Below are 57,671 nucleotides of genomic sequence, written 5' to 3'. Positions count from 1 at the left end.
TTATAAAAAAAGTTTGAAACTAAAAGATTTAAAATATAGTTTTCATTTTATTATTATGTCTTTACTTGCAACAGTAATTTATTATTATGGATTTGTAAAAGGTTCTGATTTATTATTATCTGGAATAGCTGGTGCTTTAAGTGGTGCAATTCCTCTTTTTTCTTTTTTATTAGGAGCTATTTTTTTAAAAGAAGAGAAAATCACAAAATTGGCATTTTTAGGTGTTTTGTTGGGATTTGTAGGAGTGCTTTTAATAAGTGATGTATTTAATGAAAATATAATGGCTTCAAATATAGAAGGTATGTTGTCTGTGATTTTAGGTTCACTTAGTGTTGGGGCTTCTTTTATTTATGCTAAAAAATATGTTATCCCATTAAAATTAAAAGCTGAAGCATTTACAACATATCAGTTAGGATTTGGGCTTTTACTTTTACTTTTTATTACAGATTTTAATGGCATAAATAATATTTGGCAAGATGCTCATAGCGCTATAGGAATGGTTGTTGGATTAGGACTTTTAGGTACAGGATTAGCTTATATTATTTATTATTATATGATTGAAGAATTAGGAGCTTTAAAAGCTTCATCTATTACATATGTTCCTCCTGTAATTGCTCTTATTATTGGTATATTTATTGTGGGAGAAGATATTAAACTTATGGATATTGTTGGAATGGGATTGATACTTTTAGGGGTATTTTTAATAAATCAAAGAAAAAAAGCATGATATAAGTTTAAACAAAAGTCGTTATAATTCGCTTTTATGAACTATTAGGATAATAAATGAAACGAATTGGAATACTTTCTTCTCACAATGGAAGTGGCTTTGATACTCTTGTAGAAGCTTGTGAAAATAAAACTTTAAATGCTCAAGTGGTATTGGTAATATCCAATAACCAAGAGGCAAAAGTATTAGAAAAAGCACAAAATAAAAATGTTCCAAATTTTTTAATAAATGCAAAAAAATATCCAGATGAAAACCTTGATGAAAAAATCACAAACTTGATGCTTGAATTTAAAGTTGATTATATATTTTTGTCAGGTTTTATGAAAAAAATTGAAGAAAATCTTTTAAAAAATTTCCCAAATAAAATTATAAATTCCCATCCAGCTTTGTTGCCAAAATTTGGTGGAAAAGGTATGTATGGAAGATTTGTCCATGAAGCGGTGATTGAAGCAAAAGAGAAAGAATCTGGCTGTACTGTGCACTTTGTTAATGAAAATTATGATGAGGGTGAATATATTGTACAAGAAAAAATTTCTCTATTAGAAGATGAAACAGTTGAAACCTTAGAAGATAAAATAAAAGCTCTAGAAAAAGAAGCAATTATTAAAGCATTTAATAAGTTATTAAAATAAGGTATTTTTTAATAATAGTTTACATATAATAATTGAATATTAAATTTGGAGAGAAGATGAAATATTTAATTTGCGACGATTCTAAGATGGCAAGAAAGATGTTAATAAAGTCTTTAAAAAGTCTAGTTGGAGATGATATTGAGATAGTTGAAGCTTCAAATGGTTTAGAAGCGATTCAAGCTTATAAAGATAATTCACCATTTATTACTTTTATGGATTTAACTATGCCAGAGATGAATGGCTTTGATGCAGTTGAAAATATATGTAAGTTAGATAAAGATGCAAAAATAATTGTAGTAAGTGCTGATATTCAAGAAGCTTCTATGACAAAAGCAAAAACAAATGGAGCTTTAGGTTTTATAAAAAAACCTATAAATGAAGATAATTTAAAACCAGTTCTTGAAAAACTAAAGGTTTTATGATGGTCGAAGAAGATTTTTTAGATAGCGACCAAAAAGATTGTTTACAAGAGTTGATGAACATATCTTATGGTTCAGCTACTGCTGCCATAGCAGATATAATTGGTAAATTTGCAAAACTTAGTATTCCAAGAATTAGAACATTTACAAGTGAAACTTTTAAAGATTATATTAAAAATAAAATAGAAGAGTACCATATTTGTTATTTAACAAATCAATTAATTGATGGTAAACTCTCTGGTGAGAATCTTTTTTTAATAGATGATAAATCTTTAAAAAACTTAGCCATTGAATTTGGTATAAGTGAAGTAGATATAGATGAAGATGAACTTAAAGATGTGGTTTTAGAAATTACAAATATCATTTCATCAACAACATCAAGTAAGTTAGCAGAACTAATTGATACTGACATTTTATTTTCTCCTCCCCATGTAAATGTACTAGATTCTGCTCAATGTTTGGAAGATCATTATGAAATTGAATATAATCATATTATTATAATTTCTACACTAATAGAGTTTGAAGAACAAAATATAAATAGTGAATTGGCAATAATGCTAAAAGATGAATCAATTGTTTATATGAGAGAAGCTTTAGACAAAGTTATGGAAGAGTACTAGAATATGGAATTATTAAATAATAATATAATATTTAATACCATTGACAATGGAATTATGGTTTTAGATGATGGTTTAAATATCAAAGCATGGAATAAGTGGTTAGAAGTAAAAACAGGTATTAAAGCTAGTGAAATAGTTGATCACAATATTTGTGAAAAATTTCCTTATATAGAACAAAAAAAGCTAATAAGAAAAATAAAATCGGTTCTAATTACAAAAAATCCTTCATTTTTTAGTGTTGAACCACATGAATATTTGATAAAAATCAAATCAAATATTATTATGGGAAAAGTTTTTAAATATATGCGACAAGATATTACCCTTGTCCCTTATGATTCAGAAAGAAAATTAGTTTGTTTATATATTTATGACCATACAAAACTTCATGAATCAAGTGAAAAACTAAAAAAACTAAATGAAGAGTTAAAAGAGCTTTCAAGTAAAGACCACCTTACTCAACTATACAATAGAAGATATTTTACAGAAGCTGCAATAACAATGCAAAGTTTGTCTATTAGAAATAATCATCATGTTTCAATTATCATTTTAGATGTTGATAATTTTAAAAATATAAATGACACTTATGGGCATTCGGTGGGTGATAATGTTATAGTTTCTCTTTCAAGAATATTGGAAAATAATTGTAGAAAAAGTGATATTGTTGCAAGATTTGGTGGGGAAGAGTTTGTAATACTTTTATACAATACAAGCTTATCTTTTGCTCAAAGTATTGCTGAAAACATAAGAGAAAATGTAGAAGATTATTTTTTAGAAGTTAATAAAGAAAAACTCTCTTTTACCCTTAGTTTAGGGGTTGCTCAATTTGATGCAAAATTAGACAAAGATATTGAATCTACCATAAATAGAGCAGATAAGGCTTTATATGCTGCTAAAGAAAGTGGGAAAAACAAAGTTGTGACTGATAACTCATAACTTTGGAAGAGACCACTTTTTATAATAAGCAACCAGTCTTAAAAGAACTCCGAATATAAATAAAATAGTTATATTTAAAATATTATTTTCATGAAATAGATGTAACATGTACATAAATAGACCTACAATTATTGCAACCGTTCCATAAAATTCACTTATTAGTATTGACGGAACCCTATTTATTAGGATATCTCTTATTGTTCCTCCTCCAACTGCTGTTAAAAAAGCCAAAATCAATACACCCAAAAAGTTAAAATTATTTTCAAGTGCAATAATAGAACCAGTAATAGCAAAGGATACTAAACCAATGGCATCAGATACTATAAAAGCAGTCTTCCCCTCAAAGTCTGGTATTTTGTGAAGTTTAAAAACTAGGGATAAAAATACCGTAGCAATTACTAATGTAACTGGCAAGGTATCAGTAAAAATATATGGAGTTTTATTTGCTATAGTATCTCTAATCATTCCTCCCCCAAGAGCAGTTAGAAATGATGAAATAAAGATTCCTAAAATATCTAAGTTGTAGTGAACAGCAATTAAAAATCCACTTGCTGCAAAACAAATGATTCCAATAATATCTGCAATTTGTAAAGCAGTCATGTATTTATAAACCTTTTAGTCAATGGTATAATCTTTTATTTTAAGTTTGTGATTATACAAAAAAAGAGATAAAATCCAAAGACTATTTTATTTCACTATTTACTAATCCAGATAATTGAGGAATTTGTTTATATGCAAAGCCCATTTTTCTAGATTTATCTGCGACATTCTTTTTAAGATATTGGTATAAATCATTTGAACTTACGTATCCTTTTGCCAATCCTTTCATTAAATAATAACTAAAAAGCCTATGATGTTTCTCTTTATATTGATTTGAAAATTCATTTGCTCCACCTGCTGTGAAAAGAGTCATTTTGTTTTTATCAAAATTAATTGGATTTGTTTTTAGAACTGGTGCTACTCCCCCAAAAAGTAGATTTCCATTATCATCTTTTCCACTAAAACAGCTATCTACAAATGCAATAATTTTGCTAGCTTTTGTATCTGTCAGATCTTTATAAATATTGTTTAGCATAAAATATTTATCTAAAACAACTGTTTCTGCATTTGTATCACTTGGTAAAATATAAGGATTTCCATCAATTCCTGGAACACCATGTCCACTATAATAAAAATATATAGTTGCATCTTTAGGTATTGAAGATAAAAATTGATTCCATTGGGATTTTATAAATCCAGCACTTGTTTTTCTATCTTCTACAAAAGCCCAGATATTATCTTCTGGTACACCTAATATTTTTTGAGAATATTTAACAAACATTTTTGCACTGTTGTGTGAGAAGTTTACATTACTTTCTAAAAGATAATCTTCGATTCCCAAAATAATAGCGTAGGCATTTTCATTTCTTTTAGCTGTTTTACTACTTTGTAATAAATATTCTAATTCATCTTCATAATTTTCTTTAGTAGAATTGTAGATTTTAGTTTTTGTATAGGTAGAATTTTTTTCAAAACAAATATCTTTGTATTCATTATCATCTAAAAAATTTACACTTATATAGTCTTTACAAATTTTCTTTTTATACTGTTTTTCAATAAGATTTGCTTTTTTTTCATTTTCTAGGGCAGTCTCTTTTGCTTCTAGAACCTCTTTGATAATAGAATTTCTTTTTTCCAAATCATTTAACGCATACCTTTTATCTTCTTTATTCAAATAAAAGTTGTACGTTTTATCTTCTTTATTGTATAAAATTTCATAATTGAAATTTGGATAGATTTTTTTATAAATAGTAGTTTTATCGTCAATTTCATAGTTAATTAAACTAGGATTATAATCTTTTGAAAAATAACCATATCGGTATTTTTCATCATTAATTTTATAAACATTATATCCACTATTTAAATCACCTTTAATTTCTATGTTTTTAAGTTGAAAATTTTGAGTGTAATATTTAGGTTTAGAAAAAGGAGGATTTTCATAAACTGCTATGCTATTATTGTCTAAAAGTACACCTTTTTCAAACTCTTTTCCTAAGCCTTTTGCATAGCCATTTTCACACTCTCCATCCCAAAAAATTTTAAAGTTAGAACTTTTTGTTCTATCATTTGTATCTTCAAACTCCACATAAACTTTACAAGCAATATCTTTATTATCAGCTTGTATCCATTTTGATTTGATTTTACTTGAATAACTGGTTTTTAGATTATTGTATTCATTAATAAAACTCTCTTCTATGGTAGAAGTTTTTTCAGTTTTTTGTATGTTATTTGAACTACATGCTGTAAATAAAATAGTAACTATAGCAGTTATAAATATATTTTTAATCACCGTCTCCTCCTCCGTGTCCACCACCGTCACCATGTCCTCCACTACTGCTTCCACCACTATCTCCCCCTCCTGATATACTATTTTGTCGTACGGCTATTTCTGCAAGATTGATAGCTTGTTGTAGTCTATTTTTTTCTTCATCATTTATTAGATTTTCGTTATATTTTATATCTAGTTGTTCTTTCATCTCTATTATATTTTCATTGCTTAGATGAGTAGTATTTGATTTAATAGATTTAATTATTTTTTCTATATCTTTTGTGGTGTCAAGCATGTAAAAGTTATACATAATCTCTGTTCCCCAACTTTCACTAGCTTCTATGTCATCTTCCCATCTTTTTTCTATAAACTCTTTATAGCTTAATTTATCAGTAAAGATGACGTTCTCTTTTTCAAGATTTGGTTTGTTTAGTGATGTTTCTTCTATATCTAAGATTTTTTCCATCTCTTTTGATAAAAAATTAGAAGCAAACAAAAAAGTAGTCATACAAAATAAACTAAAAATAAATTTCATAGTTTTTTACTCTCTTCGTCTAAGATTTCTATATTTTTGTCTAATTTGAATTTTGAATAGGATTTTTTAATTTCATTTATTTTTATTTTTTCATACTCCAAAAAAAGGACTTTAGGAATTGTACATTTTGAAAATGTTTCTTGAGAGTCTTTTTTATGGTAAATCTCTTCATAGTGTATGTTAGTTAGTATAAAAGAGTTTAAATCTTGATTCTTTTTATAGGTTTCTAAAAAATCATTGTAATAAATAGTGTCATGCTTTTGAAAACTTTTAGTTGTGGAAATAGTAATTAATTGAGAAAGTGAATCCTCAAGATTTCTTTTACAATCTTTTTTTGATAAATCTAAATAATTTAAATCCCCTTTACTATAACCAAAGGATGTGATGTAAGAGTTGTTTGAACTTTTCCCATACCAAGAAGGGGCTCCCTCAATATGTATGGTTTGAGTCATAGTAGTATTATGGTTATCAAATAAAAATGATGACAAAGCCGAAAGAAGTGATAAGCACAATGATTCATACATTTAGTATCCTTTTGAAATATTTATTATTGATGTCAAAAAAGTTTTGTCATCAATAAATTTTATTAATTTATCAAATTTAAAACTATTTTCATCAAGAAGTTTTTCATTGATGATTTCAAACTCACTTAAGTCAATTTTATTTTTAGAGAAAAGTAGAAGATACTCCTCTTTTATAGGATAATTATATGGATTTGCAATTTTTAGATTAAAGCTATTATGGTTTGGATAACTTAAATGAGAAGTTACATATTCATTTGAGAGTAAAAGTCCAATTTTACCATCATGTTCTATATTTATTATAGATATAAATCCTTCTTCTTTTGTGTCTATTTCAAAAGAGATTAATTCTCCCTCTTCAAAACTTTTTTTGTTTAGTTTGAATTTAATATTTTCATTTTTTTGATTATAAAAAAGGTTATAAAAATCATCTTGAGTTAAGATATTGATAAAATCATCATATTTCAAATACCATTTTTTGTTTTTATTTACAATTTCATAGTTTAGATTTTTACCCAAACTTTCATTTAGTAGTTTTATTAAAGGTGTATTTTTTAAATAATTGTTTTGTTTTGAGTTTGTTAGTTCTTTATCTAAAAGATTTTCTTTTACAAGGTTTTGAATTAAGCTATTTTTATATTTGGCTGCCACATACCAAGTATGTTCATGTTCTTCTATTTTTATAAATTGAATATTGTTTAAATTTGTGATGGTACTAATATTTATATTTGTTTCAACTTTTTTATTAAATTGATTTTTTTCTTCTTTTTTAGATATTTTTGTAGATGATTTTAATTCTAAATATAGGCTTTTTGCTATTTCATCAATAGCATATTTTTTTGCTTCATAAAGGTCTTTAGAAACACCATATCCTATTATTTCATTCTTGTTATCATTTTTTATATTATAAAACCAAATAGGTTTTGCAAAAAGAAAAAGTGGTAAAACAAGAAGAAATAATAAGTGCATAACTATTCTCCTAAGCTTTCAACCATCGCATCAAGTTTTTTATCAGACTCTTCTGCCAAGAATTTTTGATATAAGGCTTCATCATTTTTAAATGAAGATTTAACTACTTTTTTAGTGGTAGCTTTAAGAGCATCTGTATCCAATGATACAAGTACATACATTGTTTTTGATTTACTTATCCATAGATTTTCGACAATAGAGTTATTGATAGTTTGAGAAGATATTTGTTTTGATACACCCTCTATAACTTTATCAAAAGTGCCCTCATCTTTAAGACCAGTTGTTCCTTTATATGATTTAAACATATTATTTACTTTGATACTTATTCTTCTTGCTATATTATCTCTTGCATTTGCAATTGCTTCTTCTCTTTGAAAAGCAAAATCATTTCCTGCATTTTTAACAGCACTACCTACTTCTGAAATCTTATTTTCAAGGGATGGTTTATGAATCCACTTTGGGGCACCTTCGAACTCTGGATCAACGTAAATTGATTGTTCTTGTGCTTCTATGTCAGACTGTTTATCGCTACATCCTGAAAATACATAAGCAACAAGTAAAACAGATGAAATCACTTTGATTAAACTTAACATATTGTTCTCCTATTTTGTTATTAATAATTTTAACAAAATAGAAAGAGTTTTAAATTTACACTTTCTTTACAAATTTGGTGGTTATTTTATTTTTATTGAAAAGATATTATGGTTGTTTTTATAGTTATAATGAAGTTCAAAATTATGTCGAGTTATAATTTTATTTACAATACTAAGTCCTAATCCAAAGCCATCTCTTTGTGATAATTCTTGTGTAAAAGGTCTTAAATAGTAATCAAGCTCTTTGGAGAGTCTTTTCCCCTCATTAATAACTTGAATTTCATTATTTTTGCTTTTTATTGTTATTGGAAAAGAGTTTGTATATTTCATAGCATTGTCAATTAGATTTTTTAAGGCAACAGATAAATAATTTAAATCAGCTTTTATTTTAAAGTCATCTTTTATACTAAGTTTTATTTTTGATTCATCATTAATATAAAGTTTACTAAGTGACTCTATTATTAAGGTTTCTGCACTAAAATTTGTAATCTCTAATTTTGAAGAGTTTAATTTTTCAAGTTCAATAAGCTCATTTGTCAAAATTTCTAAGTCACTAAAGATTTTTTTTAGAAGTTCTTTTTGTGAAAAGTTATCTATCTTTTCTATGGCAAATTTTCCTTTTGCAATAGGTGTTCTAAGTTCATGCCCAATATCTCTTAATAACTCTTCTCTAGTTTTAATTAATTCTTCAAGATTATTTGCCATTTGATTAAAAGTTTTTGCCAAAATTCCTATTTCATCATTTGAGTCTATATTTACTCTGGTATTTAATTTTCCTTTTGAAAAAGACTCTATCTCTTTTGTTATTTTTTTAAGGGGAGAGAGTAGTTTTATAATGTATAAAAAAATTATAAATAAGAGAAAAATATCAAGGAAGATTAAAACATTTAACCTAAATTTTTCATTTATATCTTCTTCATCTTGAGTTTTTAAAATAAATTCATCATCTAAATATTTTATGTGAATTATAAATTCATCTTCAAAACCCTCTTGAAAGATAGAGATAAAACCAAATGTATGCTTTTTGTAGTATAAAAATTCTTTTTCTTTTTCTTTAAGCTTTTTTAATGGTTTTAGTTTATAATCTTTTATGATTTGATTTATTAAGTCAGTATTATCAATGTTTTCAAAAATTTCATTTGCTATTTTTTGATATTTATCTTTTATAAGTGCATCTATTCTTTTAGAGTTAATATTATCAATCCAAAAACCAATAATACTCATAAGAAAAAAACTAATAAAAAAAAGAATGGAGATTTTTTTTGTAATACTCATATTAACCTACAAATTTATATCCAATACCCCAAACAGACTTTATATATTTGGGATTTTTAGAATCATCACCTATTTTATATCGTATATTTGAGATATGCATATCTATTGTTCTATTTTTTGTATTTTCATCCAAAGAAGTTGCATGAAGGATTTGTTCTCTAGAAGAGATTTTATTTAAATTTTCAACTAAAAAAATAAAAATTTCAAACTCTATTTTTGTAAATTCCACAGGATATTTATCAACTATTACTATTCTATTATCTTTATCTATTTCAAAATCACCTATAGTAATTTTATTGTTTGAAGATTTTTTTAAAATATGTTCTATTCTAAGTACCAATTCTCGCGGTTCATATGGTTTTGCTAAATAATCATCAACTCCCAATTCAAAACCATAAATTTTATTTCCAATGTCTCCCCTTGCAGAAGATATTATCATGGGTATATCTTTTATGCTTTTTAGTTTTTTAAATAAATCAAAGCCATCCATTTCAGGGAGCATTAAATCTAAAATAGCAATAGAATAATCTTGATTTTTAGAAAACTCTTCGATGGCATCTTTTGGATTAGAAAAAGCAAAACATTCAAATTGATAATCCTTTAGATAATCAACTATCAAGTTTTGCATTTGTAAATCATCTTCTATAAGTAAAACTTTTCTAATCAACTCTCCACTCCTCTAAAAAATAAGAGAACTTTTCTCTTTGTTGTTCATTTAAAATTGCATGTACTTTTTTTAGATTATTTATCTCTAAGTCCATCGCTTTTGAGTTGATTTCATTTAATATTTTTTTATAAGTAAGTTCATCAAAACTATCTTTTTTGATTAAAACTTCTAACTCTTTTTCTTTTTCCATTTTAAATTTATAAAATTTTTTGTACTCGAGCTTATAAGTTTTCATTACATTTTTTAAAGAAGATAGCTGATTTTGATTTAGGTTAAGATAATCAAAATTTTTATAAAGATGATTTTTTGAAGATTTATAAAATTTATTTTTATACTCTTCAAATTTTTCATGATGTTCTTTATAATCATCTGCAAATAGATTAAAAACAAAAAAGAAACTACATAAAAGAGCTAATATTTTTAATTTTATCATCTTCAATTAATCCTTTCTCAATATCGCTATGGCAAGCTTTACAGTTTGCTTTACTTTTTACATCTTTTTTAAAAAAAACCTCTTTAGGGATACTTTTGTGTTCATTTTTCCAAAAAGTGGTTTGAGTTATGGCAATTATATCTTTATTTTCTTGTGATTTTAGAATTTTATAACTAGCCTCTTTTGTTGATTTTTCAGCACTATATTGAACTAAAAAATCTAAAATGGTTTTTTCATCTTCAGGTTCTAAGCTAGCATCATCTCCAAAGTGATTTGCTAAATCACCCATTAATATTTTCCATGATTTTTCAGGCAATAAATCTGGGGGGATATAGAGTGTGGCACGATGCACACTCAGAAACAAAAAGTTCATTTTGTTTTTTATAATCTATTGGCTCATAACTAGAAGCAACTAAAACATTGTTTGGATTTATTATATTAAATATAAAAAATGAAACAAGCAAAGCTAAAAATATGAAGGCTATAAATCTTTGTAAGATGTTTAATCTTATACCTTCATCTTTTTCACTCATTTTGTATCCTGTAACAATAGAGTTTAAAGTTTCATATTTTTTATGTAGTATTCTATCACTAATAACTCCTCCAATATGAGCAGCTAAAAGTACAAGAAATAGGGTTGATAAAAATTCATGGATACCTTCAAATAGTTCCATCTCTTTAAAAAAAGGGCTATTCAAAAAAGAAAGTATTCCTTTTCCTTCTTGTATCCCGTAAGCTAAAATACCAGTAATTATTGCTAGAAAACAAACTATTAACATGGCAATCATTACATAAGAGGCTAAGGGATTGTGCCCTATATATTTTTGTTTATCTTCAAAGATATTGTTTAAAAATCTTTTTACATTTTTTTTGCCCAAAGGAAAGTCTTTAAATTTTGAGTGTTTTGGACCTAAAATACCCCATGAAAATCTAAAGAAAAGTAGAATTAAAATCCCATAGCCAATAATTGCATGGAATGGTAACCATCTATCCTCTTCACTTGATATAAATGCAAATAAAATAAATAAAGCAAATAAAAAGTGAAATACCCTAGTTGGTAATGACCAAATATATGTTTTTTGCATTATAGATCCTTAATCGTCCCATCTTCCAAAATTTGGAATGATAATATCTCTTTCACTATATATTCCTTTTTCTGCCGTTGTATGACAAGCTACACAGTTAAATATACCTTTTACCTCTTCTTGTTTTATAAGAGACGGTCTAATTTCATCATGTTTCCAAAGGATATAAGGAGTTTTTGAAATAGATTCTGGGACACTTCCTTTTTTAATACTATTTACAATACGGCTACTTCTTTTATATTGCATAGCTTTTTCAGCACTGTTTTTATTTAGATAATCTTTTATAATTTTAAAATCTTCTTCTGCAAGTGTTGCATCTGTATTAAAATGATTTTCTAAATTTGACATCATTTTGTTCCATGAATTAGCAGGTAAAAGTCCTGGTTGATAAGCGAAGTGGCAAGCACTACACTCTTTTTTATAAATCTCATTATTTACAGGTTTTACTCCTGTTTTCCCTCCAAAGAAGTTACTATCAGCAAATATAAATGAACTTAGTATTGATAATATAATAAAAATTTTCATATTAATCCTTTGATAAAATATAAGTTACAACATCACCTTTTTCTTGTGCTGTACCAACTCTTTTATATACATCATTGAAGTTTCTTTTTAACCATTTTTCTATATTTTTAACGTCGGTAAATCTTTTTGGATTTGCTTTTGGAGAAAGAGGTTCTATTGTTTTACCTGTGAAAAAGTTTTTTCCAGATTGTGTTAAATCAATACCATGGCAAGAAGTACATGAAATCTCTTTACCTTTTTTACCCATATGTTTAGAAGTAAATATCTCTTCACCTCTTTTTACATCAAAGCCTTGAAAACTTGGATTTGTTTTTTTTACTTCTTGGTTTAAGCTGTTCAAATAATCATCAACAACAGAAGCGTAAGTTAGATTTAGAATTAATCCTAAAAAAATTAGTAGTTTCATCTTTAAGCCTTTTTATTTCTATATTGTAAGTATAAATAAAAAGTTTAAAGTATTTGAATAGATTTTCTTGACAATTTCTTTACAATTTTGAAATAAGTATGCTTCCCCATGTAATAATAAAAATAAAAATACTTATAAATACAATTGCACTTCCAACATCTTTTGCTCGTCCTGCCATCTTGTGATGGTCTAAGGTTACAAGGTCAACAACTCTTTCAATAGCACTGTTTGTAGTTTCTGCCAAAAGCATTCCCATAAGTGTTATAAACATTAAAAGTTTATTGGTCAAGGATGTATCTATAAAAAATAGAGTTGGTAATAACAAAATAGTAATAATAAGTTCTATTTTAAATGAAGTTTCTGTTTTAAGTAAATCAACTATACCTTTTAGGGCATAGGATGTATTTTTAAAAAAGTTATATTTGGGTTGATTTCTCATCTTCTTTCCTTTGAAATATTTTTGCAATAATTAAAATAATAAGCCAAGCTAAAAGCATAGTTACAATGGTGTGACTTAAAAAGTGATCACCAATGAGCATTTTATAAAGCCCCATACTCCAGCCAATAAAAAGACCAAATCCTAAAGCAATTATTTTATTTTTTCTTTTATTAAATAGAAAAAATAGTGCCATAAGTGCAAATCCACCACTTGCATGTCCTGCTGGCCAACATTTTACTCTATTTTTATGAATAAAATCTTTTGGATAGGATTCTAAAACTTTAACATCTGGATATGTTCCCCCATAATATTTTAGATTTTTTGGACAAGGAGTATCTGTAATATATTTTAATGAACCAATAGCTAAGGGTACAACCATAGAACTTAAAAGAAAAATCATAAGACCTTTTTTATGCTTTTTTATAAATTCATTTTTTCTAAAAAAGATAAGTGAAAAAAGTGTTGCTATTGCAAAAAAAATCAGTATTTTTTTTATTTCAATATAAAATATAAACTTTGTAAAGGCGTCATTTCTATTTAATATCCAAGTATGAGTATTCATCTGATAAAAATAGTTTTCAACATACAAATCTAAAGATGTAAATTCAAAAAAAATAATTACAGCAATTAAACAAATTACAGTAAAAAGGATATGGATATTAATCCTTTTTGGCATCATATAATATATCCATATCTTTTTTATAGACATTTGTTTCTAGCTCAAAGAAACCTAATATTGTATGAAAAAGATTATCTTGTGAGAACTCATTTTCAGAGTATGTTTTTAGTTTTTTTGTATTTACTTCACTATCCCCAAACCACATAAGAGTACCAATATGTTTTTGTTCTTCTGGAGCAATAAGATATGGCATTCCATGAAGATATAAGCCATTTTCTCCAAGGCTTTCCCCATGGTCACTCATATATATTAATCCAGTATGATAATCTTTTGAGTATGATTTTAAGAAATTTATTGTTTTAGATAAAAAATAATCTGTGTAAAGTATGGCATTATCATATGCGTTACTAACTTCTTCTTGTGTACATTTTTCAAGTTGATTAGTTTTACAAACAGGTGTAAATTTTTCAAACTCTTTTGAATATCTTTTATAATATGCAGGACCATGATTTCCCATTTGATGAAGAACTATCAATATATCTTTATCTTTGTTTTTTTCTATATATTTATCAAGACCAACTAACATCCCCTCATCTCTACATTCACCATTACACATTGTATTGTTTGCAGAAGTTTTATAATCTTCATAATCAACTCTTATTGCAACACCTTTAGAATCAGAGTTATTATCTCTCCAAAGTACTTTTATATGATTTGTATTATTTAAAACATCAATAACATTTTCCGTGGAGATACCTTTTTTATAGTCATAATCGCTTCTTGAGTAAACAGAAAACATACAAGGAACAGAAACAGCTGTAGAAGTACCACATGAATAGACATTTGGGAAGTTAATAATATCTTCTTGTTTTAATAAAGGGTTTGTCTCTTTTTCATAGCCATTTAAAGAGAATCTATTTGCCCTTGCAGCTTCTCCTACAACCATGATAAGAAGTTCTTTTTTAGGACTTCTAAGTTCTTCTGGATAAAACTTTGCATCTCGTCCAATAGATTTTAAAACTATTGGTCCACTATTTAGGGTTTTATTTACATAATTACCAATACTATATATCCAAAAAATAGGATTTACATGGTATCTTAATGGTTTGTGTTCCCTAAAAAATGATGTATAAAATTTACTAAAACTAAAAACTATAATTACAATTACTAAAACAGAGATAACTAAAGTTTTAATTTTTGCAAAAATCTCACTTTTTAATCCCCTATACTCTATTTTTAATTTATAAACAACAAGGGAAGGAAGAAGACCTAAAAATAAAGCATAAAGAACTAATTTAAAACTAAATAAATCACTCGATTCTGATATGTTTGTTTGTAATGTATTTCTTATCATCTCCGTATCAATAATCACATGATATGTATCCATAAAGTATGCAGTAAAAGAAGAAACTATTAAAACTAATATCAATAAAGGTTTTGTAGTATATTTTGAAGCAAAAAGTGAAAATAAAAATAGAATAAATGAAAACAATACAAAAGCAATAGATATTATATAAACAATATGAATAGAAGAAAAAGAGTATGTATTTATAACATTTTGAAAAAATGAAATATTATAAAAAGCTGTTAAAAAAATAGCTACAAAAGCTATCAAAGTATATTGGGAAAAGTTTTTCATTTGTGTCCTCATAAATTTATTATAGAATTCTAGTTTTTTATTATTAATAGCTAGTTAATATTTAGTTAACAAACTTTTTTTTAAAAATTATCTAAAAAGAAGTAGTGGTTTTTTTGACTTTTCAAGCATTTTTGATGTGAAACTTCCAAAAATAACACTTTTTAATCTATTATGACTATATGCACCCATTGCAACTATATCTATACTATTTTCTTCTTGATATTTTAAAATCTCATCAATTTTATCACCTTCCAGTGAGGCTGTTTGCACTTCAAAATTTGCTTTTGCAAAAAGATTTTCAGCCTCTTTTAAAAGTTTTTGGGAAGAGTCTTTATCTTTATTCACATTTACAATGTGTCTATCTATATTTGGAAAAATAGGCTCTTTTGTAGCTATATTGATTGCTTTATTGGCAAAATCAGAACCATCATATGCCATTAAAATAGATTTTATACTTGTAAATTCAGAGTTTACAAGTAATATTGGTATATTTAAAGCTCTTATAATATCTTCAATATTTTTATGATTTGAACTTGTTTTATCAAAACCAATTATGGCTAGGTGAGTCTCTTTTTCTAAATCTTCAAGATTTTCTTCAAAGTTACCATGTCTTTGTAGAGAAAAGTGATTTTGAATACCTTGATTTTTTACATATTCTGTAAAAGTTTTTAAAAGATTTTTACCATTTTTTATAAGCTCTTTACTCTCTTGTTGTTCTTCAACAGTTAGTTCTTCAAGTAGATTTTCCCTAGAACCAAGTCCTATACTTCCTGATAAATCAACTTTTTTTGAGATATGTTGATGGTCAATTACATTTAATAATAGTAATGGAAGATTAAGAAGTTTAGAGATATAAACTCCATAATCACAAGCTGCTTTACAAAATGAAGAATCATCAATACATACTAAAACTTTTTTTGAACTCATTTTTAGTGTCCTCCCATTACTTTTTCAATTTCTTCTGGATCGTCGTGAATTCCAAATCTATCAATAATAGTTTTACTAGCTTCATTTTGTCCAATTATTTCAACTTCAGCACCTTCTCGTCTTAATTTTATAACGGCTTTATCTAAAGCATAAACAGCAGAGATATCCCAAAAATGAGCTCTTGTTAAGTCTATTATTACTTTGTCTAATACCTCTTTAAAATCAAAAGTTTCATAGAATTTATCAGCACTATTAAAAAATACTTGACCTACAAATTTGTAAGTTTTAGCACTTTTATCTTCATTGTAAAAGGTTTCACTATACATAAAGTGAGAGATTTTGTTGGCAAAAAATAGCGAAGCTAATAGTACACCTGAAAAAACTCCATGGGCTAAGTTGTGGGTATAAACTGTTACACAAACAGTTGTTAGCATTACAATATTTGTAGATAAAGGAAGAGTTTTTAGATTTTTAATAGAACTCCAATCAAATGTTCCAATTGAAACCATAATCATAACAGCAACAAGTGCAGCCATTGGAATTACAGAGATAATATCACTTAAAAATACAACCATAATAAGTAAGAAAAAACCAGCAAGAAAAGTAGATAATCTAGTTCGTCCTCCTGATTTTACATTTATAACAGATTGTCCAATCATGGCACATCCAGCCATCCCACCTAAAAGCCCTGAAGCAATATTTGCAATACCTTGCCCTGTACATTCCCTATTTTTATCACTTTTAGTATCTGTTAATTCATCAACGATAGTAGAAGTCATAAGTGATTCTAAAAGACCAACAACTGCTAGTGAAACAGAATAAGGTAAGATTATAAGCAAAGTTTCAAGGTTTAATGGAATATCTGGAAATAAAAATATTGGCAAGGTATCAGGTAATTCTCCCATGTCTCCAACTGTTCTTACATCAATTCCTAAAAAAACTACAATAAGAGTTAAGGTTATAATAGTAACAAGAGGCGAAGGGATGATAGTACCAATTTTAGGTACATATGGAAATAAATAAATGATAAAAAGTCCAAAGGCAGTAAGTGCATAAACATACCATGTTACATCAATAAGTTCTGGAAGTTGTGCCATAAAAATTAGTATTGCTAAGGCATTTACAAAACCAATTACAACGGCTCTTGGAACAAAACTCATAAATCTTCCAAGTTTTAAATAGCCTGCCATTATTTGAAAAATACCAGTTAGTAAAGTTGCAGCAAGAAGGTATTGTAATCCATAATCTTTTACTAAAGTTACCATTACAAGTGCCATAGCTCCAGTTGCAGCACTTATCATTCCAGGACGACCTCCCACAAATGATATAACTACTGCTATACAAAATGAAGCATAAAGTCCTATTTTGGGATCCACTCCTGCTATAATCGAAAAGGCTATTGCTTCTGGAATTAGGGCAAGGGCAACCACAAGTCCAGAGAGGGTATCTCCTCTTATATTACTAAACCATTCATCTCTTTTAAAATATTTTTTTACCATCTTTTCTCCACTAATTTTTAAATCTAAAATTTATAAATTTGATTGTTTTTCTTAAGTTTTGAGGGAAAAATCCCCAATAAGAGTATTTTTGTGGAATTGTAGCCAAAAAGATTAAAATCACAAAATTTAAATATCTTTATCATAATTGTTTTGGGAAAATCAATTTTACAGTTGTTCCAACATCCTCTTCACTCTCTAGGCTTATTTTTCCATTGTGATTAGATATGATTTTTTCAACAATTGCCATACCAAGTCCTGTACCACCTGACTCTTTATTTCTACTTTTATCGGTTCTATAAAATTTTTCAAATACCTTTTTTTGTTCTTCTTTTGCTATTCCTATACCCTTATCTTCAATACTAATTATAAAATCACTTTTTTCTTCGTAATTTCTTATTATTACGTTAGAGTTTTCATGGCTAAATGAAATGGCATTTTTAAGGATATTTTTTATAGCTATTTTTAGTAATTTGGCATGTCCTTTTATTTGAAAGATATCTTTAATTTGTGATTCTATTTTTATATTTTTTAATTTTCCATAGGCTTCTAACTCTTTTATTGCTTCAAAACTTATTTCATCTATATAAACATCTTCTTTCATATCTTGCATGTTATTTTCATTTTTAGCCAAAAAAAGTAAATCATCAATTGTTTGTTGTATCATTAGAACTTCATCCATACAAGCTTCTAAAGTGCTTTTGTACTCTTGGGTAGTTCTATCTTTTCTAAGTGCAATTTCCAGTTCTCCTCTTATTATGGTAAGTGGAGTTTTTAGTTCATGGGAAGCATCACTTGAAAATTGATTTATTTTATCAAATGAGATCTCAAGTCTTTCCAGTAGATTATTTATCTCCTTTGATAGTTGGGATACCTCATCCTTTGAAGTTCCGATTTCTAATCTTTTTGATAGGTTAGGAGCATTTATATTTTTTAAGTCTAAAAGTATTTTTTCAACGGGAGCTAGTGATTTATAAATTAAAAAATATCCTCCAATAATTGATAAGATTAGTATAATAGGTATAATAAAGACTAAGATATAAAATAGATCTTCCATAGTGTGATTTAGTATTTTATAGTCCGTAGCTACTTGTAAAATATAATTTTGTTCATCTATTAAAAACTTTATTTCACCCACAATAAATTTTTCATATTCTTCAAAGTGAATAGTATTTTTTTGAATACCATGAAAATAAAGGGGTATGGATTTTGGGAAATAAGATGGATTTATAACTTCTAGCTTTTCACTTTCTTTTATTAGCCTAATAAATAAGGGTTTAAATTTATATTCATTTTCCTCATCAAAATTTAAAGAAGAGAGGTCATTTTTACGGTCTAAAATATCATCTAAGATATCTAAAATAATTACTTTTAGTGAAGTTTCTATTTTATCCAAAGTTGATAGATGTAGTGTTTTATATATGGAAAATGATAAAACAATTAAGATAATTGCTTGAATTAAAATATTGTAAATTAATAGTTTTCTTTTAATTGATAGACTATTCTTCATTTATCTTAAATCCCAATCCTCTGACAGTTTTAATAAGTTTCTTTTCAAAGGGTTTATCTATTTTATTTCTAAGTCTATAAATATATACATTTACAACATTACTTATATTTGATTCATCCATATTATTAAGCATAGAAGCAAGTACAGTTTCAGATAAAACTTTATTTTGGTTTTTGATTAGATACTCCAAAAGTGAAAACTCTTTTGCTGTTAATGTTATATTTTCTTCTGCTCTTTTTGCTGTTTTAGCAAGTAAATCAAGCTCTAAATCTGCTATTTTTAAAGTAGTTTGAGTTGAGTTAGTACCTCTTAATTGCACTCTAATTCTAGCTAGTAGCTCTGAAAAAGAGAAAGGTTTAGGTAAATAATCATTTGCTCCAATATCTAAACCTCTTATTTTATCTTCTACGCTATCTCTAGCTGTTAACATGATAATTGGAGTATTAATGTTATTTTCTCTTAATTTTTTACAAACTTCTATTCCATCAATTAAAGGAAGCATAATATCAAGTAAAATTAAGTCATAGCTATTTACACTTGCTAAATATAATCCCTCTTCACCATTGTATGAATAGTCAACACTATAAGACTCTTCTTCTAAGCCTTTTTTCAAAAAGTTTACGATTTTTACATCATCTTCTATTATTAAAATTTTCATTCGATTATTCTACACTTTTTGATGTTAATTTTAATAAAGTAATTTCACTAGATGCTTTATATCTATAGTTTATACCCCAATATCCCAAACCTTTATTTACATAAATTGCTGTTTGTTTTATATAAAAAATTCCAGCTAAAAAAGGCTGAAAAAGTTTTACAAAATAGTGAAAAGGATAAATCTGACCACCGTGGGTATGCCCACATAAAAAGAGTTTGGCATTGGCTTTTAAAGCAAACTTATAATCTTTTGGTTGGTGTGCTAAAAATATAGAATTTTTTTGCTCACTTAAAAAGTTTATAACTTTGTTTTCTTCTCTTTTGATTTTGAAAAATTTTGAAAATCTATCACTAAGTCCTGCAAGGGCTATTGAACAATTTTTATATTTAAAAAAAGTGCTTGTATTATCAAGTAGTGTAAAATCTTTTAGTAAAGTTTTTAATCCAATAATTCCATAAAACAAGTCATGATTTCCACTTATATAAAAGACTTTTTTTTCTATGTTGTTTAAAACTCTTAGTTTATCTTCGATATGTTTAACTCTACAGTCAATTATATCTCCTGTTATAACTACAAAATCAGCTTCACATTTGTTGCAAAGCCTTACTAGCTTATGAACACTTTTTATGGAAGTTTTTTTATTGATATGTATATCACTAAGATGAAGTATTTTTAAGCCTTCTAAATCATAAGACTTTACAAATACTTCAACTTCATTTAGTGATGGTAAGTTCATTAAAATATCTTTTCCAAATCATCTTTAGTGATGAAGAAAATAGTTTTTATTACCCCATCTTTTAGTTTATATACTGTTGATTTACCCTCTTGGCTTTTAAATCTTTTGTCCTCTTCATCATAGATTAGTAAAACATTATGTTTATATCCTCTCATTTTTGGTAGGGCAAACATTTTTGTAATAATTGAGGGCATTCCAGAAATATTGGCAATAAATGCTGCATGATGATTTTTCAAAAAATCTTTATCTTTTGAAGATAAAAATTCATTAACATCTTTTCCTGTATCCTTTTCAAAAGATACAACTAAAGTCTCTATTGAACTATCAATTGTCTGTTTTTCATCAAATTGATTTGGAAGTGAAAAAGTTCCTATGTTTTGATTCACTTCAAAACTATTTGCATATAAAAATAGTGCAAATAAAGGGATGAGTAAAAGTTTTTTTAACATTTACATTCCTTTTACAAAATTAAACGTATATTTTATATCAATTTGATTTCTAACAGTTAAAAAAAACATTGTTGGTGGTTCTAATCCAAAATCTGTTAGATTTATAGAAAAATCACCTTTCATAGATAGGTTATCTCCCTCCGCGATACTTGCAAGAGAACTTATTTGTTTAGTTTGATTGTTCATCTTTAAATCACCATTGATTTTATATTTGTCATCAACTTTTTCAATTGAAGTAATATTAAAAGATATAGTTGGCACAAGTGAAGATTTTAAAACTTCGTACATATGTTTATCTCTATCTTTATTATCACTTACAAGTGATGAAGAGTTGATAGTAAATTCTCCTTTAATTGATTCTATTGAATCACCTTTTTCTACTTTAGTTATGATATCTTTTGTTTCTGGGTCAATAGTATTATCTCCAAAAACTTCCGTATGGGCTTGAATTTTTCCATCAAGCAACTTTAACTCACCTGCATTTGCAAATAATGCAAATAATAAAACTAAAACTAATTTAAACATTTTTTCTCCTTTGATTGAATTGTTTCTTGTGAATTTAAAACTTTTATTAGTGAAACTAAAAATATAATTGGAACAAAAAGTATAATATTTTCTAAGGCTACAAATAAACCAGCCCCAGATGCCATCCATCCTATAAAAACCATATATACTGCTAATACTTTTAAGTCTTTTTTTAGAAGTGATTGTAAGATGGTTACATTGTAATAAGAGATTACAAATGGATAAATAATAGATAATAGAAGTGGCTCTTGTAAAAAATAAAATAGATAACTAAGTGCAAAAAGTATTATTATAAATAGCTCTTTTTCAAGCTTTTGTATGTTCAGTTTTAAAGCTGCAATTACACCTAAAATATGAAATATAACTATTTCAATTGTATATCCACCTCTCCAAATAGGAACAGTTAAATCCCTAGATAAGGTTTCAAAAAGTGCAGAATCTAAAAATATCCATAAAACCATAACAAACAATGAGTATGATTCAAAGTTTGGATTATCTTTTATCTCTTTTAATTTAGGAAGTTGTGTTGAGCAAAGTAGGGCAATAAGAGTAAAAGCTATCCCAATAAACTCTCTTTTTGAAGCATCATAGTTAAATAATAGGGTTCCAATTCCATAAGAAATACATAAGGCAAAACCAATTTCAAGGATAGTTGCTTTTTTTAGTTCATTTATAAGTAATGGTGCCAAGGCTCCAACACTAATTCCTACCAAAAATAGTTCTAGATTTGTAAAGTTTGGATAAAAAAATGTCAAAAATAATTGCATAGTTAAAAAGATAGTTATTTTTTGTTGAGCTGGAATTTTTATATAGTAACTTAATAGTGAACCAAAAACTCCTCCTATAGGTAAAAATGCAATAAGAAAAATATTAGATGAAAAATATTCCACAATACCAGTTTGTGCAATAAGCAAATAGTAGCAAAGCTCAAATGCTATAAAAAGTGTAAGTGCTATTTTTGGCATAAGTTCTCCTTGTAAAAAAATAGTAGAAAAATAGAAGCAAAAGTGATATCAAAAAGAGAAATCATAAGTGCTTCTATTCCTAAGGTTTTGTTATAAAAAAGAGCAAAAAAGATTGAGCTTATTATTACTCTTGTTATAACAGTTAGTTTTGTAAGTACTTGTTCATGCTCTTTGTATATAAGAGCAAATAAATGAATAATTCCTGTGGTACTTACAAAGGCAAAAACTATATATTCATAAGTTCCTGTAAATGAAAAACCAAGTAATGGATAAGTAAAACTAGCAAATAAGATTAAAAATACTCCTCCAAATCCATCTGCTAATACTCCTATTAGATTGTATTTTTGTAAGTTTGTAAGCTGTAGTTTAAAAGATATGAAACTAAACAGTGATAGAAGTGTTATAACTCCAAATATACTTCTATATGTCCAAAATGCTTGTACATTTCCATGAATAACATTTGCTTGTACAAAACCAGAGATACTTAAAACTATAAAAATACCTAAAAGTCCTCCTAAATATAAAACATAAAAAGATACTTTTTTTAACTCTTTTACATAAGATACAAACATAGCAATTACCATAAAAAATACACCAATTCCCATAGCAACGTGGGCATGGGCAACTATTAGGTCATTTCTATGGAAAAGCCATCTAAACTCAGGAATAAACAAAATATTCCCCTCAACATCTACGAATAAAAATGCAAGTATAGAAATAAGTAGAGCCTTTTTTGCAAAAGTTTCAATTTGTGCATCTTTATACCATCTGTACAAAATAGGAATATATAAAAAAGTTAGCCATTGAAAAAACCACTCTTGTTCATATGTTAGATGTCCTATAAAAGTTCTATATAAAACAGAACCAAAATAAAACACAGTAGGAATAATCCATAAAATATTCCATCTAGCTTTAAAGGTACCCTCATTTAGAAGTTTGATGATGAGGTAATATATTGGAATCAAAGATAAACTCATACCTAAAGTATTGTCCCCATGAGGTCCAGAAATTGTACTTTCAACTTGTCCAATAACAGGATTCATCAAAATCAAAAGTGCAAAGGGAGCAATTACTACAATCCATAAACAAACCTTTATCCATAAAGGAATAATTTCATAGGCTTTTATATATTTGTATAAAGCAATTATATAAAAAAGACCAGAAAGAGCAAGAATAAAATTTAACTCATAGGGAAAGTCATAAAAAGCTAAGCCTCTAGTATTTCCAAAAAGAAGTGAGCTAATCATAAAGACTAAAAAGATATACCAAAAAATAGTATAAAGATTTAAGTAGTGTAATCCTTTTTCACTTTGTACTCCCTCTTTATTTATAATCAAAAAAGGTAAATATGAAAGCATCAAAGGAACAAATCCATATAATATAAGACTTATATGAAGTGAACGAATATTTGATGGTAATAAAGTGCTAGAATCAATAGAATAACCTAAAAGATTTATAGAGTATAAAATACCAAAGAATAGTGCTAAAAATAAAAATACAAGTGATATTTTAAAGTGTCTATTTACAAAAGTATCAAAATTATGCAAGTTGTCCATCCTTTACTTCGTAGATTTTATCAGCCATTTGTGCTAGTTCTTTATTGTGTGTTGCTACAACTATTGTCATACCTTCACTTGCTAGTTTTCTAAATAGTTCAAATACTATTTGCGCATTTTTAGAATCTAGGTTTCCTGTTGGTTCATCTGCAAATAAAACTTTTGGAGTATTTATAAGTGCTCTTGCTATGGCTACTCTTTGTCGTTGACCTCCTGATATTTCATTTGGAAACTTATTTGCTAAGTTTTTTATATCAAGTAATTCAAGAAGCGTATTTATTTCTTCTTTTGTAGCTTTTTCATTTGCTAATTTTATATTTTCAAAGTTATTTAGGTAATTTATCAAATAATGAAATTGAAAAATAAAACCAATATTTTTTTGTCTAAAATTATCTATATTTTTAATATCAGCATAATTACTATTTTCAAAGCTTAACTTCCCACTTGTTGGTTTAAGAAGTGTTGAAAGAATCGAAAGTAGTGTAGTTTTACCACTACCACTTTCTCCCACCAAACAGATAAATTCACCTTTTTTTATTTGTAAATTGATATTTTTTAATGCAATATCTCCATTATAATTATGGCTTAAGTTTGAAGCTTGGATAATCATATTTTATCCCCTTGCATTAAAATTATTGGGTCAATTTTTGAAGCATTAAGGGCTGGAATGATTGAGCCTAAAATTGCCATTGAAAGTGAACAAACGAACAAATAAAAAGCTAAAGTAGATGAAATTTCACCATTTACATATCCATGAAAAAGTGATGAAGTTCGTATAAAATATAAGGCAATCCAAGAGATAAAAAAGGCACTGATGAAACTAAAAACTCCCAAAATAGTACTTTCACTCATGATTTGCAAGATTATTTTTTTAGTTGAAATTCCTATGGCTCTTTTTATACCAAATTCTGTTTTTCTTTGATTTATAGTTATACTCATGATACTAATGATTCCAAGAAGTCCCATACAAAAAGAGATTAGACCTATAAGATTTGATGAGGTTTTTATGATTTTAAATTGATTGTAATTATCCACAAAGTTTTGAGTTGATTTTGCTTCTATATCTGAACTTAGGGTTTGTATTTTTGAGATAAGTTTTTTGATATTTGTATCAATTTTACTATTTACCATTATCATTGAAGCACTTTTATTAAAAATAGAACTAGCATCAAAGATATTTAAAACCACCCCTCCATTTTCAAAGCCAATCTTACTTTCATAAACCCCTGATACCGTAAATTTTTTATCAGCTATTTGAATAGTTTTTTTATTTGAAAGCGAGTTGTAAATTGATTTTCCCACAAGTACTTCATTTGCTTTTGGATAAGAACCTTGTGTTAATTTATAGTTTTCAAATCTATTTTCTGTAACTCCATAAACAGCAACAATAGGTAACTCTTCAACAGGACTTGCCCCTACGATTATGGCTGAAGTTTTTTGTACTTCTGGTAACTCTTTTATTTTTTGTAGTAATTTTATATCTACATTTGAAAAAAATGTATCAGAAATTTTTGCTTGGGTAATAATGACATCTCCATCGCTTTTTAGCATATTTGAATACATGGAAATAACCCCATTTGAAATAGAGCTAATAAGAAAAATAGAAGTTATGGAAAAGATTAGACTTATGTATATTAAAGTTGTTTTTAGAGGATTTGCTTTTAAAGCTTTTATCGACATACTTAACACATATTTCCTTTTTTATTTTAGGAAATAATATAGTTTTTACATGACGCCTTTATGAATGGAATATGAATTTTTATTCATATTCCATTAAAATATAGATAATCCTGTTTTAGTAGTAAAAAGTTCTAGCGCTTTTGTTCCAATTAAAGAGTTACCATGTTTATTTAATTTTGGAGAATAAACACAAATTCCCATTTTCTTAGGAACCACTGCAACAATTCCTCCTCCTACGCCACTTTTACCTGGTAATCCAACTCTGTATGCAAAATCACCACTTGCATCATAGTGTCCACAAGTAAGCATTAAAGAGTTTATTCTTTTTGCTTTTGATACGTTTATAATAGTACTTTTCGAAAATGGATCTTTCCCATGATTTGCCAAAAACAACATTGATTTTGCAAGTTGTTTTGTATTCATCATGATTGAGCATTGTTTAAAATATGTTTGAATTACATCATCAACAGGATTTTTTATATTGCTATAACTTTTCATTAAATTTATAAGTGCAAAATTTCTGAACCCATGTCCAAGTTCAGACGTAAAAATTTCTTCGTCATTTGCAATAGTTGTATCATTTGAGACTTTTCTAATGAAATTTAAAATTTCATTAAAGGCATTTTTTCCATAAATTGAAGATAAACAATCTGTTGTAACAATGGCACCTGCATTTATAAATGGATTTCTAGGAATACCACTTTCATACTCCAATTGAACTAAAGAGTTAAAAGGATCCCCAGAAGGTTCATGTCCAACTCTTGTATATAATTGTTTACTATAGTGCTCTAGGGCTAGGGTGAAAGTATAAACTTTAGAGATACTTTGAATAGAGAATTTTTTATCACTACATCCAATATTAAACTCTTCTCCCTCAAGAGTTATTAGGCTCATGGCAAAATCATTTTCATCTGCTTGGGCTAGCATAGGTATATAATCAGGAAGTTTTCCTCTTGTAAAATACTTTTGAATTTCATCTTGAATTTCTTTTAAAATATTATTAAAATCCACGCTATTCCTTTAATTTTTTTATAATTATAACTAAGAATAGAGTATAAAAAGTAGTTTTTTATTTAAAAATTGAGTTTATAAAATGTTATTAAAATGTAATCAGATTTTAGATTACATTAAGTTTTAAGAGAATTTTGGATATAATCCGCAAAATTAATAGGCTTATTTTTAGAAAAAGTAAGAGTTTAACAAAAATTATCATAAAGAGAATACATGAGAGACATCAGAAATATTGCCGTAATCGCGCACGTTGACCACGGTAAAACAACCTTAGTTGATGAGCTGTTAAAGCAATCAGGAACTTTCGCAGCACACACGCAAGTTGATGAAAGAGTTATGGATAGTAATGCTATTGAAAAAGAAAGAGGTATTACTATTCTTTCAAAAAATACTGCTATTGACTATGAAGGTGTAAGAATTAATATTATTGACACTCCGGGACACGCCGATTTTGGTGGAGAAGTTGAGAGGGTTTTAAAAATGGTTGATTCTGTTTTATTACTTGTTGATGCGCAAGAGGGTGTTATGCCTCAAACTAAGTTTGTGGTTAAAAAAGCACTTTCTTTAGGACACAGACCAATCGTTGTTATCAATAAAATTGATAAACCAGGTGGAGATCCAGATAGAGTTGTTGATGAAGTATTTGACCTTTTTGCTCAAATGGATGCAACAGATGAACAACTTGAGTTCCCAGTTGTATATGCAGCAGCAAGAGATGGATATGCAAAACTTGCATTAGAAGATGCAAATGAAAATTTAATTCCATTATTTGAAACAATATTAAAAGAAGTTCCAAAACCACAAGGTGATGATGCAAATGGTTTACAACTTCAAGTATTTACTCTTGATTATGATAATTTTATTGGAAAAATTGGTATTGCTAGAATCTTTAATGGAACTATCTCTATGGGAGAAACTGTTGTTTTAGTTAAAGCAGATGGTGAAAAAATTAAAGGAAGAGTTACAAAACTTATTGGATTTAAAGGTGTTGATAGATTTGATATTAAAACTGCTGGTACTGGTGATATTGTTGCCGTTGCAGGTTTTGAAACTATTGATGTGGGTGATTCACTTTGTGACCCGACAAATCCAATGCCTCTTGATCCTATGCACATTGAAGAGCCAACATTATCTGTAACATTTGCAGTTAATGATTCTCCATTAGCTGGAACAGAAGGTAAGTTTGTTACTTCAAATAAAATTGATGAGAGATTAAGAGCTGAGATGAATACTAATATTGCTATGAATTATGAGCAAATTGGTGAGGGTAAATTTAAAGTTAACGGAAGAGGTGAGCTTCAAATTTGTATCTTAGCAGAGAATATGAGAAGAGAAGGTTTTGAGTTTAGTATTGGAAGACCTGAAGTTATTACTAAAGAAGAAGATGGTGTTAAAATGGAGCCATTTGAACACTTAGTAATCGACACTCCAGATGAATTTTCAGGTGCAATTATTGAAAAACTTGGAAAAAGAAAAGCAAATATGACAAATATGGTACCAATGGGTTCAGGTTATACAAGGCTAGAATTTGAAATTCCTGCAAGGGGATTAATTGGTATTAGAACTGAGTTTTTAACTGAAACAAAAGGTGAGGGTGTTATGAATCACTCCTTCCTAGAGTTTAGACCATATTCAGGTACAGTTGAATCTAGAAAATACGGAGCACTTGTTTCTATGGAAGCTGGTGAAGCAGTTGGATATTCGATTTTTAACTTACAAGAAAGAGGAGTAATGTTTGTTAAGCCTCAAGATAAGGTTTACGTTGGTATGGTAATTGGTCAACATGCAAAAGACAATGATTTAGATGTTAATCCTACAAAAGGGAAGCAACAATCAAATGTAAGGTCTTCTGGTGCTGATGAAGCTATTAAGTTAGTTCCACCAAGAATTATGTCCCTTGAGAATGCGTTAGAGTGGATTGAAGAAGATGAGTTAGTTGAAGTTACTCCGAAGTCTGTAAGAGTTAGAAAGAGAGAACTTGATCCAACAGTTAGAAAAAGAACAGCTAAAAAAGCAAAATTCGACTAAATTTAGAATTACTAAATTTTACGAAGGGAAGAGCTTTTTGGCTCTTCCCTTTTTTTATGTCTAAATTTAATTAAAAGGGAAAATTGATGTCCGATGATGTTTCGAAGAGGATGAAAAAATTTAAAACAAAAATATAAATAGGAGAAGTTTTTTCTCCTATAAAAAGGAGAAAAAATGAATATAAGTAATACAAATATAAAAGACTATATAATTTTAGCAACTATCTATTTTATAACTATAACTGGTTCATTAATAGCAGTTACAAATTAGTAAAAGGTATTGAAGTAAAACTCAATGCCTTTTTAGATTTAGAATAATTTTGATTAATATATATAATGCCAATAAAAAAGTTATAGCATTTGCTAAGATAACTGGATGGTTTTTTATATATATTCCATAACTAAGCCAACAGAATACTCCAATAGTAAATAGTGAAAATGTTAATAAAGATAAATCATCTGTTTTATTTGATTTATATATTTTATAAACTTGTGGCAAAAAGGCTATTGTTGTTAAAAAAGCTGCCAAAAAACCTATGACTTCCATTTAATTTCCTAAATTAATTTTTATGATTATATCCTAATTATTTTAGCACTCATTAAAATAAATTGCTAAAAATATTAGCAGTTACTATTGACAAGTGCTAAAAAATGTGTTATTATTTCATTAACTTGATAGGAAAGTTATCAAGAAATATTTTTTTAAGGAGTTTAATATGTTAATTACTAGATTTGACCCTTTTAAACAATTTAGAGAATTGGAAAAAGATTTTTACAAATACCCTTCAAATGAAGGAGTAAGTGGTTTTGTTCCAGTTGTTAATACAAGAGAGGGTGAGTTTGCTTATCACATTGATGTTGATTTACCTGGAGTAGATAAAAAAGATATAAAAGTTGATATTCATAAAGGAATATTGACAATTTCTGGTGAGAGAAAAACAAAAGCAGAAATTAAAGAAGAAGATTATTATAAAGTAGAAACATCCTTTGGTAAATTTTCAAGAAGCTTTACACTTCCAGATAATGCAGATGTAGAAAATGTGGAAGCTAGTGGAGAAAATGGAGTTTTGGAAGTGGTAATCCCTAAATTAAGTGAAGAAAAACATAAAAAGATTATAGAGATAAAATAAGAGGGACTTACTCCTTCTTGAAAAGGAGAAATAATGAAAAGAATAAAAACAGCAGTAGTAGAAAATAGAAAAGATTATTTGATAACGCTATCAATTTATATGGTTACTATGGTAGCAACATTTTTGTATATTGCTCAGTAAAAGCTTGATAATAAATATTATAGATTATAAATATGTTTTAGGAGGTGCTCTAATTTTTGGTATAAATTATATTTAAAATAAAAGCACAGTTTTTTTGAGTATTGGAGAGAAGCTTGGTTTTCTCTCCTTTTTATTTTCATAAAAGCAAATCAATAATTATCACTTATAACAATAAAACCCCTATTTAATTTTATCAAACCTTGATGTTCTAGTTTTTTTAGATTTCTACTTACTGTTTCCCTTGTCACTCCTATTATAGAAGCTATTTTGTCGTGAGTTATTTTTATTTTATCTAAGCCTTGTACATAAAGCCAGTTTAAAAGTTGTTGTTCTATATTTGAAAATTTTATATCAGCTAATAGTGAGATTAAAGCTGTGATTCTTTTATTGACACTTGTCATTTTAAACTCTCTAAATGATGGAGAGTTATTTATAAGGTAATTAATGGTTTCTTTTGGGACTAGCCATCCTTCGATTGCTGTTTGAGTTATGGCATTTGCTATTGTCTTTTGTCCAGAGATGGTACTAAAAAGATTTACAACACATTGACTACCTTTATTTAATTCATACAGGGTCATCTCTTCACAACTTAGCTCATTTGGTTGGATATAAATTCGCACAGTTCCACTTTTTAGAAAAAGCACATCTTCGCAAATATCCCCTTTATAATAAAGGATATAATCAGAAGGTAAAATTATCTTTTTTGCACTATTTTGTAGTTTTTCTATCTCTTCGTTTGATAAATCTTTAAAACAGTGATACTCCAAAAGTTCCATATTTTTCCTTTATAAACGGGCAAAAGCCCGCTTAGATTTTTGTTAAAATGATAAACTTTGAGTTGAAGGAGCTAGCAGTGCACCAGCAACATCATTTGGAGTAACTATTTTTACCCCTTCTACTACATCTGCTTTTGTGATTTCGCCAAATTTAGCACACATACCACAAAGCATAACATAACCACCTTTTTTACTTAAAGCCACTAACATCTCTCTTACAGTTTTACCTGTTGGTCCAAAAGCCTCTTGTTTACCTTTTTTTAAAACAAGTTTGGTAGCTTCTGCTCCAACTAATACTGTAGTATTTACACCAGCCTCTTGAAAGGCATTGGCAACAGCTACTCCCATACCAGATACTTTAAGACTATCTGATGTAATTGTTACAAAAAGGTTTTTATACCCTTCTGAAGCGTATGTACCAACGCTTAAAAATAGCATTATAAATGCTGTGATAATTTTTTTGTTCAATCTCATTTTTGTCTCCTTTTTAGATTGTTTTGAAATTATAAAAGATGGCTTGGATTTTTTCTGTGATGTAAGTCACATAAAAAGATTTTTTTAAAGCTTACAATTACAAAAAAGGAGAATGATATGAAATATTTAATTTTAACTATTATGTTAGTAAGTAGTATAGTTGCAAATGATAAGTTGCGTCAAAGTGCTTTGTATTATGGTTTAAAAGCTGTTCCAAAAGACCTAGCTTCTTTACAAAAAGAGTTGGATTTGGACAAAGGTGAACTCTCTTTTGAAAAAGTTTCTTTGGGTAAAAAGCTATTTTATGACAAAAACTTATCTTTGGGTAGAGATATTAGTTGTGCAAGTTGCCATAACTTTCAAAAAGGTGGTGCAGATGGTTTATCAACTGCAATTGGACACAAAAATCAAGAAAACCCTTTTCATCTAAATACACCAACAGTTTTAAATACAGCTTTTTCAAAACAATACTTTTGGAATGGACGAAGTGATAGTTTACAAGACCAAGCCAAAGGACCTTTACAAGCAAAATTTGAGATGGCTATTACACCAAAATTGGCAGAACAAAGAATAAAAGAAAACAAAGCATATGAAAAGATGTTTTTAGATGCTTTTGGAACAAAAGAGATAAGTTTTGACAAAATAGCAAGTGCAATATCAAGTTATGAAAAAACTTTATTGACAAGAGGAAAATTTGATAGATTTTTAGACGGAGATTTAAAAGCTTTAAATAAAAAAGAGAAAGAGGGATTAAATCTTTTTATAACCAAAAGTTGCGTAGGTTGCCACAATGGTATAGGTTTGGGTGGACAAAATTTAAGACGATTTCCTTTGGTTCATCATAAAATTTGGAGCATGAAAACAATAGATGAAGTAAATAGTCTAAAGAAAAAATATAATGCCTTTTTAGTAAATTTAAATGAGAGTAAAAAATACTATAAAATGGAGTTTAATGATAATAAATCATTGATTGCTTTTTTAGAAAAAAGTTTTGGTAAAGAGGATTTAAAACTTTTAAGAGAGGGATTTTTTCATCTATATCCAGAGCAAATCGCATATAAAGAGATAGTTTCAAAAGCATGTATTTCATGCCACGATAAAAGAAATAATGAAGTAGATAGAGATAAACTTGCAAAAATAGTTTTTCCTTTTGAAAATAAAGGTGGCTTTTTAGGGAAAGATGACCCTCAAAGATATTTTAGAGTTCCTTTGCTTAGAAATGTGGTAAAAACAAATCCATACTTTCATAATGGAGGGATAAAAAAACTTGAAGAGGCTATAAAAATTATGGTACAACATCAACATAGAACAAAAATCACGGATGATGAAGTTGAAAAACTTGTTGCCTTTTTAAAAGCAGTAGATGGAGAGTTTGTGGAGTATGTGAGGGAGTAAAAGTGATATATAAAAAATTAAATATGTAAGTAGTATAATTTATAAAAAGGAATAGGATGGAAATATCAGAAACTCATAAGACTACTTTGGAAACTTTTTTAAGTGGATTTTCATACAGTGATGAATCAAATATATATCAAAATGAAACTAGAGTAAAAGTTGAAAGAGAATCTCTTCCTATTCCACAGCTTATATTTTTTTTGTTAAACAAAGTAATGGAATATAAATTAGGATATAGACACGATAAAATGCATTGGATTTTGTATTTTTCTTATAATAATACAAAATGTGCTGTTGCTTTAGAAAAGTTTGGGTTAAGATTTTATCTTGAGAATAAAGATAACTATGAAAATATAATTAAAAAAATCAATAAAGCTGTTAATTATATTGAGACAAAAATATTACAAGATTATGCAAAAGAACAAATGCAAAATGGTAATTTAACAATTTCAAATCATTTTAATATGTTGTCAAATATGTATTATCATTTCAAAGAAGAAGCAAATAAAATTTATGGCAAAAAAGAACCTGATTTTAATATTGATGATATGTCAGGCTTTTTAAATACTATGATGACAAAAAACAATACAGGATTTTATAATACTTTTTCCATGATAGAAGCTTACTTTAGCCGTTTTGAACATTTTTTAGCTTATTGTTTATTTTTTAATACAGATAGAACAATTAATATTTATGATTTTTATAAAAAAGATTTTTCTGAAAAATTTAAGATTATATTTCCAATAAATATTCATAAAAATAAACTATTTTACGATGAAATCAATATTATAAAAGAAAAATATAGAAATACATTTTCTCATGGTATGTTTAGTAAAAATGGTGAACCATTTTATTTTCAACTTGAAAATGCTGGTATGATACCTGCAAACCTATCAAAATTTAAAGATAGTCCACACTTTAATTTTGTACCTACTGATGAGATTAAATATGAAGAGATATGCGAGCAATTTGATAAGATAGATAATTGGCTTGAATTTGAATCTTCTCGGTTTGCATGGAAATATGCAGAAAGTGGATTGCCATTATCATTTTCAAATGAATTTTTTAATAAATTGTCTCCATATCTTAAGGAAATTGAAGACTTTCAAGAGTTTATTCAATCTGAACAAATGTACAGTGATATGATTGAAAATGCAGACTATTAAACATCATATTTTTTAGCTGTATAACCCTGTAAAAAACAGGGTTATAAAAATCATTTCTCCAATGGATAAATAGAATCCACTTCTACAATAGTATCATAAGGTAAACCAACCTTTTCATGTACTCTAAAAACAGCCTCTTTATCTTTTGCCATATTAAAGCAATATGCTTTACCTTCATCATTTGCCACATGGGTTTTGATAGAAACAACCCCTTCTTCTAAACAAGCTTTTGCATAAGCTTGATAAAAAGCATCCAAATCACTTTGACTTATCCCTTCTGGAAAAGTACCATTTTTTGAATCGTGTGTATCCATAAAGTATTTCACAATATCTCCTTTGATTTAAGTTAATAAAAGATTATCAAAGAAGATAAAAACAGTATGTGATGTAAATCACACAGGAAGTAATTTTAGGTAGGTTATCTCACTACTTGCACCTAATCTCATAGGTGGTCCCCAAAATCCTGTACCTTTGTTTACATAGATTTGGGTTTTTTCATTGTGTTGATGTAGTCCTTTTATGTATGGTTGCGCAAGTCTTACTAACAAATTAAATGGAACTATTTGTCCTCCATGGGTATGACCACTTAAAACCAAGTCCACATTTTGATTATCAAGTTCAGTGATATATTTTGGTTGATGGGCTAATAAAACAGTAGGTGAGTCTTGAATATCTTTCAAAGCTTTCTTTATATCTGGCTCAAACTTTTCTGCTTTATATCCAAAGATATCATAAACACCAGCCAAGTTAAAACCACTGTTTTCTTCTCCAATATATACACTTTCATTTTCTAAAACTTTGATATTTATAGATTTTATATAAGCAAGTATTTTTTCTATTTCATGAAAATATTCGTGATTACCTACTATAAAATATGTACCATATTTAGATTTTAAATTTTTAAGTTCATCTACTGCATCTTTTACATAATTTATATCAGTATCTATTAAATCACCTGTTATTACGACTACATCAGCATTTAGTTTATTTACTTTATAAACAATATTTTTAATAAAATCATGGTCGATTAATCCACCTATATGAACATCACTTAATTGAACTATAGTGTATGGTTTTTTTAGTTTAGGGATTTTTACACGTATATTTTCTACATATGATTCTTTTGCATTATATATTGCTTTTGTAGTTATTGATGTTGCAAAAGCTAAAGAGCCTAAATCAATGGATTTTTTTAAGAAGTCTCTTCGGTTTTCATTTTTACTTATTTTTGGAAGATGTGAAATTATTTCATAAATCAGTGTCGTACAAAAAAGTAAAAAGATAACTCCTATGGGAAGGGAGAGTAAAAAGTATATTTCATTTGGTACGGAGATTAAATATCTTGATGCCATATAGGCTATTACACCAAATAAGTTGACCAATAAAAATATGTTTAAAATATGTTTTGATTTTTTGGAAATAGCTAATTTATTGATAAATCTTTTTGAAATAAAAAGGCTCAACAAAGCCATCACAAGTATAAAAATTGTGGCAAATATTATAAATCTCATGGTGGGATTATACAAAAGCAGTTTTAATTAGAAATTAATGATTTTCTATAATTTCTAATTTTGTGCTTTTGTCTTGTTTATCCCTTTATTTAAGTTCATCCTCTTATTTAGTAATAACAGGTAGGGGTCCAAAATAGCCTGTATAGGCTCTTGTTTCTCTAACATCAGATGCTTTTGATGGCATATCTTCTTCTTTTGTAAGGGCATCACCTTCACCATAAGGGTGTTGAATAACTGTCATAAGGTATCCATGTCCACCAATGTTGTTATAGTAATATGGAGATGTAGTTTCACTTCCATAAGGAGTAGTTAGGATTCTTGTTAATTTTTTATCTTCTAAGTTATATGACCAAATAAAATCATTTTGGTGACCAGAACCACTATCTTCACCAATAATTAGTGTTTTAGTATTTGGAATATATGTAATATTATCTGGGTTTGCTAATGAATCTAAAGAACAAGTATTTCCTTCAACACTCTTATTTGGTCTTCCTTCTACTAAAGAGTACATAAAGTTTGGCACAAATTTTGATTCAATTTTTGAACCATTTAAATCATGTGCATTTGAAAAAGATAACATATTTAAACCATATACAGCACCACAGGCATTATATTTTAGTCTAATATCATTGTTTCCACCACCATCATATTTTAGATTTTCTTTACCTTTTTTTGCACTATCTTCCATACCATAAGCTATTGCTGACATTGAAAGATAAAGGATATTATCATTTGAGTTATATGTAATACCTTCCATTTTTCTAAATTCAGTTGTGGCACCTTTTATTGCAGCATATCTTCTTGATTCTAATCTTGAAGCAACTTCATCCATCCCATCTTTTACTTTTAAACATTCATGCCCCATAGTTGTATTAATAGAGGTAAATGAACTAGGGCAACTCATCTCTTCATTTGCTTTAGCTGATTCAAAAATATCTTTAAATGTAAGTTTTTTATTCAATGCTTTTTTGATTTGAGTATTTGAAGAATGCCCTAAATTAACCCATTTTAAATCAGCACTTCCTGCCCCTTTATTACTTCTTTGTTCCCATTTTGTAGCATATAGTGTACCTGAACTTAAATCTCTTTTTTTATCTGCTACAAACATAAATAATCCTACATTTGTTCCATCATCAGATAAAAATACAGTTTTTTCATCCGGCATTACATAGGATAGTTCATGGGCAAATCTTCCCATTGCATAATGTTTAGTAACATTTACATCACCCTTTTCGTTTAGGATTTTTATTTCTGGAGTCCATCCATAGTCATATGGGTTAAGTGCTTGTAAATTACCCTCATAATAATCTGCCATTTGGTCATAATAATCGTTGATTGATCCATTTGCTTTTACTTTTGCAGCATTTGGCTCATACTCTTCACTTCCAAGATGAGAACTCCAAGGTGTAACAGAACCTGCACATGGAACCCATAGTCCGTTTACACTAGAAAAATCTATATTTTTAGTGCTTATTGGTTTTAAATATCCATCTTTACTTTGTTCTAATTCTGTTAAATACATAGCAGCAGGTCTTGTTTCAAAGTGAGAAATCATAAATAATTTATCACCAACAGGGATTAGTGAGCTAAAATCGTTTGAGTTTGATATTTTAACGGCACCATCTTTTTCATAAATTGGTTGACCGTTAACATCAAAAATCATCCCATAAATTCCATCACCAACTTTATCACCAGATCTTAAAATTGTATTGAAACCTATTTTTTTAGTTTTACCATCTAAAGTTACAGCAGAAGTTGGTCTAACTCTTCTTTTTTCATAATCTTTTGTAGGAACAGATACTTCACTAAAAGCCAATTTATGAGAAGGCTTAACCTCTTGTTTGCTAACTTCATTTTTTGTACAACCAGAGAAAACAGTTGCGGCAACAACAATAGAAAGAGTAAATACTTTTTTATTCATAGGGAGAGCTCCTTTTTATAATTTATAAAAAGGAGTATAGATTTAAAAAATTACAAATGAGTTACGATTGGGTTAAATTACTTATAGTTTGTTTTATGGCAACTATTAAATTATCGATTTCTTCTATTGTTTGAGAATAGTGAATAGAGACTCTTATCCAACCTGGTTTTTTATCAAGCTCATCTTTATCGTTAAAGTTTAATAAATCATGTCCATATGGTCCAGCACATGAACACCCAGCTCTGGTTTGAATCCCATTATCGGTTGATATTTTTTCACAGATTTTATAGGGATCTAAATCTTTTATATTAAAAGATACTATTCCTATATTGTATGATCTTTGATTTCCATAGATGATTATATTTGGTACTTTTTTTAATTCATTTAAAAAATATGACAATAACTCATCTTTTCTTTTTAAAATAAAATCAAAACCAATTTCATTTCTTAATTGGTAAGCAAGACTTGCTTTTATAACTTGGATAATTCCAGGTGTTCCAGCTGTTTCCCTTGCTCTTAAATCATTTTCATACTCAACTGTAGTTTTATTTACATAAGTAACAGTTCCTCCTCCTGCAAAGGTTGGAGATAAGCCAGGGTCAATTAAATCTTTTTTTATAATTAGAAGTCCACAAGAGCCTGGCCCTCCTAAAAGTTTGTGAGGAGATAAATACATGACATCAAAATAATTACAGTCAATATTCATATATGATGATGAAGCAGCTGCATCTAAACAAACTTTGGCATTATATTTTCTTAATATTTTAGAAATATCCTTATAACAAGTTACTATTCCAGTTACATTTGAAGCTATACAAAATGAGCCAATTAGTTCTCTATTTTGGTTTTGTTTTAAAACTTCTTCAAGTTCTTCTAAATCTACTAAGCCCTCATTTGTAAGTCCAATTCTTATAGTCTCACACATGGCTTCTCTGTAGCTTATTTCATTTGAGTGATGTTCATAAGGTCCTACTATTACAAGGGGAAGTTTTGATTTATCAATATCTATATTTAATCTTTTTTTAGTAGCAGGAGGAATATAAAGTCCCAATAACTCTTGAAATCTTTTAATTGCAGCAGTTGAACCACAACCACTAGGTATGATTTCAAAGTCATCATTTAATTCTAAAGATGTTTTTAGATTATCTAAGGCTTGCTCATAGTAATTATGTGTTTGATTAGCCATACCTGATTCTTTTGAGTGGGTATTAGCATAGGTTGTTAACATGTCATAAATACGATTTTCAATAGGTCTAAAAGCAAGACCTGATGCGGTATAGTCAAAGTAAGCACTTTTGTGCTTACCTATTGTTCCATACTTTATGAATTGAAGTTTTTCTGTATGTTGATTAATGAAGGGACGAAATAAATTCTTCGTCATTTATTCTCTCTTTTAAAAATTTATGTAGATTTTTTTCACCACTATCGATGTATTTTTGAATAATATTTTCAACTATACTTTCAGCTTCTTCTGGTAAAAACTTGATTTTTGTTTTTTCACCAAATGATGATTCGCTACCTTCTAAATTACCACCAATAATTAGTTCAAATCCTGGAACAGTAATTCCTTCTTTATTTTTAACTTTTAAACCAAGTAATCCTATATCTACAATATGTGGATGTGCACAAGAGTTTGGACAACCATTTACTGAAATAGATACAGTCTCTTCAAAATCAGGAAACTTTTTCTCTAAATGGCTTGCAAGTTCTATGGCTTTGTTTTTAGTTTCTGAAATTGCAAATTTACAAAAGTTTAATCCTGTACAAGAAATAGTTCTTGCTTTAAATGGACTTGGTTTATAATCAACTCCAATAGTTGTTAGTTCATCAGCCAAAGCTTGTGCATGTTTTGTTGGAACATCTTTTACTACAAAGTTTTGAGTTGTAGTTGTTTTAATTGTTGTTGCACCATGTTTTTCTAAAATATTTGCTAAATCTTCTAATCCCTGTGCTCCAATATGACCACCATTTATTGCACATCCAATATATGATCTCTCTTTTTCTTTTGAATCTTGGATTCCAAAGTGTTGTCTTCTAGCATATGGAGTATAAGATACCGTTTTTTCTTCTTTAAACGTTATTTTTGATCTATTTTCAACTTCTTCTTTGAATTTTTCTATTCCCCACTCATCTATTAAGTGACCAAGTCGTGCTTTTCTTCTATTTTCTCTAAGTCCATGGTCTCTATATATTGTACTAACAGCTTTTACAATTGGTAAAATTTGAGAAGGCGTAACAAATCCAATGTGTTTTGCAATTTGTTTGTTTGAAGCTAATCCTCCACCAACACTTACATCAAAAAGTATTTTTTCAGTACAATCACAAACAACAGCAGTAAATGATAAATCTTGTATTTCATGTCCCATACAATGTTTGTGACAACCACTTATTCCTATTTTATATTTTCTAGGAAGATTTGATAGGTTTTTGTTTCCTCGTAAGTAATCATTTACTTTATCAACTATTGGTCTAACATCATAAATTTCATCATGCTCTATTCCTGATACTGGACAAGTTATAACATTTCTTGGAACATCTCCCGCTGCAAAAACAGTTGATAATCCAACTTCATTTAATCTTCTAAAAATTTCAGGTAAATCTTTTACTTGAATGTAGTGAAATTGGATATCTTGTCTAGTTGTAAAATCAGCAGTCCCTCTTGCATACTCTTTAGAAAGTGCAGATACTTCTCTCATTTGTTCTAGATTCATAGCTCCATGTTCAAGTTTTACTCTTAACATAAAGTACAAAGTTTCATCAGATTCATCTTGAAGATTTCTATTTTGAGTATATAAACCATACCATTTAAATCTATCAATATCTTCTGGATTTATCTTCTCACCTAAAACAGCATAAAGATATATATCTTTTAATACATCTAGTCCATTTTTTTCTTTTTTTATTCTCTCTACTCTTTGAGCTGCAGTCTCTTTTTCCATCGTGCTATCCTAAAATTTCTTTACATCCCCATTCTGGGTAATTTTTTCTTATATATTCATTAAGCTCAACCTCGGCTTGAGTATATTTTTTTATTTTTTCTTCTTTGTTTGTAGTTTCATCTTTAACAGAAGATACAATCATACCTGCACCTACAGTTGAATTTGTATATCTATCTATGATAATAAAACTTCCTGTATGTCTATTTTCATTATATGGGTCAACTGCAATTTGTCTATCCAAAGATAGAGTACATTTCGCAATATCATTTAGCTCTAAAGTCTCTGCTGACATCTCTTTAAAGCTGTTGATATCTTTTTTATACTCAATAGACTTAAATGTTCCATTAATAACAGAAGTTGCTCTTTTAATAATATAGTTTCCATTTAGTTCTAGTGGTTTTTCATCCATCCAAACAACCATAACACTAAGTTTATTTGATACTTGTGGTATAGAGTTTGATTTTACTATCATATCACCCCTTGAGATATCTATTTCATCTTTTAGTGTAATAGTTGTAGCCATAGGAGCAAATGCTGTTTCCATTGTTTCAACAGTTTCATCTTTTCCAATTGGTCTTAAATCTTTAATATCATTTGATACTATTGATTTTACAATTGATGTTTTTCTAGAAGGTAGTACTGTGATTTCATCACCAACAGAAATTTTACCACTTGCAATTGTTCCACTAAATCCTCTAAAGTTAAGATGAGGTCGATTAACATATTGAACAGGTAATCTAAAGTCATCATTTTCATCTTTATGGATAGATATAGTATCTAGCAATTCCATAAGAGGAAGACCTTTATACCAAGAACATTTTGGCGAAATTGTTAGAATATTATCACCATCTAGTGCAGAGATTGGAATATACTCAAAATTAATATCAGTATTATGTGGAAGATTAGGAATAATCTCTTGATAATCTTTTTTTATCTCTTCAAATCTTTTCTGGCTAAAGTCAACTAAATCCATTTTATTTATTGCAACAATAAGGTTTTTGATACCTAAAAGTGAAGCTATGAAAGAGTGTCTTTTTGTTTGTGTTAAAACACCTTGTCTCGCATCAATTAAGATAATCGCCACATCAGCTGTACTAGCACCTGTTGCCATGTTTCTTGTATATTGTTCATGTCCTGGAGTATCTGCTATGATAAATTTTCTTTTTTCTGTTGAGAAGAATCTATAAGCAACATCGATAGTAATACCTTGTTCTCGCTCACTTGCTAGTCCATCAACTAAAAGTGCTAAGTCAATCTTATCCCCAGTAGTTCCACTTTTTTTACTATCTTTTTCTATTGCTGCTAATTGGTCTTCAAAAATCATCTTTGAATCATAAAGTAATCTTCCAATTAGAGTACTTTTCCCATCATCAACAGACCCACAAGTTATAAATCTTAATATCTCTTTGTTTTCATGTTCTTTTAAATATTGCTCAATATTTTCAGCTATCAAATCTGATTGGTGTGCCATCTTAAAAATACCCCTCTTGTTTTTTCTTCTCCATTGATGCTTCACCATCACTATCTATCAATCTTCCTTGTCTTTCACTTGTTGTACAAATCAACATCTCTTGAATAATTTCAGGTAATGTTGTTGCCTCACTATTTACTGCACCAGTTAATGGATAACAACCAAGTGTTCTAAATCTAACTTTCTCTTTTTTAGCAGTTTTTCTAAGCTCTTCTGGCATTCTTTCATCATCAACCATGATTTTTGTACCCATATATTCTACCACTTCTCTCTCTTTTGAGAAGTATAAATCAGGAATAGGTATCTCTTCTAAATAGATATATTGCCAAATATCAAGCTCTGTCCAATTTGATATTGGGAAAACTCTAATAGACTCACCTTTTGTGTGTCTTCCATTATAAATATTCCAAAGTTCTGGTCTTTGGTTTTTTGGATCCCATCTATGGTTTTCATCTCTAAAAGAGTAAATTCTCTCTTTTGCTCTACTCTTTTCTTCATCACGTCTAGCTCCACCAAAAACTGCATCAAATTTTTGGATATCAAGCATTTGTTTTAAACCTTCAGTTTTCATAATATCTGTATGTAAAGCAGAACCGTGTTTAAAAGGTGAAATATCCATCTCTTCACCTTTTGGGTTAGAGTAAACTATAAGTTCCATTCCAACTTCTTTTGCTCGTCTATCTCTAAACTCAATCATCTCTTTAAACTTCCATTTTGTATCAACGTGTACTAAAGGAAGTGGTGGAGGGGCTGGATAAAAAGCTTTTTGTAAAATGTGTAACATTACAGAAGAATCTTTTCCAACAGAATAAAGCATTGCTGGGTTTTGAAATTCTGCAATTACCTCTCTCATAATATGAATTGATTCAGCTTCAAGTTGTTTTAGATGTGTTAATCTCTCTTTACTAATCATTATTTTCCTTTTAAATAGTTCCTCTTTAAAAGGGAACCTTTTTCATATTTATCTACTTTTTAGCAGGATTTATAAAAAATCCTTAAAAGTAGCCTGAATTTATTCTCTCTTCGAGAAAAACTAAAGAGCTTTGAGAACAAAGCTTTAAGTTTCTTATTTTGCGTGTAATCCACACTCTTTATGTTCTGGGTTCTCCCACCACCATCTTCCACTTCTAATATCTTCACCTTCTTTTACTGCTCTTGTACATGGAGCACATCCAATACTTGGATATCCTTGGTCGTGAAGTTTGTTATATGGAACTTTATTTGTTTTTATGAAGTTCCAAACATCTTCTTCACTCCAAGAAATAAGAGGATTTACTTTTATAACTTGAAAATTATCATCCCATTCAACCAATGGCATATCAACTCTTGTAACACTTTGAGATGCTCTAAGACCTGTAATCCAAACTTTTAGGGGTTTCAAAGCACGTTTAAGTGGTTCGATTTTTCTTATATTACAGCAAGCTTTTCTATTTTCAATAGATTCATAAAAACCATTGATTCCTTGGCTTTTATAAAGTTTTTCAACATCTTCACTTTTTGGAAAAAATACATTTACTTTTATATTATATTTTAAATTTGTATTATCCATTACACTATATGTTTCAATAGGAAGTCTCCCTGTATCTAGCGTAAAGATATTTGCATTTTGGTCAAATTTTAACATCATATGTGTTAAAACTTGGTCTTCTGCTCCAAAACTAGATGATAGTGCTGCATCATTTTTATATTCATTTAAAAAAAACTTTACAATTTCTTCAGCACTATTATCTTTTAATTTTTCATTTAATTCATTTACTTTTTCTAACACTTCAATTTTCCCTAAATTTGATAATCTGGTTCTTTAATTTTCCCAAAAGAGATTTTATTCCAAGCTCTCTCGTGAAAATAGTATAAAACCATTTTCGTAATAACTTCAATAGAACCAATAGAGGCAGCCATCACTAGGTTGCCTGTAATAAAATATGAGATAATCATTGTATCTAGTGTTCCTACTGTTCGCCACGAAATGGTTTTAGCTACAGATCTATAAGCTTTTTCTGCCATATTTTTATAAAATCCTATTCATCATCTAATTGATATAAAGGTGTACTTAAATATCTTTCACCTGTATCACAAAGAATAGTAACTATTGTTTTACCTTTGTTTTCTTCTCTTTGAGCAATTTGTGTAGATGCAAAAACATTTGCACCAGCACTAATACCAACTAATAATCCCTCATCTTTTGCTAAGTTTCTAGCTGTTTCCATTGCATCATCATTTGATACTTTTACAATTTCGTCATAAATTTTTGTATTTAATACAGCAGGAATAAATCCAGCTCCGATACCTTGGATTTTATGAGGTCCTGGGTTACCACCTGATAATACAGGAGAATCAGTAGGCTCAACAGCAACTACTTTTACATTTGGATTTTTAGCTTTTACAACTTCTGAAATACCTGTAATACTTCCACCTGTTCCAATTGCAATAACTAAAATATCAACTTTATCTTCTGTATCTCTTAAAATTTCTAAAGCAGTAGTTTTTCTATGAATATCAGGGTTTGCAGGGTTTGCAAATTGTTGTAATACAATAGAATTATCTAGTGCTTCACTTAATTCAGCAGCTTTTTCAACTGCACCTTTCATACCTTTTTCTGGTTCAGTTAATACAATTTGTGCCCCAAGAGCTTTTAAAAGTTTTCTTCTTTCAATACTCATAGATGATGGCATAGTAAGGATTAATTTAATTCCTTTTGCTGCACAAACAGAAGCCAATGCAATACCAGTATTTCCACTTGTAGGCTCAATTACAGTTGTACCTTTTACTATTTTTCCAGCTTTGATAGCATCTTCAATCATGTTAAATCCAATTCTATCTTTAACTGAATGTGAAGGATTCATAAATTCACATTTACCTAAAACAGTTGTTCCATTAACACTTGCTTTGTTTAATTTTACCAGTGGCGTATTTCCAATTAATTCTGTTACATTATTTGCATATTTCATCTTTTTCTCCTTTTAAATAGTTCCTCTTTAAAAGGGAACCTTTTCATATTTATCTACTTTTTAGCAGGATTTATAAAAAATCCTTAAAAGTAGCAAAACCTAAAGAGCTTTAAGAATAAAGCTTTACTTAAATACTATAGTGTAGATATTGATTATATTTATCTTGATACTGTTTTAAATCTTTCAGTGACAAGTTAAACAACTTTTTCGTTTTTTCTTTTGTTTCATCAAAAAATATATTTAAAATAGGATTATTACTCTTTGTATCAATGATTTTTATATCATCTTCTAAAGCAATAATGATATCTTTTATAAGTATATCTTTTGCATCTCTAGCTAACATGTAGCCACCTTTTGAGCCTCTAATACTTGTAACAAATCCAGCATGTCTTAGTTTTCCTAGAAGTTGTTCCAAATAGTTTTGAGGGATATCAGCACGAGCTGATATTTCTCTAATTTGCATTGGTTTGTTTTCTTCATTTTGAAGTAACTCGTGCATGGCAGCAAGTCCATACACACCTTTTGAAGAGATTAAAGGCATAATCTCGTACCTAATTTAATGCTTGTGTTAAATCTTCAATTAAATCTTTTGGATCTTCCAATCCAATAGAAAGCCTAACTGTTGTTGGATTAACACCTGCTTTTGCAAGTTCCTCTTCGCTCATTTGAGAGTGAGTTGTAGAAGCTGGATGTACAATTAGTGATTTACTATCACCAATATTTACAACTACACTAAATAGTTTTGCACTATCAATTATTTTTTTAGCTGCTTCATAAGACTCAGCTTCAAAAGATAATAAACCAGATGCTTTACCACCTTTAAAATATTTTTGTGCTTTTGCATAATCTGCATTAGACTCTAATCCTGGATAATTTACTGATTTTACTTTTGGATGAGATTCTAAAAATTTTGCAACTTCTAATGTACTATTTGAGTGTTTTTCCATTCTTAAAGATAGAGTCTCAATAGTTTGAAGTAATAACCAAGAGTTATGTGGAGATTGTGCTGCTCCAATATCCCTTAAAAGTGCAAGTCTGATTCTTAAACAAAAGTTTGGAAGTGGAACATCCACATAAACTAAACCATGGTATGATTCATCAGGCTGTGTAAATTCTGTATATTTAGAAGCATTTTCTTTAAAAAATTCTGCTAATCCATCTCTTTCTACAATAATTCCACCAATAGCACTTCCTTGACCATTTGTATATTTTGAAGTAGAGTGAACAACAACGTCAACTCCCCATTTAATTGGGTTAAACAAATCAGCACTTGCAACTGTATTATCACATACAGTTAAAACACCTTTTCTTTTAGCAATTTCAACTATACCTTCAACATCAGCAACAGCTATTTGCGGGTTTGACAATGATTCAAAGAAAATAGCTTTTGTTTTATCATCAATTTGTTCTTCTAAGTTTGAAGCATCTGATACGTTAAATACTCTAGCTTCAATACCAAATCTTTTAATTGTATGAGTTAAAAGTGTAACTGCTCCACCATAAAGTTTATTTGAGATTAAGATATTATCTCCTGCACTTGCTACATTTGCAATAGCATAAAAAATTGCACTTTGCCCAGAAGCTACACAAATAGCAGCAGCTCCACCTTCAAGTTGTGCAAATCTTTGTTCTAATACATCAGTAGTAGGATTCGTAAGTCTTGTATAGATTGAACCTAACTCTTTAAGGGCAAATAAATTTGCTGCATGTTCTGCATCTCTAAATGCAAAAGCAGTAGTTTGAGCAATAGGTACATTCATTGTTCCCCATCCCTCTTTTTTGTTATAACCAGCGTGAATTGCAATTGTATCTTGTTGCATATTTATTCCTTTTTGTATATCATATTAAATTATATAGTGAAATTGTAATATATTTTTTATTCAATGTCAAGTAATTTAATAATGATTAATTTACTTTGGTTTTATAAATTCTTTAGAATACCTATTTAAAGGTACTTGTAAAGTTTAATAAAATTGATTTTTAATTTGATATTAATCTTGATAAAAACACTATAGTTTATGAAAAGAGAGAAAATGGATATTAAAAACATATTTGACAATATTAATGTTGACAAAAATAATGAAGAATTTATAAAAATATTAAGAGATAAAAATATCAGAGTAGAAAGAATAGTTTCAAATGGTCAAATAAGTGATGAAAATTTTTGGTATGATCAAGATGAAAATGAGTTTGTATTACTTTTAGAGGGTGAAGCAATTTTAGAGTTTGAAAATGAAGAAATAACTCTTAAAAAAGGTGATTTTATTGATATAAAATCAAGAACAAAACATCGAATAAAATATACTTCCTTAGATAAGCCAAGTATTTGGTTAGCTATTTTTTATTAGTGATTTAATGGAAGTATAATTGTAAATTCTGCACCTTGAAATATCTCTTTCTCATAGGGAAAGTTGACATTTCTTGCTGAAATTGTTCCTTTCATACTATTTACTATTAGGTTATAAGTCATATGAAGTCCCAAACCTGTTCCTTGGGATTTATGTTTTGTTGTAAAATATGGTTCAAAGATTTTCTTTAGAGCCTCTTCTAAGATTCCACCACCATTATCTCTGAATATTATAGTTACAAAATTCTTATCAGCTTTTTGGATGATTTGGATATATTTTTTTTCTTGATTTTTATGGATAAAGACATCTTTTGAATTATAAAAAAGATTTATGAAACATTGAATAAGTTCATTTTGGAAACCATTAATAAGTATCTCTTCATCAGATATTAAATCAACTTTTATATTATGTTGTTTGATGATTGAATCAACAAGTATTAGGAATTTTTCTGTCTCATTTTTTAAGTTAAACTCTTTTGATTGGGTATCACCTTTTGCATAGTTTTTAAAATCATCAATTGTTTTAGATAGATATTGAGCATAATTATTAATAGCAGTACAAGAACTAAAAAAAGACTCATCACTTAATATATTATGCTCTTTTTGAAGTATCATTCCTGTAGATGAAGCTGATATAGCTGCTAATGGTTGTCTCCATTGGTGAGCAATATTTGAAAGCATCTCTCCTAATGCTGCCATTTTTGATTGTTCAATTAACATCTTTTCTTGATTTTTCAATTGACTTATATCGATAAAACTTGATATTCGCAATTTTTTGTTTTTTATGGTGTACCCTTTAACCAATGCAAAAAATTTACTTCCATCTTCTCTTTTGATAATTGCTTCGTAGGGACTTGAAATATCTATTTTAAGATATTTTGCAACATTGTTTTTTGATTCACTGCTAACAAATTCGAGGATATGTTTACCTATCATATCTTTTTTTGAGTCAAAGCCTAAAATATCTAAGGCACTTTGATTTACATCTACACAAATACTGTTTTTAGAAATAATTAAACCTTCCATTGTTGCATCAATTAATTCATGGAACTCTTTAATTGATTTTTTTAAAAAGAATTGTTTATATAAGAAAAATATAATTAAAATAGATGAGATAATGAGAATTCCAAAAATCAAACTATAATCTGTTTGTTTTTTGTATGTGATAGAAACCCATTTATTTAAAATATTTTGTTTTTGCTCTGCATTTAGACTCTCTATTGTTTTATTTAAAACACTTAAAAGTAAAAAGTCATCTTTTCTAACAGCAACACCATGTTCTGAAACTTCATCTATCTTCGCTGCAATTTTAAGTTCGTCAAAATATTTATTTTGGAAGGTATATTCAATGGTTGCTATGGTACCCAAATATCCAAATAACTCTCCATTATTAACTTTTTTAAGTCCATCATCAATATCTTTTACATCTACTATATTTAAATAAGGGTATTTATCTCTCATAATTTCAGCAAAGGCATAACCCTTTGGGATTCCTAATTTTTTATTTTTTAAAGTAGAGATATCATTTATAAATGGAACATTTAGTTTAGTAACTATTACTAATGGAAGTTTTAAATAAGGGGTTGTAAAGTTAAACCATTTTTCTCTTGAAGGTGTTTGAGCTGCTAAAGATAAAATATCACAAACTCTATTTTTAGCAAATGATAGTGACTCTTCCCAAGTGTTTGTTGGAATGACTTTGAATTTAATATTTAATTTTTCACTAAATATTTTAAAATATTGAGCACTTAATCCAATATGTTTATTATCCTCAAATTTTTCAAAGGGCATCCAATTGGGGTCAATACACATAGTAACGCTTTTTTTATTTTTTAGGTAATTTTTTTCTTCTATTGATAGATTAAGGGGAGAAAAATTATAGATGATTTTATCAAAGTTTATATTGCCTTTAGCTAGCCCTAAAAGTTTGTAAACATCATATATTCTTTCTATTTTACGTTTATCTAAAACTCCTATTTTATTAGTTTGATTATAGGCAAGTTTTTTTAGCTCAGTTGCTTCATATAGAAGGGCATTTCTACTTTTGTTTTGAGTGTTATATTTTTTTAGAATGATATCAACTGTCTCTTCAATATTTGAAAATGCGTATTCCCATCCCTTTAGTGAAGCATAAGTGAAATTTTCTACTTCTTTTGGATTTTTATTTAGATAATTTTTACTTGTAATTAAAATATCATTATAAAAATCAAAACCATAATCCTTTGGATTAAAAATTATTGGTTCTCCTCCAAGTTCTTTTAGAACAAAGGGTTCATTTGAAATATATGCTGCTAATAAGTCCGTCTTATTATTAAGTAAATCTTTTACATTGAAAGAGGGTTTTTGCATAGTTATATTATTTCGATTGACCCCTTGAGAAAACATCATAGAAAGCAATGAAGCATCACTATTTAAATCTCCTGTTGACATTAATCTTTTGTTTTTAAAGTCTTCCAGTGTTTTTATTCCAGATTTTTTATCTGCAAGTATTACTAAAGGTGAAGATTGGTAAATGGCAGCTAAAAAGTATATTTTTGAACCTTTTGATATATCTATTAAAGAAGTTGGTCTAGCAATAGCATATTCAGATTTTTCCAATACGGTTTCATTAACCATATCAATTCCATCTTTCCACTCTTTTATATTTACATCTAATCCTTCTTCTTTATAAAAACCTTTTTCTTTTGCCATAATAAAGCCTGCAAATTGAAATTGATATTTCCATTGGAGTTGTAAAGATATTTGTTTTAATTCATCAGAAAAAAGTGGAGAAAAAAATAGCGTTATTAAGAGGATATATTTTTTAATGTTCATTTATGTTCTTCTATAAATTTGTCTGTGTATAATAACTTTAAATAAATAATAATTAAATAAAGAATTGGTAAAGATATTTAAATTTAAAGATTTTGTAAAAGTTATAGCTTTCTTTTTTCAAAACATAAAAAGTGTATAATCCAAAGCATAAAGATAAAGGCATAGTTTGAAAATAGCAATAATAGGAGCAGGGGCAGCGGGAATAATATCTGCTATCACTGCCAAAAGACTAAACAAAAATTTAAAAATAGACCTCTTTGATAATAATAATGCAATAGGCAAAAAAATACTAGCAAGTGGAAATGGACGATGTAATATCTCCAATACAAATGCAAGAGTAGAAAACTATATAGGAGAGAATCCAGAGTTTGTAAAATATGCCTTAAAAGAGTTTGATTATAAAGCCTTTGAAAAGTTTTGTAAAAGTATCGGACTCTTACTTGATATAAAAGAGACAAACAAAGTATATCCCCTATCAAATGAAGCAAAATCAGTAGTAAATTTGTTAGAGAATGAACTAGAAAATTTAGGCGTAAATCTAATCCTAGAGACAAAAGTAATAGATATACAAAAACAAAATAATAAATTTATAATAAAAAGTGAAAACAAAGAGTTCAAAGATTATGACAAAGTATTAATAAGCTCAGGACTAGGAGCAGCACCACAACTAGGAGCTAGTGAAGATGGCATGAATATAGCCCAAAAACTAGGACACACCTATAACCTAACTTACCCCTCACTTGTAGGACTTCATACAGATTTTGAACAAGCTTCAAGAATACAAGGGATAAAAAAAGAGGCAAATGTATCTTTGTATCTTGATGGAAAAAAAGAGTGTGAAATATATGGTGATGTACTTTTTACAAAATATGGTCTATCAGGATTTGCCATTCTAGACATCTCACAACATGCAGTTTATCCCCTAAGCCTTTACCAAGATGTACAAGTATCAATAAATCTTTTTCCAAATATCAACAGAAATGAACTACTAGGACAAATAGAAAACCTATTTAAAACCTTACCAAACGCAAATGCAGTGTTACTTCTAACAGGAATAGTATCAAATAAACTAGCCCCAGTAATATGTCAAATAAATGGCATAGATAAAGAGGCAAAAGCAAAAGATATAAATGCCAAACAAATAAGAAGTTTAATAAATACTCTAACAAACTGGAGATTTAAAATCACAGACACCCAAGGCTTCAAACACGCAGAAGCCAGTGGAGGAGGAGTAAGAACTGATGAGGTGGATAACAAAACTTATGAGAGTAAGAAAGTAGAGGGATTATATTTAGCGGGAGAGGTTTTGGATGTAGTGGGAAACAGAGGTGGGTATAATCTGCATTTCGCGTGGGCAACAGGATTCTTAGCTGGACGAAGTCTAGCGAAATAAAATAGTAACTTTTGTCAAATTTCGGCGTTATCGTCGAAATTGAAACAGTCACATACTTTAGTATGCTCCCATTCCAATTTCTCCTCTGGCCTTGAACTTTAATAAAATTTACTATTTTAGGATTCAAATGAAAAAGTTAAAAGATAGATATATAATTCCAATTTATAATATTGATAAAACAGAAGAGTTTGATTATAGAAATAAAATAGGGGATATAGAATTTAATATACAGATAAAAAATTATGGTGATAGTTTTTATTGTAAAGATTTAGAAAAAATTCTTGAAACAGATAATAAAGAGTCATTAATGAATTTTTACAAAATAATTGAAGAAAATTTAGAAAGAGAGATAGGTATATTTAGAACTTCAAGTTCAAAAACTTTATTGATAATTGATTTTATAACTAGTGATATTGAAGGGAATAAAAGCTCAATTGAATATTTTGAAAATAGTTCAAAAGTTTTTAATTATTCAATACTAAAAAGGTCTATATTAGAAACTCTTCATCTTGTTTTACCTTATGGACTAGGATATTATAAATATGTAAGTAAATCTTTTAACAGCAATGTCGCTTTAAAAGCTTTTGGAGGTATTACAAAGTTTTTTGGTGATTTAGAAGTACACACTTCTCATATAAAACCATATACATTTTCTCCTTTAGTAGATGTAAAATTAATGAGATTAAAAAATGAGGACTATTCAGAATTTGAAAATATTTTTAATAGAATATATGATTTAAATATTCAAAAAGACAACCAATATTCGAGAATTTTAAAACAATCAATTGATTATCATATACTTGCAAAAACTTTTTTAAATAATGAACAAACTTTTGCAATTTTAATGATTGCAATTGAGGCAATGTTTAAACAATATCAAAATGAAAGTTTACAAAAATACATCAAGGAAATAGGAAAACTTTTATCTAATAATATAAAAGATAGAGGTAGAATGGAAAAATCTTTTCATAATTTTATCCCTCTTCGAAATGATATTGTACATGGTGATGAATATTCATTAGAAGAACTTAGTAAAAATCTTTTAGAACTTTATAAATATGTAAGACAATGTATCCTAGAAATATTAGAGATAAATGAAAAAATATCTTTAAATAATTATTATATAGATTTATTTGATGAAATTGAAAAAAGGTGGAAAAAGAAAATTAATTTAACAAAGAAGCAATAAGAAGAAAAAGTGAAGACATTTAGGTCTTCAAGATAAAATTTTCTATAAATTATCTAATCCTAAACTCATAGCAACAGCTGAACAGGGACATAAACCTTTGAATTCTTTTGTTTGTTTTATTTCATAAGGTAGATTTTCTTTGTCTTCTATTTGAAAGCCATTATTTAAAAAATATTTTTCAGCGGTTGTTGTGAGTAAATATATTTTTTCTAGCTTCATTTTAATAGCGTTGTTTAACAAAGTTGTTAAAAGCTTATTTCCGATTTTTTCATTTCTTAGGCTTTTATTCACAACAAATGAACGAAGTAATCCTACTTTGTTATACTTTTCTAAACCAATTGCACCTACAATTTTATTTTCATTTTTAGCAAGAATAAAATTAGCAAAATGTACATCAATATCTTCATAAGGCAATTCATTCTCTTGAAGTAATAATTTTACATTTTCTAAATATTTTATTTCGGATGGGATTAATTCAATTTTATTTTTCATTAAAATAATTCCTTAGATTAATTTTTGTTTTAACAAAATCAAAGAAGTAAAGAGAACTTATTAAAACCTATCTTTTAAAATTACTACTTTCATAATCTTCTCAAGTTCAAAGTTACCATTATTTGTATAAATCAGACCATCTTCAAATTTTAAAACCTTAACATCTTTAAAACTTTTTTCTTCATAATTAAAGCAGACAAAATTCTTATCTTCTATAGCTTTTAGCAAAAATCTTTGTTCTATATTCATTTAATCCTCACTTACGATAATTTAATCCTTATGAAGTAATTATTATATCACTAATAAGTTTTGTATGAGTTTTACTTTTATTTAAAATTTGTATTTACCCATTTAATTTTAGTTATTATGGATTTAAATATTGTTAAAATATTGCAAATTATTAGGAGCTAGCAATGATTTTTGAATCAATTCCATATTTTCAAGAAATAATAACATTAAGTATAATAGCAGTTCTCATGGCAATAAGCCCTGGTGCAGATTTTGTTATGGTGACAAGAAATAGCATTTTTTATAGTAGAAAAGCAGGGTTATATTCAGCTATTGGAATAAGTATAGCTATATGGGTGCATGTTGCATATTCTATTGCAGGTCTTGCTCTTATTATCTCTAACTCTATTATTTTGTTCTCTATAATTAAATATCTAGGTGCAGCATATTTGATATATATTGGTTGGAAAACATTTACTTCAAAATCATTAGCTGATGTGAATGAGAGTAAAAGTGATATTGATTTGTCAAGATGGAATGCCTTTAAAATTGGTTTCATAACAAATGTATTAAATCCCAAAACAACAATCTTTTTTTTGAGTATCTTTACTCAGTTGGTTACTGTAAACACGCCATTATGGTTACAAATAGTTTACGGAACAATTATCTCTTTTGCACATCTAATTTGGTTTATATCTGTAAGTTTTTTATTCTCCCATCCTATGTTATTGAGAAAATTTACCCAATACAAAAAAGTGGTTGAAAGAGTTGTTGGTTCTGTGTTAATTGCTTTTGGATTAAAAGTAGCTGTTTCAACTAATAATTAATAAAAAGCTTTTTATTAATTGTTAGTTTTTGAATCTTCAGGAATCTTATCTCTTCCCCTTTTATAGAAAAAAAAGTATAACATATTATAATAACAGATATATTTTGACTTAGGATTTATTTATGGATAATACAAAAATTGTACAAGAACCACAAACTCAATATGAAGAGAAATTAGCACAAGAAAATTATAATATTAACGTTGCATTTTATATCCACCTAAAAGAGTATAACAATAGTGTTCGTGATGAATTAGAAAAAAGATTAAGTGAAGTATTTTTATTTTCTAAAGGTGTTGAATGGAAATTTGATAGTTTTGGTATAGAAAAAGCAGGTTCAAGGGGGAAAGATATTTTAGGGTATTTTATTTTTAGAACAGCAAATGTAAGTGACCTTCAAAAGTTATTTACTAAAGAGTTTGCTGATTATAAAAATGCCACAAAGATTACTTGTTCAGTTGCTGAATATAAAAAAATTGATGAGAAATTTTTTGAAGTAGAGTTGTAAGATAGAGAGTCCTATCTTACAAAGATGACACATATTTTACTATATCCATAGGTTTTTGAGCTATAAAATCAGCTCCCGCATCTATTAGTTCTTCTATTGGTCTAAATCCCCAAGATACGCCTATACTTTTCATATTTGCATTTTTTGCAGTTTTTATATCTGTTGCAGTATCACCTATAAAAATCATATCTTCAATATTTGTGTTTAGTTTAGTAGCAATCTCTATTGCCATAGTTGGGTCTGGTTTTTTAGGAACATCAATTTTTTGACCATGAATTTCTTGAAAATTAAAATTATTAAATAGATTTTCCATGTATTTTAAAGTAAATTTATGGGGCTTATTTGATAAAACTGCTTTTTTAATATTTAATTCTTCAATTTTCTGTAACATCTCATAAATACCTTCATATGCAAAGGTATTATTATGAGTATTTTGTTCATATATTTCTATAAAACTTTTTAGTACATTTTGTATCTCTTCTTCTGTAGAATTATAAGGCATGGCATTTTTTACTAAAACTAAGGCACCATCGCCTACAAAGTAGTTATATTTTTCTATTTTATGGCTTGGATAATTATGTTTTTCTAAGACTTTATTCATGCTAATTGCTATGTCTAAAAGTGAATTTATTAGTGTTCCATCAAGATCAAAAATGAGTGATTTCATAATTTATTTTTCCTAAACTTTTTTAATGATTTTACATTAAAAAACTAAATAAAAGATAAGGATAAAATAATAAAATACGCGTGATTATAAAACTTAATATAAATAGAAAATAAAATTTAGTTATTTTATTTAAAGTATCTATAATATTTAGTTTTTAAAAAAGTGTGTAATAATAGAACTAAAATCTTTTTTTTTATATTCAATATAAGGAAAAATTAATTTTAAGACATTTTAAACATATTTTGTGAGAAACTTATCAAAATAAAATTTTTAAACAAACAAACGAAGGGAAAAGAGATGAAGGCATCTGATTTATTTGTAAAAGCCTTAGAAAATGAAGGCGTTGAGTACATATTCGGTATTCCAGGAGAAGAGAACTTAGATTTTTTAGAATCACTAAGAACTTCTAACATAAAATTAATTTTAACTAGGCATGAGCAAGGTGCAGGATTTATGGCTGCGACTTATGGAAGATTAACAGGAAAAGTTGGAGTTTGTATCTCTACTTTAGGGCCAGGGGCTACTAACTTTGCAACAAGTGCAGCTTATGCACAACTTGGTGGTATGCCATCACTAATGATTACAGGGCAAAAACCAATTAAAAAATCTAAACAAGGTAGATTCCAAATTATTGATATCGTAGGTATGATGAAACCTATGACAAAATATGCAAAACAAGTTGTAAACGCAAACAATATCCCATCAATGGTTAGAGAAGCATTTAAACTTGCAACTGCAGAAAGACCAGGCGCTGTTCATATTGAATTACCAGAAGATATTGCTGAAGAAGAATCATCTACTGATTATTTATATCCTGTACAACATGTAAGATATCCAAGAGCTGATAAAACTACTATTTTACAAGCGGTAAGAATGATTGAAGCTGCTAAAAAACCACTTATTTTAATTGGTGCTGGTGCAAATAGAAATAGAATTGGAAACGCATTAACAGATTTCGTTAATGATTCTGGAATCCCTTTCTTTACAACTCAAATGGGTAAAGGTGTAGTTGATGATAATCACAAATTATGTTTAGGTACTGCTGCATTATCTGCAAAAGACTTTATTCACGCTGCAATTGAAACTGCTGACTTAATTATCAATGTTGGTCACGATGTAATTGAAAAACCACCTTTCTTTATGGAAGAAGGTCCTGATGCTTGTAAAGTTATTCACTTAAACTTTTTCCCTTCAGAAGTTGATCCTACGTATTTCCCACACTTAGATGTTGTTGGTGATATTGCTGGAACAATTGAAGAGTTAAATAGAGCTTTATCTCCTCAACCACACTGGGATTTTGATTTCTTTAAATTAGTTATAAAAACAATCAATGTTAGATTAACTAAATATTTTGGTGATATGAGATTTCCAATTTTACCTCAAAGAGCTGTAAAAACTATTAGAGATATCTTAGGCCCTGAAGATATTTTAACACTAGATAATGGTGTATATAAAATTTGGTTCTCAAGAAACTATAAATGTGCTAGACCAAACACATTATTGTTAGATAATGCACTTGCTACAATGGGTGCTGGACTTCCTTCTGCAATGGCAGCTAAGATGGTACATCCTGAGAAAAAAGTTGTTACTGTTTGTGGTGATGGTGGATTTATGATGAACTCACAAGAACTTGAAACTGCTGTTAGACTTGGATTAGATTTAACAGTTGTTATTTTAAATGATAATGCCTTTGGTATGATCAAATGGAAACAAGCAGGTATGGGATTTGATAATTTTGGGCTTGATTATGGTAATCCTGACTTTGTAAAATATGCAGAAGCATATGGTGCAACAGGTCACAGACCAACTTCTTGTGAAGAGTTTACAGAAACATTAGATAAATGTGTTAATGGAAAAGGTGTACATATTATTGATTTAGCAGTTGATTACTCTTTAAATCATGCTATTTTAAATGATCTTGTAAAAAATGCTGAGACATTATTAGAAGGAGCAGAGTAATGAGTAAAACAATAGAAGTAACATCGCCATTTGATGGAAGAGTAGTAGGGAGTGTACCATTTAATAGTGTAGAAGAAGTAGAAGCAGCAATAAACCTAGCAAGTGAGACATTTTTAGATACAAAAAAAGCATTGCCAGCATATAAGAGAGTAGAGATACTAGAGAAAGTAGTAGAAATAATGTCGTCTCAAGTAGATGAATTAACAAAACTATGCGCAAGTGAAGGTGGTAAACCATGGATAGACTCACAAGTAGAAGTACATAGAGCAATCAATGGTGTAAAACTAGCAATCGAAGCATTGGGTGCAAGAGAAGGTAAACAAATAGCTATGGGACATACTGTATCTAGTGCAAATAGAATAGCATATACCTTGAAAGAACCAATCGGTGTAGTAGCTGCAATTTCAGCATTTAATCACCCACTAAACCTAGCAATCCACCAAGTAATTCCAGCAATTGCAGTTGGTTGTTCAGTAGTAATAAAACCAGCAAC

Annotated in this window: 63 protein-coding genes (1 of these 63 running past the window's edge); 16 read left to right on the top strand and 47 right to left on the bottom strand. The window is 28.2% G+C overall.

What is annotated here, in order from left to right; all coding sequences use genetic code 11:
• The 5 genes in view from ACQY5W_RS01925 to ACQY5W_RS01905 are tightly spaced (at most 56 nt apart) and all read left to right on the top strand, a layout consistent with a single transcriptional unit that may run on beyond the window.
• Nucleotides 1-727, top strand: partial view of a DMT family transporter gene (locus ACQY5W_RS01925; protein ID WP_428023249.1) — the 3' portion only. Its footprint begins 155 nt before the window's first position; 727 of the gene's 882 nt are visible here — the last part of the coding sequence; the start codon falls outside the window, past its left edge; the stop codon is at nt 725-727.
• Nucleotides 728-783: 56 nt separating this feature from the next.
• Nucleotides 784-1,359 (top strand): phosphoribosylglycinamide formyltransferase, encoded by a 576-nt coding sequence (gene purN, locus ACQY5W_RS01920; RefSeq protein WP_428023248.1) that lies wholly within the window; start codon nt 784-786, stop codon nt 1,357-1,359.
• Nucleotides 1,360-1,415: 56 nt separating this feature from the next.
• On the top strand, nt 1,416-1,781 hold the full coding sequence (locus ACQY5W_RS01915) for a response regulator (RefSeq protein ID WP_428023247.1): 366 nt from the start codon (nt 1,416-1,418) through the stop codon (nt 1,779-1,781).
• On the top strand, nt 1,781-2,398 hold the full coding sequence (locus tag ACQY5W_RS01910) for a chemotaxis protein CheC (protein WP_428023246.1): 618 nt from the start codon (nt 1,781-1,783) through the stop codon (nt 2,396-2,398). Before ACQY5W_RS01915 ends, ACQY5W_RS01910 begins: the two co-directional genes overlap by 1 nt.
• Before the next feature lie 3 nt (nt 2,399-2,401).
• Nucleotides 2,402-3,331 (top strand): diguanylate cyclase, encoded by a 930-nt coding sequence (locus ACQY5W_RS01905; protein WP_428023245.1) that lies wholly within the window; start codon nt 2,402-2,404, stop codon nt 3,329-3,331.
• On the opposite strand, the gene ACQY5W_RS01900 is transcribed toward ACQY5W_RS01905, so the two are convergent.
• From ACQY5W_RS01900 to ACQY5W_RS01765, 28 genes are all read right to left on the bottom strand, one after another.
• Nucleotides 3,326-3,931 (bottom strand): trimeric intracellular cation channel family protein, encoded by a 606-nt coding sequence (locus ACQY5W_RS01900; protein WP_428023244.1) that lies wholly within the window; start codon nt 3,929-3,931, stop codon nt 3,326-3,328. The genes ACQY5W_RS01905 and ACQY5W_RS01900 overlap by 6 nt on opposite strands.
• Nucleotides 3,932-4,013: 82 nt before the next feature.
• The gene (locus ACQY5W_RS01895; RefSeq protein ID WP_428023243.1) at nt 4,014-5,660 is read right to left on the bottom strand and encodes a caspase family protein; all 1,647 of its coding nucleotides are present in this window, start codon (nt 5,658-5,660) and stop codon (nt 4,014-4,016) included.
• A complete protein-coding gene (locus ACQY5W_RS01890) occupies nt 5,653-6,174 on the bottom strand; it encodes a hypothetical protein (protein ID WP_428023242.1) in 522 nt (173 codons plus the stop codon). The genes ACQY5W_RS01895 and ACQY5W_RS01890 overlap by 8 nt, the downstream gene beginning before the upstream one ends.
• Nucleotides 6,171-6,698 carry a hypothetical protein gene (locus tag ACQY5W_RS01885; protein ID WP_428023241.1) on the bottom strand — a complete coding sequence of 176 codons (528 nt, stop codon included), beginning with the start codon at nt 6,696-6,698 and terminating at the stop codon, nt 6,171-6,173. The genes ACQY5W_RS01890 and ACQY5W_RS01885 overlap by 4 nt, the downstream gene beginning before the upstream one ends.
• Nucleotides 6,699-7,664, bottom strand: a complete 966-nt coding sequence (locus ACQY5W_RS01880; RefSeq protein WP_428023240.1) for a hypothetical protein — start codon at nt 7,662-7,664, stop codon at nt 6,699-6,701. It abuts the gene before it with no gap.
• A gap of 2 nt (nt 7,665-7,666) precedes the next feature.
• Nucleotides 7,667-8,257 (bottom strand): LPP20 family lipoprotein, encoded by a 591-nt coding sequence (locus ACQY5W_RS01875; protein ID WP_428023239.1) that lies wholly within the window; start codon nt 8,255-8,257, stop codon nt 7,667-7,669.
• Between the two features lie 81 nt (nt 8,258-8,338).
• A complete protein-coding gene (locus ACQY5W_RS01870) occupies nt 8,339-9,532 on the bottom strand; it encodes an ArsS family sensor histidine kinase (RefSeq protein ID WP_428023238.1) in 1,194 nt (397 codons plus the stop codon).
• A gap of 1 nt (nt 9,533) precedes the next feature.
• Nucleotides 9,534-10,199 (bottom strand): response regulator transcription factor, encoded by a 666-nt coding sequence (locus tag ACQY5W_RS01865; RefSeq protein WP_428023237.1) that lies wholly within the window; start codon nt 10,197-10,199, stop codon nt 9,534-9,536.
• Complete coding sequence (locus ACQY5W_RS01860) at nt 10,192-10,632, bottom strand: Spy/CpxP family protein refolding chaperone (RefSeq protein WP_428023236.1); 441 nt, start codon at nt 10,630-10,632, stop codon at nt 10,192-10,194. Before ACQY5W_RS01860 ends, ACQY5W_RS01865 begins: the two co-directional genes overlap by 8 nt.
• Nucleotides 10,598-10,921, bottom strand: coding sequence for a cytochrome C (locus ACQY5W_RS01855; RefSeq protein ID WP_428023235.1), 324 nt, complete (start codon nt 10,919-10,921; stop codon nt 10,598-10,600). Before ACQY5W_RS01855 ends, ACQY5W_RS01860 begins: the two co-directional genes overlap by 35 nt.
• 19 nt (nt 10,922-10,940) lie before the next feature.
• Nucleotides 10,941-11,717, bottom strand: a complete 777-nt coding sequence (locus ACQY5W_RS01850) for a cytochrome b/b6 domain-containing protein (RefSeq protein WP_428023234.1) — start codon at nt 11,715-11,717, stop codon at nt 10,941-10,943.
• 9 nt (nt 11,718-11,726) lie between these two features.
• A complete protein-coding gene (locus tag ACQY5W_RS01845; protein WP_428023233.1) occupies nt 11,727-12,242 on the bottom strand; it encodes a diheme cytochrome c in 516 nt (171 codons plus the stop codon).
• Between the two features lies 1 nt (nt 12,243).
• Nucleotides 12,244-12,648 carry a DUF1924 domain-containing protein gene (locus ACQY5W_RS01840; protein WP_428023232.1) on the bottom strand — a complete coding sequence of 135 codons (405 nt, stop codon included), beginning with the start codon at nt 12,646-12,648 and terminating at the stop codon, nt 12,244-12,246.
• A 79-nt stretch (nt 12,649-12,727) separates the two neighbouring features.
• Entirely contained in the window at nt 12,728-13,087 is a 360-nt protein-coding gene (locus ACQY5W_RS01835) for a diacylglycerol kinase (RefSeq protein WP_428023231.1), read from the bottom strand.
• Nucleotides 13,065-13,766 (bottom strand): phosphatase PAP2 family protein, encoded by a 702-nt coding sequence (locus ACQY5W_RS01830; RefSeq protein ID WP_428023230.1) that lies wholly within the window; start codon nt 13,764-13,766, stop codon nt 13,065-13,067. The genes ACQY5W_RS01835 and ACQY5W_RS01830 overlap by 23 nt, the downstream gene beginning before the upstream one ends.
• Complete coding sequence (locus tag ACQY5W_RS01825; RefSeq protein WP_428023229.1) at nt 13,747-15,345, bottom strand: phosphoethanolamine transferase; 1,599 nt, start codon at nt 15,343-15,345, stop codon at nt 13,747-13,749. The genes ACQY5W_RS01830 and ACQY5W_RS01825 overlap by 20 nt, the downstream gene beginning before the upstream one ends.
• Before the next feature lie 87 nt (nt 15,346-15,432).
• On the bottom strand, nt 15,433-16,272 hold the full coding sequence (locus tag ACQY5W_RS01820; RefSeq protein WP_428023228.1) for a universal stress protein: 840 nt from the start codon (nt 16,270-16,272) through the stop codon (nt 15,433-15,435).
• Between the two features lie 2 nt (nt 16,273-16,274).
• Nucleotides 16,275-17,771, bottom strand: coding sequence for a SulP family inorganic anion transporter (locus tag ACQY5W_RS01815; protein WP_428023227.1), 1,497 nt, complete (start codon nt 17,769-17,771; stop codon nt 16,275-16,277).
• Between the two features lie 139 nt (nt 17,772-17,910).
• Entirely contained in the window at nt 17,911-19,278 is a 1,368-nt protein-coding gene (locus ACQY5W_RS01810) for a sensor histidine kinase (protein WP_428023226.1), read from the bottom strand.
• On the bottom strand, nt 19,268-19,936 hold the full coding sequence (locus ACQY5W_RS01805) for a response regulator (protein ID WP_428023225.1): 669 nt from the start codon (nt 19,934-19,936) through the stop codon (nt 19,268-19,270). The genes ACQY5W_RS01810 and ACQY5W_RS01805 overlap by 11 nt, the downstream gene beginning before the upstream one ends.
• Before the next feature lie 4 nt (nt 19,937-19,940).
• Complete coding sequence (locus ACQY5W_RS01800) at nt 19,941-20,672, bottom strand: metallophosphoesterase (RefSeq protein WP_428023224.1); 732 nt, start codon at nt 20,670-20,672, stop codon at nt 19,941-19,943.
• Entirely contained in the window at nt 20,672-21,121 is a 450-nt protein-coding gene (locus tag ACQY5W_RS01795) for a hypothetical protein (protein ID WP_428023223.1), read from the bottom strand. The genes ACQY5W_RS01800 and ACQY5W_RS01795 overlap by 1 nt, the downstream gene beginning before the upstream one ends.
• Nucleotides 21,122-21,646 (bottom strand): YceI family protein, encoded by a 525-nt coding sequence (locus ACQY5W_RS01790; RefSeq protein WP_428023222.1) that lies wholly within the window; start codon nt 21,644-21,646, stop codon nt 21,122-21,124.
• Nucleotides 21,634-22,611, bottom strand: coding sequence for a hypothetical protein (locus ACQY5W_RS01785; RefSeq protein WP_428023221.1), 978 nt, complete (start codon nt 22,609-22,611; stop codon nt 21,634-21,636). The genes ACQY5W_RS01790 and ACQY5W_RS01785 overlap by 13 nt, the downstream gene beginning before the upstream one ends.
• Nucleotides 22,599-24,167 (bottom strand): hypothetical protein, encoded by a 1,569-nt coding sequence (locus ACQY5W_RS01780; RefSeq protein WP_428023220.1) that lies wholly within the window; start codon nt 24,165-24,167, stop codon nt 22,599-22,601. Before ACQY5W_RS01780 ends, ACQY5W_RS01785 begins: the two co-directional genes overlap by 13 nt.
• Nucleotides 24,151-24,777: an ABC transporter ATP-binding protein gene (locus ACQY5W_RS01775; protein ID WP_428023219.1), complete on the bottom strand. Its 627-nt coding sequence runs from the start codon at nt 24,775-24,777 to the stop codon at nt 24,151-24,153. Before ACQY5W_RS01775 ends, ACQY5W_RS01780 begins: the two co-directional genes overlap by 17 nt.
• Nucleotides 24,774-25,847, bottom strand: a complete 1,074-nt coding sequence (locus tag ACQY5W_RS01770; RefSeq protein ID WP_428023434.1) for an ABC transporter permease — start codon at nt 25,845-25,847, stop codon at nt 24,774-24,776. The genes ACQY5W_RS01775 and ACQY5W_RS01770 overlap by 4 nt, the downstream gene beginning before the upstream one ends.
• A 93-nt stretch (nt 25,848-25,940) precedes the next feature.
• Complete coding sequence (locus ACQY5W_RS01765) at nt 25,941-26,858, bottom strand: glutaminase (protein ID WP_428023218.1); 918 nt, start codon at nt 26,856-26,858, stop codon at nt 25,941-25,943.
• Nucleotides 26,859-27,071: 213 nt separating this feature from the next.
• Between ACQY5W_RS01765 and typA the strand changes: the two genes are divergently transcribed.
• A complete protein-coding gene (typA, locus tag ACQY5W_RS01760) occupies nt 27,072-28,886 on the top strand; it encodes a translational GTPase TypA (RefSeq protein ID WP_428023217.1) in 1,815 nt (604 codons plus the stop codon).
• 291 nt (nt 28,887-29,177) lie between these two features.
• On the opposite strand, the gene ACQY5W_RS01755 is transcribed toward typA, so the two are convergent.
• Nucleotides 29,178-29,432 (bottom strand): SemiSWEET family sugar transporter, encoded by a 255-nt coding sequence (locus tag ACQY5W_RS01755; RefSeq protein WP_428023216.1) that lies wholly within the window; start codon nt 29,430-29,432, stop codon nt 29,178-29,180.
• 169 nt (nt 29,433-29,601) lie between these two features.
• On the opposite strand from ACQY5W_RS01755, the gene ACQY5W_RS01750 reads away from it, so the two are divergent.
• Nucleotides 29,602-30,015, top strand: coding sequence for an Hsp20/alpha crystallin family protein (locus ACQY5W_RS01750; protein ID WP_428023215.1), 414 nt, complete (start codon nt 29,602-29,604; stop codon nt 30,013-30,015).
• A 290-nt stretch (nt 30,016-30,305) separates the two neighbouring features.
• Here the strand turns inward: ACQY5W_RS01750 and ACQY5W_RS01745 are convergent, their stop codons facing one another.
• Nucleotides 30,306-30,932, bottom strand: a complete 627-nt coding sequence (locus tag ACQY5W_RS01745; RefSeq protein ID WP_428023214.1) for a Crp/Fnr family transcriptional regulator — start codon at nt 30,930-30,932, stop codon at nt 30,306-30,308.
• Between the two features lie 42 nt (nt 30,933-30,974).
• Nucleotides 30,975-31,406, bottom strand: coding sequence for a DsrE family protein (locus tag ACQY5W_RS01740; protein WP_428023213.1), 432 nt, complete (start codon nt 31,404-31,406; stop codon nt 30,975-30,977).
• A 117-nt stretch (nt 31,407-31,523) separates the two neighbouring features.
• On the opposite strand from ACQY5W_RS01740, the gene ACQY5W_RS01735 reads away from it, so the two are divergent.
• Nucleotides 31,524-32,801 carry a cytochrome-c peroxidase gene (locus tag ACQY5W_RS01735; RefSeq protein ID WP_428023212.1) on the top strand — a complete coding sequence of 426 codons (1,278 nt, stop codon included), beginning with the start codon at nt 31,524-31,526 and terminating at the stop codon, nt 32,799-32,801.
• Between the two features lie 56 nt (nt 32,802-32,857).
• A complete protein-coding gene (locus tag ACQY5W_RS01730) occupies nt 32,858-33,967 on the top strand; it encodes a hypothetical protein (protein WP_428023211.1) in 1,110 nt (369 codons plus the stop codon).
• A gap of 50 nt (nt 33,968-34,017) precedes the next feature.
• On the opposite strand, the gene ACQY5W_RS01725 is transcribed toward ACQY5W_RS01730, so the two are convergent.
• The 12 genes from ACQY5W_RS01725 to ACQY5W_RS01670 all read right to left on the bottom strand — a co-directional run bounded on the left by ACQY5W_RS01725 (nt 34,018) and on the right by ACQY5W_RS01670 (nt 46,577).
• The gene (locus tag ACQY5W_RS01725; RefSeq protein WP_428023210.1) at nt 34,018-34,293 is read right to left on the bottom strand and encodes a DUF4242 domain-containing protein; all 276 of its coding nucleotides are present in this window, start codon (nt 34,291-34,293) and stop codon (nt 34,018-34,020) included.
• A 66-nt stretch (nt 34,294-34,359) separates the two neighbouring features.
• Complete coding sequence (locus ACQY5W_RS01720) at nt 34,360-35,439, bottom strand: metallophosphoesterase (RefSeq protein ID WP_428023433.1); 1,080 nt, start codon at nt 35,437-35,439, stop codon at nt 34,360-34,362.
• A gap of 142 nt (nt 35,440-35,581) precedes the next feature.
• The gene (locus ACQY5W_RS01715; RefSeq protein WP_428023209.1) at nt 35,582-37,399 is read right to left on the bottom strand and encodes a PhoX family protein; all 1,818 of its coding nucleotides are present in this window, start codon (nt 37,397-37,399) and stop codon (nt 35,582-35,584) included.
• Nucleotides 37,400-37,460: 61 nt separating this feature from the next.
• Complete coding sequence (locus tag ACQY5W_RS01710) at nt 37,461-38,780, bottom strand: aminotransferase class V-fold PLP-dependent enzyme (protein WP_428023208.1); 1,320 nt, start codon at nt 38,778-38,780, stop codon at nt 37,461-37,463.
• Nucleotides 38,749-40,338 carry a nitrite/sulfite reductase gene (locus ACQY5W_RS01705; protein ID WP_428023207.1) on the bottom strand — a complete coding sequence of 530 codons (1,590 nt, stop codon included), beginning with the start codon at nt 40,336-40,338 and terminating at the stop codon, nt 38,749-38,751. The genes ACQY5W_RS01710 and ACQY5W_RS01705 overlap by 32 nt, the downstream gene beginning before the upstream one ends.
• Before the next feature lie 4 nt (nt 40,339-40,342).
• Nucleotides 40,343-41,809, bottom strand: coding sequence for a sulfate adenylyltransferase subunit CysN (gene cysN, locus ACQY5W_RS01700; RefSeq protein ID WP_428023206.1), 1,467 nt, complete (start codon nt 41,807-41,809; stop codon nt 40,343-40,345).
• A 1-nt stretch (nt 41,810) separates the two neighbouring features.
• The gene (gene cysD, locus ACQY5W_RS01695; protein ID WP_428023205.1) at nt 41,811-42,722 is read right to left on the bottom strand and encodes a sulfate adenylyltransferase subunit CysD; all 912 of its coding nucleotides are present in this window, start codon (nt 42,720-42,722) and stop codon (nt 41,811-41,813) included.
• A 153-nt stretch (nt 42,723-42,875) separates the two neighbouring features.
• Nucleotides 42,876-43,583 (bottom strand): phosphoadenylyl-sulfate reductase, encoded by a 708-nt coding sequence (locus ACQY5W_RS01690; RefSeq protein ID WP_428023432.1) that lies wholly within the window; start codon nt 43,581-43,583, stop codon nt 42,876-42,878.
• 5 nt (nt 43,584-43,588) lie between these two features.
• Nucleotides 43,589-43,813 carry a DUF2061 domain-containing protein gene (locus ACQY5W_RS01685; RefSeq protein WP_428023204.1) on the bottom strand — a complete coding sequence of 75 codons (225 nt, stop codon included), beginning with the start codon at nt 43,811-43,813 and terminating at the stop codon, nt 43,589-43,591.
• A gap of 14 nt (nt 43,814-43,827) precedes the next feature.
• Nucleotides 43,828-44,757: a cysteine synthase A gene (gene cysK / locus ACQY5W_RS01680; RefSeq protein WP_428023203.1), complete on the bottom strand. Its 930-nt coding sequence runs from the start codon at nt 44,755-44,757 to the stop codon at nt 43,828-43,830.
• Between the two features lie 127 nt (nt 44,758-44,884).
• Nucleotides 44,885-45,298, bottom strand: coding sequence for an RrF2 family transcriptional regulator (locus ACQY5W_RS01675; RefSeq protein ID WP_428023202.1), 414 nt, complete (start codon nt 45,296-45,298; stop codon nt 44,885-44,887).
• 10 nt (nt 45,299-45,308) lie between these two features.
• Complete coding sequence (locus tag ACQY5W_RS01670; protein WP_428023201.1) at nt 45,309-46,577, bottom strand: O-acetylhomoserine aminocarboxypropyltransferase/cysteine synthase family protein; 1,269 nt, start codon at nt 46,575-46,577, stop codon at nt 45,309-45,311.
• A gap of 213 nt (nt 46,578-46,790) precedes the next feature.
• On the opposite strand from ACQY5W_RS01670, the gene ACQY5W_RS01665 reads away from it, so the two are divergent.
• On the top strand, nt 46,791-47,105 hold the full coding sequence (locus tag ACQY5W_RS01665; protein WP_428023200.1) for a cupin domain-containing protein: 315 nt from the start codon (nt 46,791-46,793) through the stop codon (nt 47,103-47,105).
• Here ACQY5W_RS01665 and ACQY5W_RS01660 read toward each other — a convergent pair.
• Entirely contained in the window at nt 47,102-49,918 is a 2,817-nt protein-coding gene (locus ACQY5W_RS01660; RefSeq protein ID WP_428023199.1) for an ABC transporter substrate-binding protein, read from the bottom strand. The two genes, ACQY5W_RS01665 and ACQY5W_RS01660, sit on opposite strands and share 4 nt — an antisense overlap.
• A 166-nt stretch (nt 49,919-50,084) precedes the next feature.
• Between ACQY5W_RS01660 and ACQY5W_RS01655 the strand changes: the two genes are divergently transcribed.
• Nucleotides 50,085-51,311 carry an NAD(P)/FAD-dependent oxidoreductase gene (locus ACQY5W_RS01655; protein WP_428023198.1) on the top strand — a complete coding sequence of 409 codons (1,227 nt, stop codon included), beginning with the start codon at nt 50,085-50,087 and terminating at the stop codon, nt 51,309-51,311.
• A 127-nt stretch (nt 51,312-51,438) separates the two neighbouring features.
• Nucleotides 51,439-52,500: a hypothetical protein gene (locus ACQY5W_RS01650; protein WP_428023197.1), complete on the top strand. Its 1,062-nt coding sequence runs from the start codon at nt 51,439-51,441 to the stop codon at nt 52,498-52,500.
• 42 nt (nt 52,501-52,542) lie between these two features.
• Here ACQY5W_RS01650 and arsN2 read toward each other — a convergent pair whose 3' ends face one another.
• Entirely contained in the window at nt 52,543-52,992 is a 450-nt protein-coding gene (gene arsN2 / locus ACQY5W_RS01645; protein ID WP_428023196.1) for an arsenic resistance N-acetyltransferase ArsN2, read from the bottom strand.
• 60 nt (nt 52,993-53,052) lie between these two features.
• The gene (locus ACQY5W_RS01640; RefSeq protein WP_428023195.1) at nt 53,053-53,241 is read right to left on the bottom strand and encodes a hypothetical protein; all 189 of its coding nucleotides are present in this window, start codon (nt 53,239-53,241) and stop codon (nt 53,053-53,055) included.
• Nucleotides 53,242-53,405: 164 nt separating this feature from the next.
• Between ACQY5W_RS01640 and ACQY5W_RS01635 the strand changes: the two genes are divergently transcribed.
• Both ACQY5W_RS01635 and ACQY5W_RS01630 read left to right on the top strand, forming a co-directional pair.
• Entirely contained in the window at nt 53,406-54,047 is a 642-nt protein-coding gene (locus tag ACQY5W_RS01635) for a LysE family translocator (RefSeq protein ID WP_428023194.1), read from the top strand.
• Nucleotides 54,048-54,168: 121 nt separating this feature from the next.
• A complete protein-coding gene (locus tag ACQY5W_RS01630; RefSeq protein WP_428023193.1) occupies nt 54,169-54,552 on the top strand; it encodes a hypothetical protein in 384 nt (127 codons plus the stop codon).
• A 16-nt stretch (nt 54,553-54,568) separates the two neighbouring features.
• Here ACQY5W_RS01630 and ACQY5W_RS01625 read toward each other — a convergent pair whose 3' ends face one another.
• A complete protein-coding gene (locus tag ACQY5W_RS01625) occupies nt 54,569-55,219 on the bottom strand; it encodes an HAD family hydrolase (RefSeq protein ID WP_428023192.1) in 651 nt (216 codons plus the stop codon).
• Between the two features lie 297 nt (nt 55,220-55,516).
• Here ACQY5W_RS01625 and ACQY5W_RS01620 point away from each other — a divergent pair, with 297 nt between their 5' ends.
• Nucleotides 55,517-57,178, top strand: a complete 1,662-nt coding sequence (locus tag ACQY5W_RS01620; protein WP_428023191.1) for an acetolactate synthase large subunit — start codon at nt 55,517-55,519, stop codon at nt 57,176-57,178.
• Nucleotides 57,178-57,671: aldehyde dehydrogenase family protein (locus tag ACQY5W_RS01615; RefSeq protein ID WP_428023190.1), on the top strand; the 494-nt coding region annotated here is incomplete at its 3' end. The genes ACQY5W_RS01620 and ACQY5W_RS01615, both read left to right, overlap by 1 nt.

Origin of the sequence: Arcobacter sp., assembly GCF_050300555.1 — a bacterium.
In the GTDB taxonomy this organism is placed as follows: domain Bacteria; phylum Campylobacterota; class Campylobacteria; order Campylobacterales; family Arcobacteraceae; genus Arcobacter.
Note: the sequence above shows the minus strand (reverse complement) of the source record. Positions and strands in the feature narration are given on the sequence as shown.

Bases quoted from the DNA above. Each gene is read 5' to 3' on its own strand.
- cysK (WP_428023203.1), bottom strand. From the start codon at position 44,757: ATGAAATATGCAAATAATGTAACAGAATTAATTGGAAATACGCCACTG.
- ACQY5W_RS01720 (WP_428023433.1), bottom strand. From the start codon at position 35,439: ATGGCTTTGTTGAGCCTTTTTATTTCAAAAAGATTTATCAATAAATTA.
- ACQY5W_RS01670 (WP_428023201.1), bottom strand. From the start codon at position 46,577: ATGCAACAAGATACAATTGCAATTCACGCTGGTTATAACAAAAAAGAG.
- ACQY5W_RS01660 (WP_428023199.1), bottom strand. From the start codon at position 49,918: ATGAACATTAAAAAATATATCCTCTTAATAACGCTATTTTTTTCTCCA.
- ACQY5W_RS01860 (WP_428023236.1), bottom strand. From the start codon at position 10,632: ATGATAAAATTAAAAATATTAGCTCTTTTATGTAGTTTCTTTTTTGTT.
- ACQY5W_RS01875 (WP_428023239.1), bottom strand. From the start codon at position 8,257: ATGTTAAGTTTAATCAAAGTGATTTCATCTGTTTTACTTGTTGCTTAT.
- ACQY5W_RS01810 (WP_428023226.1), bottom strand. From the start codon at position 19,278: ATGAAGAATAGTCTATCAATTAAAAGAAAACTATTAATTTACAATATT.
- ACQY5W_RS01755 (WP_428023216.1), bottom strand. From the start codon at position 29,432: ATGGAAGTCATAGGTTTTTTGGCAGCTTTTTTAACAACAATAGCCTTT.
- ACQY5W_RS01915 (WP_428023247.1), top strand. From the start codon at position 1,416: ATGAAATATTTAATTTGCGACGATTCTAAGATGGCAAGAAAGATGTTA.
- ACQY5W_RS01675 (WP_428023202.1), bottom strand. From the start codon at position 45,298: ATGCCTTTAATCTCTTCAAAAGGTGTGTATGGACTTGCTGCCATGCAC.
- ACQY5W_RS01795 (WP_428023223.1), bottom strand. From the start codon at position 21,121: ATGTTAAAAAAACTTTTACTCATCCCTTTATTTGCACTATTTTTATAT.
- cysN (WP_428023206.1), bottom strand. From the start codon at position 41,809: ATGGCACACCAATCAGATTTGATAGCTGAAAATATTGAGCAATATTTA.
- ACQY5W_RS01705 (WP_428023207.1), bottom strand. From the start codon at position 40,338: ATGGAAAAAGAGACTGCAGCTCAAAGAGTAGAGAGAATAAAAAAAGAA.
- ACQY5W_RS01845 (WP_428023233.1), bottom strand. From the start codon at position 12,242: ATGAAAATTTTTATTATATTATCAATACTAAGTTCATTTATATTTGCT.
- ACQY5W_RS01835 (WP_428023231.1), bottom strand. From the start codon at position 13,087: ATGAGAAATCAACCCAAATATAACTTTTTTAAAAATACATCCTATGCC.
- ACQY5W_RS01800 (WP_428023224.1), bottom strand. From the start codon at position 20,672: ATGAACTTACCATCACTAAATGAAGTTGAAGTATTTGTAAAGTCTTAT.
- ACQY5W_RS01745 (WP_428023214.1), bottom strand. From the start codon at position 30,932: ATGGAACTTTTGGAGTATCACTGTTTTAAAGATTTATCAAACGAAGAG.
- ACQY5W_RS01780 (WP_428023220.1), bottom strand. From the start codon at position 24,167: ATGGACAACTTGCATAATTTTGATACTTTTGTAAATAGACACTTTAAA.
- ACQY5W_RS01785 (WP_428023221.1), bottom strand. From the start codon at position 22,611: ATGCCAAAAATAGCACTTACACTTTTTATAGCATTTGAGCTTTGCTAC.
- cysD (WP_428023205.1), bottom strand. From the start codon at position 42,722: ATGATTAGTAAAGAGAGATTAACACATCTAAAACAACTTGAAGCTGAA.
- ACQY5W_RS01805 (WP_428023225.1), bottom strand. From the start codon at position 19,936: ATGAAAATTTTAATAATAGAAGATGATGTAAAAATCGTAAACTTTTTG.
- ACQY5W_RS01790 (WP_428023222.1), bottom strand. From the start codon at position 21,646: ATGTTTAAATTAGTTTTAGTTTTATTATTTGCATTATTTGCAAATGCA.
- ACQY5W_RS01880 (WP_428023240.1), bottom strand. From the start codon at position 7,664: ATGCACTTATTATTTCTTCTTGTTTTACCACTTTTTCTTTTTGCAAAA.
- ACQY5W_RS01665 (WP_428023200.1), top strand. From the start codon at position 46,791: ATGGATATTAAAAACATATTTGACAATATTAATGTTGACAAAAATAAT.
- ACQY5W_RS01855 (WP_428023235.1), bottom strand. From the start codon at position 10,921: ATGGGTGATTTAGCAAATCACTTTGGAGATGATGCTAGCTTAGAACCT.
- ACQY5W_RS01685 (WP_428023204.1), bottom strand. From the start codon at position 43,813: ATGGCAGAAAAAGCTTATAGATCTGTAGCTAAAACCATTTCGTGGCGA.
- ACQY5W_RS01750 (WP_428023215.1), top strand. From the start codon at position 29,602: ATGTTAATTACTAGATTTGACCCTTTTAAACAATTTAGAGAATTGGAA.
- ACQY5W_RS01885 (WP_428023241.1), bottom strand. From the start codon at position 6,698: ATGTATGAATCATTGTGCTTATCACTTCTTTCGGCTTTGTCATCATTT.
- arsN2 (WP_428023196.1), bottom strand. From the start codon at position 52,992: ATGAAAAATAAAATTGAATTAATCCCATCCGAAATAAAATATTTAGAA.
- ACQY5W_RS01620 (WP_428023191.1), top strand. From the start codon at position 55,517: ATGAAGGCATCTGATTTATTTGTAAAAGCCTTAGAAAATGAAGGCGTT.
- ACQY5W_RS01740 (WP_428023213.1), bottom strand. From the start codon at position 31,406: ATGAGATTGAACAAAAAAATTATCACAGCATTTATAATGCTATTTTTA.
- ACQY5W_RS01625 (WP_428023192.1), bottom strand. From the start codon at position 55,219: ATGAAATCACTCATTTTTGATCTTGATGGAACACTAATAAATTCACTT.
- ACQY5W_RS01735 (WP_428023212.1), top strand. From the start codon at position 31,524: ATGAAATATTTAATTTTAACTATTATGTTAGTAAGTAGTATAGTTGCA.
- ACQY5W_RS01630 (WP_428023193.1), top strand. From the start codon at position 54,169: ATGGATAATACAAAAATTGTACAAGAACCACAAACTCAATATGAAGAG.
- purN (WP_428023248.1), top strand. From the start codon at position 784: ATGAAACGAATTGGAATACTTTCTTCTCACAATGGAAGTGGCTTTGAT.
- ACQY5W_RS01650 (WP_428023197.1), top strand. From the start codon at position 51,439: ATGAAAAAGTTAAAAGATAGATATATAATTCCAATTTATAATATTGAT.
- ACQY5W_RS01820 (WP_428023228.1), bottom strand. From the start codon at position 16,272: ATGAGTTCAAAAAAAGTTTTAGTATGTATTGATGATTCTTCATTTTGT.
- ACQY5W_RS01815 (WP_428023227.1), bottom strand. From the start codon at position 17,771: ATGGTAAAAAAATATTTTAAAAGAGATGAATGGTTTAGTAATATAAGA.
- typA (WP_428023217.1), top strand. From the start codon at position 27,072: ATGAGAGACATCAGAAATATTGCCGTAATCGCGCACGTTGACCACGGT.
- ACQY5W_RS01890 (WP_428023242.1), bottom strand. From the start codon at position 6,174: ATGAAATTTATTTTTAGTTTATTTTGTATGACTACTTTTTTGTTTGCT.
- ACQY5W_RS01850 (WP_428023234.1), bottom strand. From the start codon at position 11,717: ATGCAAAAAACATATATTTGGTCATTACCAACTAGGGTATTTCACTTT.
- ACQY5W_RS01830 (WP_428023230.1), bottom strand. From the start codon at position 13,766: ATGATGCCAAAAAGGATTAATATCCATATCCTTTTTACTGTAATTTGT.
- ACQY5W_RS01730 (WP_428023211.1), top strand. From the start codon at position 32,858: ATGGAAATATCAGAAACTCATAAGACTACTTTGGAAACTTTTTTAAGT.
- ACQY5W_RS01640 (WP_428023195.1), bottom strand. From the start codon at position 53,241: ATGAATATAGAACAAAGATTTTTGCTAAAAGCTATAGAAGATAAGAAT.
- ACQY5W_RS01715 (WP_428023209.1), bottom strand. From the start codon at position 37,399: ATGAATAAAAAAGTATTTACTCTTTCTATTGTTGTTGCCGCAACTGTT.
- ACQY5W_RS01870 (WP_428023238.1), bottom strand. From the start codon at position 9,532: ATGAGTATTACAAAAAAAATCTCCATTCTTTTTTTTATTAGTTTTTTT.
- ACQY5W_RS01900 (WP_428023244.1), bottom strand. From the start codon at position 3,931: ATGACTGCTTTACAAATTGCAGATATTATTGGAATCATTTGTTTTGCA.
- ACQY5W_RS01840 (WP_428023232.1), bottom strand. From the start codon at position 12,648: ATGAAACTACTAATTTTTTTAGGATTAATTCTAAATCTAACTTACGCT.
- ACQY5W_RS01710 (WP_428023208.1), bottom strand. From the start codon at position 38,780: ATGACGAAGAATTTATTTCGTCCCTTCATTAATCAACATACAGAAAAA.
- ACQY5W_RS01905 (WP_428023245.1), top strand. From the start codon at position 2,402: ATGGAATTATTAAATAATAATATAATATTTAATACCATTGACAATGGA.
- ACQY5W_RS01775 (WP_428023219.1), bottom strand. From the start codon at position 24,777: ATGATTATCCAAGCTTCAAACTTAAGCCATAATTATAATGGAGATATT.
- ACQY5W_RS01825 (WP_428023229.1), bottom strand. From the start codon at position 15,345: ATGAAAAACTTTTCCCAATATACTTTGATAGCTTTTGTAGCTATTTTT.
- ACQY5W_RS01770 (WP_428023434.1), bottom strand. From the start codon at position 25,847: ATGTCGATAAAAGCTTTAAAAGCAAATCCTCTAAAAACAACTTTAATA.
- ACQY5W_RS01635 (WP_428023194.1), top strand. From the start codon at position 53,406: ATGATTTTTGAATCAATTCCATATTTTCAAGAAATAATAACATTAAGT.
- ACQY5W_RS01910 (WP_428023246.1), top strand. From the start codon at position 1,781: ATGGTCGAAGAAGATTTTTTAGATAGCGACCAAAAAGATTGTTTACAA.